This window comes from Candidatus Dorea massiliensis AP6, from assembly GCF_964245105.1.
Lineage (GTDB): Bacteria > Bacillota > Clostridia > Lachnospirales > Lachnospiraceae > Laedolimicola > Laedolimicola intestinihominis.
This window is the reverse complement of record NZ_CAXTKW010000003.1, coordinates 1-57,671: the sequence shown is the minus strand read 5'-3', so window position 1 is coordinate 57,671 and position 57,671 is coordinate 1. Positions and strand designations below refer to the sequence as shown.

General features: G+C 50.3%; 54 protein-coding genes, 2 pseudogenes and 1 other annotated feature (1 of these 57 running past the window's edge). Of the genes and pseudogenes, 8 read left to right on the top strand and 48 right to left on the bottom strand.

Annotated features, from left to right (window positions below):
- Positions 1–307: the final stretch of a flagellin lysine-N-methylase gene (fliB, locus tag ACESZP_RS04155; RefSeq protein WP_499708114.1), read on the top strand. It extends 866 nt beyond the left edge of the window; only the last 307 of its 1,173 coding nucleotides appear in the window; its start codon lies beyond the left edge, outside the window; the stop codon is at positions 305–307.
- A gap of 92 nt (positions 308–399) precedes the next feature.
- Positions 400–630, top strand: coding sequence for a hypothetical protein (locus tag ACESZP_RS04150; protein ID WP_499708113.1), 231 nt, complete (start codon positions 400–402; stop codon positions 628–630).
- On the opposite strand, the gene ACESZP_RS04145 is transcribed toward ACESZP_RS04150, so the two are convergent.
- The 12 genes from ACESZP_RS04145 to rpmG form a co-directional block, all read right to left on the bottom strand.
- Positions 567–1,919 (bottom strand): putative bifunctional diguanylate cyclase/phosphodiesterase, encoded by a 1,353-nt coding sequence (locus tag ACESZP_RS04145; protein ID WP_499708112.1) that lies wholly within the window; start codon positions 1,917–1,919, stop codon positions 567–569. The two genes, ACESZP_RS04150 and ACESZP_RS04145, sit on opposite strands and share 64 nt — an antisense overlap.
- Before the next feature lies 1 nt (position 1,920).
- Entirely contained in the window at positions 1,921–2,619 is a 699-nt protein-coding gene (locus tag ACESZP_RS04140) for a GGDEF domain-containing protein (RefSeq protein WP_499708111.1), read from the bottom strand.
- Between the two features lie 28 nt (positions 2,620–2,647).
- The gene (locus tag ACESZP_RS04135) at positions 2,648–2,860 is read right to left on the bottom strand and encodes a FeoA domain-containing protein (protein WP_178039735.1); all 213 of its coding nucleotides are present in this window, start codon (positions 2,858–2,860) and stop codon (positions 2,648–2,650) included.
- Positions 2,861–3,012: 152 nt separating this feature from the next.
- Positions 3,013–6,693 (bottom strand): DNA-directed RNA polymerase subunit beta', encoded by a 3,681-nt coding sequence (gene rpoC / locus ACESZP_RS04130; protein WP_499708110.1) that lies wholly within the window; start codon positions 6,691–6,693, stop codon positions 3,013–3,015.
- Between the two features lie 17 nt (positions 6,694–6,710).
- Positions 6,711–10,637, bottom strand: a complete 3,927-nt coding sequence (rpoB, locus tag ACESZP_RS04125) for a DNA-directed RNA polymerase subunit beta (RefSeq protein ID WP_349164712.1) — start codon at positions 10,635–10,637, stop codon at positions 6,711–6,713.
- 300 nt (positions 10,638–10,937) lie between these two features.
- The gene (rplL, locus tag ACESZP_RS04120; protein WP_178039321.1) at positions 10,938–11,312 is read right to left on the bottom strand and encodes a 50S ribosomal protein L7/L12; all 375 of its coding nucleotides are present in this window, start codon (positions 11,310–11,312) and stop codon (positions 10,938–10,940) included.
- Positions 11,313–11,470: 158 nt separating this feature from the next.
- Complete coding sequence (gene rplJ / locus ACESZP_RS04115; protein WP_178039322.1) at positions 11,471–11,962, bottom strand: 50S ribosomal protein L10; 492 nt, start codon at positions 11,960–11,962, stop codon at positions 11,471–11,473.
- Between the two features lie 71 nt (positions 11,963–12,033).
- Positions 12,034–12,174: a sequence feature (ribosomal protein L10 leader region), on the bottom strand.
- 44 nt (positions 12,175–12,218) lie between these two features.
- Entirely contained in the window at positions 12,219–12,911 is a 693-nt protein-coding gene (gene rplA / locus ACESZP_RS04110) for a 50S ribosomal protein L1 (RefSeq protein WP_178039323.1), read from the bottom strand.
- Positions 12,912–12,989: 78 nt separating this feature from the next.
- On the bottom strand, positions 12,990–13,415 hold the full coding sequence (gene rplK, locus ACESZP_RS04105) for a 50S ribosomal protein L11 (protein WP_178039324.1): 426 nt from the start codon (positions 13,413–13,415) through the stop codon (positions 12,990–12,992).
- Between the two features lie 92 nt (positions 13,416–13,507).
- Positions 13,508–14,023, bottom strand: coding sequence for a transcription termination/antitermination protein NusG (gene nusG / locus ACESZP_RS04100; RefSeq protein WP_178039325.1), 516 nt, complete (start codon positions 14,021–14,023; stop codon positions 13,508–13,510).
- Between the two features lie 10 nt (positions 14,024–14,033).
- A complete protein-coding gene (secE, locus tag ACESZP_RS04095) occupies positions 14,034–14,255 on the bottom strand; it encodes a preprotein translocase subunit SecE (RefSeq protein ID WP_178039326.1) in 222 nt (73 codons plus the stop codon).
- Between the two features lie 24 nt (positions 14,256–14,279).
- Positions 14,280–14,429, bottom strand: a complete 150-nt coding sequence (rpmG, locus tag ACESZP_RS04090; RefSeq protein WP_158361839.1) for a 50S ribosomal protein L33 — start codon at positions 14,427–14,429, stop codon at positions 14,280–14,282.
- A gap of 309 nt (positions 14,430–14,738) precedes the next feature.
- On the opposite strand from rpmG, the gene ACESZP_RS04085 reads away from it, so the two are divergent.
- Entirely contained in the window at positions 14,739–15,125 is a 387-nt protein-coding gene (locus ACESZP_RS04085; RefSeq protein ID WP_178039327.1) for an iron dependent repressor, metal binding and dimerization domain protein, read from the top strand.
- Between the two features lie 92 nt (positions 15,126–15,217).
- Here the strand turns inward: ACESZP_RS04085 and ACESZP_RS04080 are convergent, their stop codons facing one another.
- Both ACESZP_RS04080 and larE read right to left on the bottom strand, forming a co-directional pair.
- Positions 15,218–16,450, bottom strand: coding sequence for a DUF2130 domain-containing protein (locus ACESZP_RS04080; RefSeq protein WP_499708109.1), 1,233 nt, complete (start codon positions 16,448–16,450; stop codon positions 15,218–15,220).
- A 147-nt stretch (positions 16,451–16,597) separates the two neighbouring features.
- Positions 16,598–17,413, bottom strand: coding sequence for an ATP-dependent sacrificial sulfur transferase LarE (larE, locus tag ACESZP_RS04075; protein ID WP_499708108.1), 816 nt, complete (start codon positions 17,411–17,413; stop codon positions 16,598–16,600).
- Between the two features lie 340 nt (positions 17,414–17,753).
- Here larE and ACESZP_RS04070 point away from each other — a divergent pair, with 340 nt between their 5' ends.
- Complete coding sequence (locus ACESZP_RS04070) at positions 17,754–17,960, top strand: cold-shock protein (protein WP_178039330.1); 207 nt, start codon at positions 17,754–17,756, stop codon at positions 17,958–17,960.
- Positions 17,961–18,052: 92 nt separating this feature from the next.
- Here the strand turns inward: ACESZP_RS04070 and ACESZP_RS04065 are convergent, their stop codons facing one another.
- Both ACESZP_RS04065 and ACESZP_RS04060 read right to left on the bottom strand, forming a co-directional pair.
- The gene (locus tag ACESZP_RS04065) at positions 18,053–18,820 is read right to left on the bottom strand and encodes a sigma-70 domain-containing protein (protein ID WP_499708107.1); all 768 of its coding nucleotides are present in this window, start codon (positions 18,818–18,820) and stop codon (positions 18,053–18,055) included.
- Positions 18,821–19,219, bottom strand: coding sequence for a DUF3783 domain-containing protein (locus ACESZP_RS04060; RefSeq protein ID WP_440320699.1), 399 nt, complete (start codon positions 19,217–19,219; stop codon positions 18,821–18,823).
- A 140-nt stretch (positions 19,220–19,359) separates the two neighbouring features.
- On the opposite strand from ACESZP_RS04060, the gene ACESZP_RS04055 reads away from it, so the two are divergent.
- Positions 19,360–20,682 carry a sodium-dependent transporter gene (locus ACESZP_RS04055; protein ID WP_499708106.1) on the top strand — a complete coding sequence of 441 codons (1,323 nt, stop codon included), beginning with the start codon at positions 19,360–19,362 and terminating at the stop codon, positions 20,680–20,682.
- 38 nt (positions 20,683–20,720) lie between these two features.
- On the top strand, positions 20,721–21,125 hold the full coding sequence (locus ACESZP_RS04050; protein ID WP_499708105.1) for a zinc ribbon domain-containing protein: 405 nt from the start codon (positions 20,721–20,723) through the stop codon (positions 21,123–21,125).
- 51 nt (positions 21,126–21,176) lie between these two features.
- Here the strand turns inward: ACESZP_RS04050 and ACESZP_RS04045 are convergent, their stop codons facing one another.
- The 4 genes from ACESZP_RS04045 to ACESZP_RS04030 form a co-directional block, all read right to left on the bottom strand.
- Positions 21,177–22,850 (bottom strand): recombinase family protein, encoded by a 1,674-nt coding sequence (locus ACESZP_RS04045; RefSeq protein WP_499708104.1) that lies wholly within the window; start codon positions 22,848–22,850, stop codon positions 21,177–21,179.
- 55 nt (positions 22,851–22,905) lie between these two features.
- Complete coding sequence (locus tag ACESZP_RS04040) at positions 22,906–23,067, bottom strand: hypothetical protein (RefSeq protein WP_171905590.1); 162 nt, start codon at positions 23,065–23,067, stop codon at positions 22,906–22,908.
- Positions 23,068–23,146: 79 nt separating this feature from the next.
- Positions 23,147–23,497 (bottom strand): type II toxin-antitoxin system PemK/MazF family toxin, encoded by a 351-nt coding sequence (locus ACESZP_RS04035; protein ID WP_069432433.1) that lies wholly within the window; start codon positions 23,495–23,497, stop codon positions 23,147–23,149.
- Positions 23,498–23,605: 108 nt separating this feature from the next.
- A complete protein-coding gene (locus ACESZP_RS04030; RefSeq protein ID WP_499708103.1) occupies positions 23,606–23,911 on the bottom strand; it encodes a hypothetical protein in 306 nt (101 codons plus the stop codon).
- Between the two features lie 242 nt (positions 23,912–24,153).
- Between ACESZP_RS04030 and ACESZP_RS04025 the strand changes: the two genes are divergently transcribed.
- Positions 24,154–24,528 carry a helix-turn-helix domain-containing protein gene (locus ACESZP_RS04025; RefSeq protein WP_004797313.1) on the top strand — a complete coding sequence of 125 codons (375 nt, stop codon included), beginning with the start codon at positions 24,154–24,156 and terminating at the stop codon, positions 24,526–24,528.
- Positions 24,529–24,587: 59 nt separating this feature from the next.
- Here ACESZP_RS04025 and ACESZP_RS04020 read toward each other — a convergent pair whose 3' ends face one another.
- From ACESZP_RS04020 to ACESZP_RS03935, 18 genes and pseudogenes are all read right to left on the bottom strand, one after another.
- Positions 24,588–25,013: an RNA polymerase sigma factor gene (locus ACESZP_RS04020; protein WP_379689565.1), complete on the bottom strand. Its 426-nt coding sequence runs from the start codon at positions 25,011–25,013 to the stop codon at positions 24,588–24,590.
- A 467-nt stretch (positions 25,014–25,480) separates the two neighbouring features.
- A pseudogene (locus ACESZP_RS04015) lies at positions 25,481–25,851 on the bottom strand (metal-dependent transcriptional regulator).
- A 22-nt stretch (positions 25,852–25,873) separates the two neighbouring features.
- Positions 25,874–26,473 (bottom strand): annotated as a pseudogene (locus ACESZP_RS04010) (ABC transporter ATP-binding protein); the annotation flags it as partial.
- 178 nt (positions 26,474–26,651) lie between these two features.
- Positions 26,652–28,124 carry an ABC transporter ATP-binding protein gene (locus tag ACESZP_RS04005; protein ID WP_379689564.1) on the bottom strand — a complete coding sequence of 491 codons (1,473 nt, stop codon included), beginning with the start codon at positions 28,122–28,124 and terminating at the stop codon, positions 26,652–26,654.
- 14 nt (positions 28,125–28,138) lie between these two features.
- A complete protein-coding gene (locus ACESZP_RS04000) occupies positions 28,139–28,864 on the bottom strand; it encodes an energy-coupling factor transporter transmembrane component T (protein WP_499708102.1) in 726 nt (241 codons plus the stop codon).
- A complete protein-coding gene (locus ACESZP_RS03995; protein ID WP_286083159.1) occupies positions 28,864–29,451 on the bottom strand; it encodes an MptD family putative ECF transporter S component in 588 nt (195 codons plus the stop codon). The genes ACESZP_RS04000 and ACESZP_RS03995 overlap by 1 nt, the downstream gene beginning before the upstream one ends.
- A 67-nt stretch (positions 29,452–29,518) precedes the next feature.
- The gene (locus tag ACESZP_RS03990) at positions 29,519–31,261 is read right to left on the bottom strand and encodes an ABC transporter ATP-binding protein (protein WP_499708101.1); all 1,743 of its coding nucleotides are present in this window, start codon (positions 31,259–31,261) and stop codon (positions 29,519–29,521) included.
- On the bottom strand, positions 31,258–33,000 hold the full coding sequence (locus ACESZP_RS03985) for an ABC transporter ATP-binding protein (protein WP_499708100.1): 1,743 nt from the start codon (positions 32,998–33,000) through the stop codon (positions 31,258–31,260). Before ACESZP_RS03985 ends, ACESZP_RS03990 begins: the two co-directional genes overlap by 4 nt.
- Positions 33,001–33,137: 137 nt before the next feature.
- Positions 33,138–33,758: a TetR/AcrR family transcriptional regulator gene (locus ACESZP_RS03980; protein WP_499708099.1), complete on the bottom strand. Its 621-nt coding sequence runs from the start codon at positions 33,756–33,758 to the stop codon at positions 33,138–33,140.
- A gap of 281 nt (positions 33,759–34,039) precedes the next feature.
- Positions 34,040–35,455 carry a relaxase/mobilization nuclease domain-containing protein gene (locus ACESZP_RS03975; protein ID WP_499708098.1) on the bottom strand — a complete coding sequence of 472 codons (1,416 nt, stop codon included), beginning with the start codon at positions 35,453–35,455 and terminating at the stop codon, positions 34,040–34,042.
- A gap of 54 nt (positions 35,456–35,509) precedes the next feature.
- Positions 35,510–35,818: a hypothetical protein gene (locus tag ACESZP_RS03970; protein ID WP_015528507.1), complete on the bottom strand. Its 309-nt coding sequence runs from the start codon at positions 35,816–35,818 to the stop codon at positions 35,510–35,512.
- Positions 35,815–36,669 (bottom strand): nucleotidyl transferase AbiEii/AbiGii toxin family protein, encoded by an 855-nt coding sequence (locus ACESZP_RS03965; RefSeq protein ID WP_499708097.1) that lies wholly within the window; start codon positions 36,667–36,669, stop codon positions 35,815–35,817. The genes ACESZP_RS03970 and ACESZP_RS03965 overlap by 4 nt, the downstream gene beginning before the upstream one ends.
- Positions 36,666–37,274 (bottom strand): type IV toxin-antitoxin system AbiEi family antitoxin domain-containing protein, encoded by a 609-nt coding sequence (locus ACESZP_RS03960; RefSeq protein ID WP_499708096.1) that lies wholly within the window; start codon positions 37,272–37,274, stop codon positions 36,666–36,668. The genes ACESZP_RS03965 and ACESZP_RS03960 overlap by 4 nt, the downstream gene beginning before the upstream one ends.
- Before the next feature lie 95 nt (positions 37,275–37,369).
- Complete coding sequence (locus tag ACESZP_RS03955; protein ID WP_058722595.1) at positions 37,370–37,681, bottom strand: CD1845 family protein; 312 nt, start codon at positions 37,679–37,681, stop codon at positions 37,370–37,372.
- Positions 37,682–37,836: 155 nt separating this feature from the next.
- Positions 37,837–38,175 (bottom strand): plasmid mobilization protein, encoded by a 339-nt coding sequence (locus ACESZP_RS03950; protein WP_195328148.1) that lies wholly within the window; start codon positions 38,173–38,175, stop codon positions 37,837–37,839.
- 2 nt (positions 38,176–38,177) lie between these two features.
- Positions 38,178–38,984 carry a DUF3848 domain-containing protein gene (locus tag ACESZP_RS03945; protein ID WP_499708095.1) on the bottom strand — a complete coding sequence of 269 codons (807 nt, stop codon included), beginning with the start codon at positions 38,982–38,984 and terminating at the stop codon, positions 38,178–38,180.
- Between the two features lies 1 nt (position 38,985).
- Positions 38,986–42,435, bottom strand: a complete 3,450-nt coding sequence (locus ACESZP_RS03940) for a helicase-like domain-containing protein (RefSeq protein WP_499708247.1) — start codon at positions 42,433–42,435, stop codon at positions 38,986–38,988.
- A gap of 4,211 nt (positions 42,436–46,646) precedes the next feature.
- Positions 46,647–46,991: a TnpV protein gene (locus ACESZP_RS03935; protein ID WP_437566535.1), complete on the bottom strand. Its 345-nt coding sequence runs from the start codon at positions 46,989–46,991 to the stop codon at positions 46,647–46,649.
- Between ACESZP_RS03935 and ACESZP_RS03930 the strand changes: the two genes are divergently transcribed.
- On the top strand, positions 46,990–47,757 hold the full coding sequence (locus ACESZP_RS03930; protein WP_226861349.1) for a hypothetical protein: 768 nt from the start codon (positions 46,990–46,992) through the stop codon (positions 47,755–47,757). The genes ACESZP_RS03935 and ACESZP_RS03930 overlap by 2 nt on opposite strands.
- Positions 47,758–47,853: 96 nt before the next feature.
- On the opposite strand, the gene ACESZP_RS03925 is transcribed toward ACESZP_RS03930, so the two are convergent.
- From ACESZP_RS03925 to ACESZP_RS03880, 10 genes are all read right to left on the bottom strand, one after another.
- Positions 47,854–48,069 (bottom strand): transposon-transfer assisting family protein, encoded by a 216-nt coding sequence (locus tag ACESZP_RS03925; RefSeq protein WP_195956844.1) that lies wholly within the window; start codon positions 48,067–48,069, stop codon positions 47,854–47,856.
- A 1-nt stretch (position 48,070) separates the two neighbouring features.
- Positions 48,071–51,124, bottom strand: coding sequence for a YodL domain-containing protein (locus ACESZP_RS03920; protein ID WP_499708094.1), 3,054 nt, complete (start codon positions 51,122–51,124; stop codon positions 48,071–48,073).
- A 6-nt stretch (positions 51,125–51,130) separates the two neighbouring features.
- A complete protein-coding gene (locus ACESZP_RS03915) occupies positions 51,131–51,409 on the bottom strand; it encodes a hypothetical protein (protein WP_002570998.1) in 279 nt (92 codons plus the stop codon).
- Positions 51,406–53,514, bottom strand: coding sequence for a type IA DNA topoisomerase (locus ACESZP_RS03910; RefSeq protein ID WP_499708093.1), 2,109 nt, complete (start codon positions 53,512–53,514; stop codon positions 51,406–51,408). The genes ACESZP_RS03915 and ACESZP_RS03910 overlap by 4 nt, the downstream gene beginning before the upstream one ends.
- Complete coding sequence (locus ACESZP_RS03905) at positions 53,501–53,704, bottom strand: hypothetical protein (RefSeq protein ID WP_118077803.1); 204 nt, start codon at positions 53,702–53,704, stop codon at positions 53,501–53,503. The genes ACESZP_RS03910 and ACESZP_RS03905 overlap by 14 nt, the downstream gene beginning before the upstream one ends.
- Complete coding sequence (locus tag ACESZP_RS03900; RefSeq protein ID WP_262538536.1) at positions 53,701–54,465, bottom strand: DUF4366 domain-containing protein; 765 nt, start codon at positions 54,463–54,465, stop codon at positions 53,701–53,703. Before ACESZP_RS03900 ends, ACESZP_RS03905 begins: the two co-directional genes overlap by 4 nt.
- Positions 54,455–54,712, bottom strand: a complete 258-nt coding sequence (locus ACESZP_RS03895) for a DUF4315 family protein (protein WP_002576231.1) — start codon at positions 54,710–54,712, stop codon at positions 54,455–54,457. The genes ACESZP_RS03900 and ACESZP_RS03895 overlap by 11 nt, the downstream gene beginning before the upstream one ends.
- A gap of 28 nt (positions 54,713–54,740) precedes the next feature.
- Complete coding sequence (locus ACESZP_RS03890) at positions 54,741–56,477, bottom strand: C40 family peptidase (protein WP_499708092.1); 1,737 nt, start codon at positions 56,475–56,477, stop codon at positions 54,741–54,743.
- Entirely contained in the window at positions 56,470–56,850 is a 381-nt protein-coding gene (locus ACESZP_RS03885) for a DUF3851 domain-containing protein (RefSeq protein WP_499708091.1), read from the bottom strand. The genes ACESZP_RS03890 and ACESZP_RS03885 overlap by 8 nt, the downstream gene beginning before the upstream one ends.
- On the bottom strand, positions 56,850–57,671 hold an 822-nt coding region (locus tag ACESZP_RS03880; RefSeq protein ID WP_499708090.1), incomplete at its 5' end, for a VirB4-like conjugal transfer ATPase, CD1110 family. The genes ACESZP_RS03885 and ACESZP_RS03880, both read right to left, overlap by 1 nt.

The following is a 57,671-nucleotide window of genomic DNA, read 5'->3' as shown; positions in this document are numbered from 1 at the left end:
ATTCCATTACCTGGAAAATGAGCTCTACTCCGGTTTCCTGCTCCCCGGCAGCGACCTCACGCTCACGACACTGCTTCTCCATCTGGAATGGATCGTCCTGACCTATGCCGTCATCCGCCACAGCCTGTTCCTGGCCTGGCTTCAGGGCGGCAGGCAGCCACTTTCCTACGAGACGGTCCGAAGTTACATCGTCATTCTGAACCGTATGACCGGCTACAATGAAGAAGACATTTTCGAATACCTGGAAAACAGCTTTGAAGATCCCCTCTGGGACTGGGGCTATTTCGCCCTGATCCTCGGTCGATAAATCTTTTCCGAAGCTTTACAAAGACTTTACCCAAAGATGCCGGAAACCTAACAAACACCTCCTATACTTGCAGGTATAGAGAGGTGTTTATTATGAAAACAAAAGCAATTCTTCAAAAAATCATGTATCTGATTATTTTCGCAGGAATTATGACAGCAAATGCGTCCTCCATCCTGTTTGGCGTAGACGTAAGCAATCCGGTATTTATGGCGGGTATCCTGAGCGCCGTCATCGGCGTGACCGGTGAGCTCTATGTGGCTCATCCTTCCCTGTGCAGATACCGTCTTTCAAACGTCTCCACATCCACCGGCTTTGAGAAATAATATCCCTGAAAGGTGTCGCAGCCCATATGGGTCAGGTCATGCACCTGCTCTCGGGTTTCCACGCCTTCGGTAATGACCGGCATTCCCAGTTCCTTGGCCATCCGCACCACGGAGTTGAGAATGATCCGGCCTTTTTCATGGTTTTCACTCTCCCGCAGAAAGCCCATGTCGATTTTCAATGTATCCACATTGATATCCTTCAGCGTATTCAGAGAAGAATAACCGCTTCCAAAATCATCGATTTCCACGATAAACCCGGCCGCCTGCAGCCGCTCCAGATCGGAGCGCAGATTCGGTACATCCGACATGATTGCCGTTTCCGTTATCTCGATATTCAAGTGCTCCGGCACAATCTCATATTTCCCCACCAGATTCATAAAGGTATTATAGATATCCACATAATAAAAATCCCGCGGGGAGATATTGACGGAAATGTTTAGCTCGACGCCGTCCTGTTTCCATTTGCTCAGCTTCTTTGCCGCCTGCTCCCAGATATAAAGATCCAGACGGTATATCAGACCCGTTTTCTCATAGACCGGAATAAATTCCATGGGTGGAATCACCTGGCCATCCGGCCGAATCCGCCGCACCAGGGCCTCCGCGCCGTGGAGTTTTCCGGAGCCGGCCATGATCTGGGGCTGCAGATACATCTGAAATTCGCCATTTTCCAATGCCACGTCAAATTCGTCTATGACAGCCTTGCTTTTGACCGCATTTTCCATCATAGAATCATCATAATAGGCGACGAAGCGCTCCAGATCGCCTTTGATGGACTGAATCGCCAGAGAAGCCTTGTCGCACATGGACGCCAGCGGTTCATGGAAATGCTCTGCCTTATAGATGCCAAAATACACCTGAACCTGATAGGCCGGATTATCCAGCACCTTCTGCATTTCCCGGCGGCATTCCTCCAGATATTCCTCACGAAAATGAGCCTGCTCCACAATGACGACGAAATGATCCTCGCCGCTCCGCCCGTAGATATCTCCCTCCCTTACGAACCTCTTGATCAGCTCTGCCTGCCGCCGCAGGATTTCATTGCCCTTTTCCCGGCCAAACACTTCATTGATCAGCTTAAAACCACCGATGTCTGAGTAAATCACGTAGCGAGGCCAGTCGCTTTTATTGAGCAACTCTGCCTTCTGTACCAAATGCTCCCAATTACAAATGCCGGTCAGCTCATCATGACCCATGCGATGCCGTCTCTTCCTGTCCTGCCGAATGATAAGATGCTGTAAGATGCCCACTGCCAGCAGGAGTACTGTGATTAGTAATAATAATGCCTTCAATTTATCTGCTTCCCATTCCCAGTTTTTCTTTCACGATCTGCTTATTCTGATACATCTGACTGTCTGCCCGCCGGGTCAGCTCCTCCATCAGATAGTAATGATCGCTGGTGCTGATTTCATAACCTCTTGCATAGGAAATAGCAATATCATGCTTCTGATTGTATTCCGCTATCGTCGCGTCCATCCAGTCCAGAATGTGATGTACCTCCACCGCATTGGTCTGCTCCAGTATCACCGCAAACTCATCGCCGCCTATCCGGTAAGCGTTGATTCGCTCGTTCTGCACCTTCGACAGAATTGCTGAAAATGCCTCAATATAGTGATCGCCCATCTCATGGCCCAAAGTATCATTAACCGTCTTCAGATTGTTCAGATCAAACATGATTACACCGATAGAGAAGGTATCCCGTCCCTCGTTGATGCGAATGATACGATCCTGATAGGCCAGTTTATTCTTGATCCCCGTCACATCTGTAAATACCATATTGCCCACATCTGAACTGATCCGGGAGCTGGCAAAATAGATGGACAGTGTGATAATCTCCAGCACCAGCGCCAGACAGCTCAGGGTCCGCGGCCAGATACCGGATTCGCCCCACAGTACGTACGAAGTCATATAGATCTGAATGGCAATCAGAATACACATAATTACGCACATAGTCATTAGTAAAATTCTGGAATATCGTTTGTTTGTCGTCATATATCTCACCTGCTTTATCTGTTCTCCTCTAAATCACCAGAATCCGCTTGGCATATTCGCAGCCGATTCCGATGCGCGTTCCCTTCACAGACACCAGGAAGTTTCCGTCTATCACCGACAGAATGGTGATTTCAGAGCCCGGCACAAAGCCCAGACTCTCCAGCCTGCGTGCCTCCCGCTCATTTCCTGCGATGCGAAGAATGGTATATTTTTTATTCTTATCTGCTAAGTTTAATGGCATAGGCTACCTTCCGATTTTTCTCATTCTAGTTAGTAGTTTCTAACCAAGATAAAATTATAGCACATCTTTTCCTTCTGTCAAGGAAGAAGACATAAAAAAACTGCTGTCCCACACTTTCGTGAAACAGCAGTTTTCTATTATTTCTTCGTAATTTATACCTCAACCGGCTCCTCGGTCTCCTCTGCCTCTACAGCAGCCTCATCCTCAGCTCCGTCCTCAGTCAGTTCCAGACTTTCATCCAGATCGATGTCCTCGTCGAAGTCCAGCTCAGCCTCTTCGTCCATATCGGTATCCAGTTTTACATTCTGATAACGCTTCATACCGGTTCCGGCAGGAATCAGCTTACCGATCAGTACATTCTCCTTCAGACCGATCAGCGGGTCAACCTTACCCTTGATAGCAGCCTCGGTCAGAACCTTGGTGGTCTCCTGGAAGGATGCAGCGGACAGGAAGGAGTTGGTAGCCAGAGATGCCTTGGTGATACCAAGCATAATCTGCTTTCCTTCTGCGGGCTGCTTGCCCTCTGCGAGCAGACGCTCGTTGGCGTCCTCGAACTCCAGAATATCTACCAGAGTACCCGGCAGGAAATCGGAATCTCCGTTGTCCTCGATACGAATCTTCTTCAGCATCTGGTGTACCAGCATCTCGATATGCTTGTCGGCAATTTCTACACCCTGCAGACGATATACACGCTGAACCTCGCGGATCATGTAATCCTGTACGGCACGTACGCCTTTGATCTTCAGGATATCGTGGGGGTTCACGCTACCTTCCGTCAGCTCGTCGCCGGCCTCCAGTACCTGGCCGTCCTGTACCTTGATACGGGAGCCGTAGGGAATCAGGTATACCTTGGACTCGCCGTCCTCGCCTGTCACCTGAATCTCGCGCTTCTTCTTGGTATCCAGAATGGTAACGGTTCCGGCAATCTCCGTGATGATTGCAAGTCCCTTCGGCTTTCTGGCCTCAAAAAGCTCCTCGACACGGGGAAGACCCTGTGTGATATCTCCACCTGCGACACCGCCGCTGTGGAAGGTTCTCATGGTCAGCTGTGTACCCGGCTCACCGATAGACTGAGCAGCGATGATACCAACTGCCTCACCTACCTGTACAGCTTCGCCGGTTGCCATGTTCGCGCCGTAGCACTTCGCGCACACACCGATGTGTGATTTACAGGTCAGAATGGTACGGATCTTCAGGCTGTCAATGGGGTTGCCGTCCTTATCCACGCCATTTTTCATAATAGCGGCTGCACGTCTCGGGGTAATCATATGATTTGCCTTAACGAGTACGTTGCCGTCCTTGTCGTATACCGTCTCGCACGCAAAACGTCCGGTAATACGATCCTGCAGGCTCTCGATCTCTTCCTTGCCGTCCATAAAGGCCTTTACTACCATGCCCGGGATTTCACCCTTGCCCTCGCAGCAGTCAACCTCACGGACAATCAAATCCTGAGATACGTCTACCATTCGACGGGTCAGGTAACCGGAGTCCGCGGTACGCAGAGCGGTATCGGACATACCCTTTCGAGCTCCATGCGCTGACATGAAGTACTCCAGAACGTCCAGACCCTCACGGAAGTTAGACTTGATAGGAAGCTCGATGGTGTGACCGGTGGTATCCGCCATCAGTCCACGCATACCGGCCAGCTGTTTGATCTGCTTATCGGAACCACGGGCTCCGGAGTCAGCCATCATGTAGATGTTGTTGTAACGATCCAGACCGTCCAGCAGTGCCTTGGTCAGGATAGCGTCGGTGTCCTTCCAGGTTTCAACAACTTCCTTATAACGCTCTTCCTCGGTAATCAAACCACGTTTGTAGTTACGTGTAATCTTATCTACGGTATCCTGTGCCTTCTTGATCAGCTCCGGCTTCTCAGGCGGCACGGTCATATCGGAAATGGATACGGTCATAGCCGCACGGGTGGAATACTTGTATCCCATCGCCTTGATATCGTCCAGTACCTCTGCGGTTCTGGTGGCTCCGTGGGTATTGATAACCTTCTCCAGAATCTGCTTCAGACCCTTCTTGCCTACGTGGAAATCAACCTCCAGTACCAGCTCATTGCCCGGAACAGTACGATCTACAAAGCCCAGATCCTGCGGTAGAATCTCGTTGAAGAGGAAACGGCCCAGCGTGGACTCTACGATACCGGTCATCTCGGTTCCGTCAGCCAGGGTTCTGGTTACGCGGACCTTGATTCTGGACTGCAGACGGATGACTTTATTCTCATAAGCCAGGATGGCTTCGTTCAGGTTCTTGAAGAACTTGCCTTCGCCTTCGCTTCCCGGACGCTCCTGGGTCAGGTAATAGATACCAAGGACCATATCCTGGGACGGTACGGCTACGGGACCGCCGTCAGACGGCTTCAGCAGGTTGTTCGGGGAGAGCAGCAGGAAACGGCACTCCGCCTGCGCCTCTACGGACAGGGGAAGGTGCACTGCCATCTGGTCTCCGTCGAAGTCCGCGTTGAACGCGGTACAAACCAGCGGATGCAGCTTGATAGCCTTACCTTCTACCAGAATCGGCTCGAAGGCCTGGATACCAAGACGATGCAGGGTAGGAGCACGGTTCAGCATAACCGGATGCTCTTTGATGACGTCTTCCAGTACATCCCATACCTCCGGCTGTACCTGACGCTCTACCATTTTCTTAGCGCTCTTGATATTATGCGCGGTACCGTTCTGTACCAGTTCCTTCATAACGAAGGGTTTGAACAGTTCGATGGCCATCTCCTTCGGAAGACCGCACTGATAAATCTTCAGCTCCGGACCTACGACGATAACGGAACGTCCGGAATAGTCAACACGCTTACCCAGCAGGTTCTGACGGAAACGTCCGGACTTACCTTTCAGCATGTCAGACAGAGACTTCAGGGCTCTGTTGCCCGGGCCGGTGACAGGACGGCCACGACGTCCGTTATCGATCAAGGCGTCTACAGCCTCCTGCAGCATACGCTTCTCGTTGCGGACGATAATATCCGGCGCACCTAACTCAAGAAGGCGGGTCAGTCGGTTATTTCTGTTGATAATTCTGCGGTACAGGTCGTTCAGGTCAGAGGTAGCGAAACGTCCACCATCCAGCTGTACCATGGGTCGCAGATCGGGCGGAATAACCGGAACCGCATCCAGAATCATCCACTCCGGCTTATTACCGGACTCGCGGAAGGCCTCTACGACCTCCAGACGCTTGATGATACGGGCACGCTTCTGTCCGCTGGCATCCTTCAGGCCTGCCTTCAGTTCCACAGACTCCTTTTCCAGATCGATGGCCTGCAGAAGCTCCTTTACGGACTCTGCGCCCATACCTACGCGAAAGCGGCTGCCATACTTCTCGCGCATATCCTGGTACTCCTTCTCAGACAATACCTGCTTGTACTGCAGCTCGGTATCGCCTGCGTCCAGTACGATGTAGGACGCAAAGTACAGAACCTTCTCCAATGTACGCGGAGACAGGTCAAGGATCAGTCCCATACGGCTGGGAATGCCCTTGAAGTACCAGATATGAGACACCGGAGCGGCCAGCTCGATGTGGCCCATACGCTCACGGCGGACGTTAGACTTTGTAACCTCTACTCCACAACGGTCGCAGACTACGCCTTTATAGCGAATCTTTTTGTACTTTCCGCAGTGGCACTCCCAGTCCTTGCTGGGTCCGAAGATTCGTTCACAGAATAAGCCGTCTTTTTCCGGTTTCAGGGTTCTGTAATTGATGGTTTCAGGCTTTTTAACCTCGCCTCTGGACCACTCCCGGATCTTCTCCGGGGACGCAAGTCCGATACGAATCGCGTCAAATGTCATCGGCTGGTATACAGCCTGATTCGTTGTTTCTGGCATGAATGGCACTCCCTTCCTTATTCTTCTTCAAAATCTCCGTCGAAATCAGAGAAATCCTCATCTGAATCGTCCGGCTCCTCCTCGATATCAACCAGTTCTCCGTCCTCGGCAAACTCCTGCTTGCTGAAGCCGTAATCGCCATAGGAATCCTCATCATCCTTGAAGCGGCGGTCTCCCTCGATGATGGAGCGGATATCGGTGCTGTCACCGTACTCGCTGGTCTCCATGATCTCGACCTCTGTATTGTCATCCCGCAGTACGCGAACATCCAGTCCCAGAGACTGAAGCTCTTTCAAAAGTACCTTGAATGACTCGGGAATACCCGGCTTCGGAATATTGTCGCCCTTGATAATGGCCTCGTAGGTCTTCACACGTCCGATAACGTCGTCAGACTTCATGGTCAGAATCTCCTGCAGGGTGTAAGATGCGCCATAGGCCTCCAGAGCCCACACCTCCATCTCTCCGAAACGCTGTCCACCGAACTGTGCCTTACCACCCAGCGGCTGCTGAGTAACCAGGGAGTACGGTCCTGTGGAACGGGCATGAATCTTATCGTCTACCAGGTGATGCAGCTTCAGGTAATGCATGTGACCGATGGTTACAGCGCCGTCAAAGTACTCGCCTGTACGTCCGTCACGCAGCCGCACCTTACCGTCTCTGGAAATGGGAACACCCTTCCAGAGCTTTCTATGCTCACGGTTCTCATCCAGGTACTGTGTTACCTCCGGATGCAGTTCCTCGCCGTGAATGCCGAGGAAGGTCTCACCACTCCACGGTCTTCCGTCTGCTGTGGTCTCCTCGCCTCTTTCCTTCCATTCAGCCGCCTCTGCGTCGTCAAACGGAAGGTTTACATAATCATTTGCCAGATCCAGTGTATCCATGATATCGCTCTCGTTCGCGCCGGAGAATACCGGTGTGGATACATTGAAGCCAAGGGCCTTGGCAGCCAGGCTTAAGTGAATCTCCAGGACCTGTCCGATATTCATACGGGACGGTACGCCCAGGGGGTTCAGAACGATATCCAGCGGACGTCCGTTCGGCAGGAACGGCATATCCTCTACCGGAAGTACACGGGAAACGACACCCTTATTACCGTGACGGCCTGCCATCTTATCTCCTACGGAGATCTTACGCTTCTGAGCAATGTAGATACGAACGGACTGATTTACACCCGGAGACAGCTCGTCGCCGTTCTCTCTGGTAAATACCTTCGCGTCTACGACGATACCATACTCGCCGTGGGGTACCTTCAGGGAGGTATCACGCACCTCGCGGGCCTTCTCACCGAAGATGGCGCGCAGCAGTCTCTCCTCTGCGGTCAGCTCAGTTTCTCCCTTGGGTGTAACCTTACCTACCAGAATATCGCCTGCGCGAACCTCAGCGCCGATACGGATAATTCCGCGCTCGTCCAGATCCTTCAGCGCGTCATCGCCCACGCCCGGAACGTCTCTTGTGATCTCTTCCGGTCCCAGCTTGGTATCACGGGCCTCTGCCTCATATTCCTCGATATGAATAGAGGTGTATACATCATCCTCTACCAGACGCTCGCTAAGAAGTACGGCGTCCTCGTAGTTGTAACCTTCCCAGGTCATGAATCCGATCAGCGGATTCTTACCGAGAGCCAGCTCTCCGCCGGAGGTGGAAGGACCATCCGCAATTACGTCGCCCTTCTTTACCTTGTCGCCTTTGAATACAACCGGTCTCTGGTTGTAGCAGTTGCTCTGGTTGCTTCGGGAGAACTTGGTCAGACGGTATACATCCTTGGTTCCATCGTCACACTTGATGGTGATCTCATTGGATACGGAGCGCTCTACCACACCGTCATGCTTTGCTACCACACACACACCGGAGTCGACTGCGGTCTTAACTTCAATGCCCGTTCCGACTACCGGAGCCTCTGTGGTCAGAAGCGGTACGGCCTGACGCTGCATGTTGGAGCCCATCAGCGCACGGTTCGCGTCATCGTTCTGCAGGAACGGAATCAACGCCGTAGCTACGGAGAATACCATTCGCGGAGACACGTCCATATAATCGAACATGGAGCGCTCGTACTCCTGGGTCTCCTCACGGTAACGACCGGATACATTCTTATGAATGAAGTGTCCCTCTTCGTCCAGCGGCTCATTTGCCTGTGCTACATGATAGTTATCCTCTTCGTCTGCGGTCATGTAGACTACTTCGTCTGTGACACGCGGATTCTTCGGATCTGCTTTATCAATCTTACGGTACGGAGTCTCAATAAATCCATACTCGTTAATTCTTGCATAGGATGCCAGAGAGTTGATCAGACCGATGTTCGGTCCCTCAGGGGTCTCGATGGGGCACATTCTTCCGTAATGGGAGTAATGTACGTCTCGAACCTCGAATCCTGCACGATCTCTGGACAGACCGCCCGGTCCCAGTGCGGACAGACGACGCTTATGTGTCAGCTCGCCCAGCGGATTGTTCTGGTCCATGAACTGTGACAGCTGGGAAGATCCGAAGAACTCCTTCACTGCTGCAGTGACCGGCTTAATGTTGATCAGGGACTGCGGTGTAATATTGTCCTGATCCTGTGTGGTCATACGCTCGCGTACGGTACGCTCCATTCTGGAGAGACCGATGCGGTACTGGTTCTGAAGCAGCTCACCTACCGCACGGATACGACGATTTCCCAGATGGTCGATATCGTCCTCATTACCGATGCCGTACTCCAGATGCAGGTTATAGTTAATGGAAGCAATAATGTCTTCCTTGGTAATATGCTTCGGAATCAGATCGTGGATCTCGCGCTTAACTGCTTCCTTGATATCCTCGATGCTTTCATTTTCTTCCAGTATCTTTTTCAGAGCCGGATAATATACTAATTCTGTAACACCCAGTTCTTCCGGATCCACGTCCACATAGTGGCGCAGGTCTACCATCATACTGGAAATGACACGTACGTCGCGCTCCTCGGTCTGAATCATGACGAACGGTACTGCCGCGTTCTGAATCTCGTCTGCCAGCTCGCGGGTTACCTCGGTACCGGCCTCAGCCAGGATCTCTCCAGTCTGTGTATCTACCACATCTTCCGCCAGTACATGACCTGTGATGCGGTTACGAAGCAGAAGCTTCTTATTAAACTTATAACGTCCAACCTTGGCCAGATCGTATCTTCTCGGATCGAAGAACATGCTCATAATCAGACTCTCTGCGCTGTCTACCGCCAGCGGCTCGCCCGGACGAATCTTCTTATACAGCTCCAACAGACCCTCCTGGTAGCTTTCTGCGGTATCCTTGGCCAGAGTTGCCAGGATCTTCGGCTCCTCGCCGAACAGATCGATAATCTCCGGGTTTGTTCCATAACCCAGCGCACGAACCAGAACGGTTACCGGAACCTTTCTGGTTCGGTCTACACGTACATAAAATACATCGTTGGAATCTGTCTCATACTCCAGCCATGCACCACGGTTCGGGATAACGGTACAGGAGTAAAGGCCTTTTCCTAATTTATCATGATCAATCGCATAGTAAATTCCAGGGGAACGTACGAGCTGGCTGACGATAACACGTTCTGCGCCGTTGATCACGAATGTACCTGTCTCCGTCATCAGCGGCAGGTCACCCATGAAAATCTCGTGTTCATTGATTTCATCTGTCTCTTTATTATAAAGACGTACTTTTACCTTCAGGGGAGCTGCGTATGTCGCATCTCTTTCCTTGCATTCTTCGATGGTATATTTCAGCTCATCCTCACCGGTACAGAGCGTGAAGTCTACAAAATCCAGACTCAGATGTCCGCTGTAATCGGCGATGGGAGAGATGTCATCGAACACTTCTCGAAGACCTTCCCGAAGGAACCAATCATAGGAATCCTTCTGGACCTCAATGAGGTTCGGCATCTCCAGGACTTCTTTCTGCCTGGAATAGCTCATTCTGAAGTTCTTACCGGTTGCGACCGGACGTATTCTGTTCTTTTCCATTGACGTTCACCCCTTATTTAATATGGAAGTTAGCTACTATTTTCGTCATTTTGCACAAAAACGCAAAATGAATTCAGAGCCTAGCTCACCACAATAGTGCATCCTACATGATACCATAAAGAGGTATAGGTGTCAAGCTTTTTTTGTATGTTTTGGAGATTTTTTTCGAAAATGATTTTGAATAGATTTATGGATTTTGGTCAATATTTTTGTTGATATTTTTTACCGGCAATCCTGACCGTACAAGATTAAAATAAGCCGGGCGGATTACTCCACCCGGCTCTATAAGTCTTCATAAACTTATTTCAGAGTTACAGTAGCTCCCTGCTCCTCAAGCTTAGCCTTCAGCTCATCAGCCTCTGCCTTGGAAACGCCCTCTTTCAGTACCTTCGGTGCGCCGTCTACCAGGTCCTTAGCTTCCTTCAGACCCAGACCAGTTACCTCACGAACAACCTTGATAACCTTAACCTTGGAATCTCCAGCGCTTGTCAGCTCTACGTCGAAGGAATCCTTCTCCTCAGCTGCTGCTGCGCCGTCGCCAGCTGCTGCTACAACAACACCTGCTGCTGCAGATACACCAAACTCTTCCTCACAAGCCTTTACCAGCTCGTTCAGCTCTAATACGGATAACTCTTTGATAGCGTCGATAAACTCAGCGGTAGTTAACTTTGCCATTTTATTTTCCTCCTGATTTTTCATTTTAAAATTCGTTTTTTGTTAGTGGAATCACCATGGTCACTAAATTCGCGCTGTGCCTTCGGCTTGCGCTCATTAAGTGTCCAAGTGGGCGTTCGTACTAAATTCGTGCTACGCACTCATTAAGTACTCACAGCCTATGCCTCCGCCTTGGACTCTGCGATCTGATTCAGAACGCGAGCAAAGTTTGTAATCGGAGACTGGATGCTGCCAAGCAGCTTGCCAAGAAGCTCTTCTCTTGACGGAACCTTTGCGATCTCAGCCATGCCTGCTGCGTCGTAGTATGTTCCCTCTACGATACCGCCCTTGATCTCAAGAGCCGGTGCCTCTTTGCCGAACTTAGCAAGGATACGTGCCGGAGCAGTTGCATCTGTCTTGGAGATAGCAATTGCGTTCGGGCCCTCCAGCTGCGGAGCAAGGCTCTCACAATCTGTTCCCTTGAATGCGAAGTTCATCATCGTATTCTTGTAAACCTTGTAGATAACTCCGTTATCTCTGAGCTCTTTACGAAGTCTTGTATCCTGCTCTACGGTCAGACCGCAGTACTGAACAAGAACAACGGACTGAGCACCTTCGATATTTGCAGAAATTTCTTCTACAACCGGTTTCTTCAGCTCGATTTTTGCCATGAGTGGTGTACCTCCTTATTAGTCTATGTGTTCACCAACCCGATATACGAAGGAATCGATTTTTGTCGAATTCCTGATACAAAAAACCTCTCTGCCGGGAAGACAGAGAGGTTTCGAAAAATCATTCAAAGTGAATGCATATCGTCCTCGGCAGGCGTGTTCAACTTATGCCTTGCGGCACCTGCTGTCTTCGGGTCGTGTTACATGCTATGAAAGCATAGCATATCTTTTTATGAATGTCAACCAATTTTTTTGATTAACCAAGCTTTGCTGTGTTCAGTCTTACGCCCGGTCCCATGGTCGGAGCGATGGTTACGCTCTTCAGGTACTGGCCCTTTACAGCTGCCGGCTTAACCTTATTGATTGCATCGATCAGCGTCTGGAAGTTGTCCGCTAACTGCTCCTCTGTGAAGGAAGCCTTTCCAATCGGCACGTGGATAATGTTAGTTTTGTCCAGTCGATACTCAATCTTACCAGCTTTGATTTCCTGGATTGCCTTGGTAACGTCCATAGTTACAGTTCCGGCCTTCGGGTTCGGCATCAGACCCTTGGGTCCAAGTACACGTCCCAGACGTCCTACAACGCCCATCATGTCCGGGGTAGCTACAACTACGTCGAAATCAAGCCATCCTTCGTTCTGGATCTTCGGAATCAGTTCCTCTGCTCCAACGAAATCTGCACCTGCTGCCTGTGCCTCGTCAGCCTTTGCGTTCTTTGCGAATACCAGCACACGTGCAGTCTTACCGGTTCCGTGCGGAAGTACAACAGCGCCACGGATCTGCTGATCTGCATGACGTCCGTCACAACCTGTACGGATGTGAGCCTCGATGGTCTCATCAAATTTTGCGGTAGCAAGCTTCTTTACGATAGCTACTGCCTCATCTCTATCATACTGAGTCTGTTTGTCGTAGAGCTTAGAAGCCTCAACATACTTCTTTCCATGTTTCATATTAAATAACCTCCTGGTGGTAATTGCGGGATTCAGGGTTTTCCCTCCCACGTACAACATTTGCTATAACAGTTTCGATTAGTCCTCAACAACGATGCCCATGCTGCGAGCGGTTCCTGCGATCATGCTCATCGCGGAATCAACGTTTGCTGCGTTCAGGTCCGGCATCTTAAGCTCAGCGATCTTCTGAAGCTCAGCCTTGCTGATGGTAGCAACCTTAGTCTTGTTCGGAACACCGGAACCGGACTGAATCTTGCATGCCTTCTTCAGCAGAACTGCTGCAGGCGGAGTCTTTGTGATGAAGCTGAAAGATCTGTCTGCGTAAACTGTGATAACAACCGGAATAATCATTCCGTCCTGATCTGCGGTTCTAGCATTGAACTGCTTTGTGAACTCTACGATGTTCACGCCGTGCTGTCCGAGAGCCGGACCTACAGGCGGAGCCGGTGTTGCCTTTCCAGCAGGAATCTGCAATTTAATATAACCTGTTACTTTCTTTGCCATTTTAGGCACCTCCTTGTGGTAATTGCGGGCATTTGGGTTTCTCCCTCCCACATGCTTCTACATTTGATAGTTTCGTGTTCTGATGTAATACCTTACATCTTTTTGATTTCTGAGAAGCTGATCTCGACCGGCGTTTCTCTGCCGAACAGATCCACGTTGATGGTTACGCACTGCTTACCCTGGTTGATATCCTGGATAACTCCTACCGTGTCGGCCCATACGCCGCCTGTAACCGTAACGGTATCGCCTTCCTTGAAATCTACTACGACATTTTCAGACTGGATTCCGAGCGGCCGCATTTCCTCTTCTGTCAGAGGTACCGGTTTTGATCCCGGTCCGACAAAGCCGGTCACACCACGGGTATTGCGCACAACGTACCAGGTGTCGTCATTCATCACCATGTTAATCAGAACATAGCCCGGAAACATCTTCTTTTGAACCTGTTTTCTGGCACCGTTCTTCATCTCAACTACGTCCTGCAGCGGAACTCTCACTTCGAGAATCTGCTCCTCCAGGTGTCTGTTTTCAATTGTTTTCTCAATGTTGGCCTTAACCTTGTTCTCGTATCCGGAATAGGTATGAACTACATACCAGTTTGCCTCTGCCATTTTCTCACTCCTATAAACTAATCAGCATATCGATTCCATAAGACAGGATAATATCCAGAAGCTTAATTACAACTCCCAAGACAATCGATGTAAGCACTACGGCTACGGTCTGTCTTATCACGGTCTTTCTGTCCGGCCATACAATCTTGTTGTACTCGGCTTTCAGACCCTTGAACCAGCTTTTCTTCGGTTTATTGGTGCTCTTAGTGGCCTTTTCTGCTGCTTCGCTCATCGTCCCACTATCCTTTCCTGCATCTTATTTTGTTTCTTTGTGCAGTGTGTGCTTTCTGCAGAATCTGCAGTACTTGTTGGTCTCCATCCGATCCGGATGATTCTTTTTCTCTTTTGTCATGTTGTAGTTACGCTGTTTGCACTCCGTACATGCCAATGTGATCTTTACGCGCACGACTTCCACCTCCGCTTATTTTTTGCTTGCTGAACAGCCTCGATACGCATGCCGGCATATCTAAACTGTCGTTTTTTAGGCATAAAAAAAAAGCCTACTTCCATTCGCCCTGATATCATATCATGCCAACCCTAAGCATGTCAAGCATTTTCTTTGGAAATACGCTGGGAAAACCATCTGATAAATCCTATCTTTTACATTCCGATTAAATACTTGCCTTTCCTTCGGCAAAATGTTAAACTTTAAATATTATAAATACGTGAATTTCAGGAAATAGTTCCTGAATATGGAGAAGGAGATTACTACTATATGAATTATCAGCGGCATAAATCCGAGGAATCGGTAGAGGATTATCTGGAGACAATCCTTATCTTAAGCAGGCAGAAAGCCCAGGTGCGTTCCATCGACGTGGCCAATGAGCTCGGCTATTCCAAGCCCAGCGTCAGCGTAGCCATGAAGAATCTGCGCCAGAAGAACTATGTAAATGTTTCCGAGGAGGGCTATCTTTCCCTGACCGGGGAAGGCCTGAAGCTGGCAACTACTGTGTATGAGCGCCATTCTGTCATTTCCAACTGGCTCATCAGCCTGGGTGTATCCCAGGATGTGGCTGTGGAAGACGCCTGCCGGATGGAGCACGATATCAGCGAGGAGAGCTTCGCGGCGATTAAGAAGTATCTGCAGGATACGGAGAATTAATCTTATATAGAAGGAATTTCCAAGAAAACAAAACCGCTTCACGGGTCTGGTTACCCGGGGAGCGGTTTTTTATGTTATGTCAACCAGTCGAATTATTCTGTTTCTTCCTTTTTTAATTCATCGAACATGGCCTTCACCGAAGGCGCATTTTTCGTCAGTCGCTTGATACTCAGGTCCTCGGCCTTATTATTGGCCAGGCGCAGGTTATTTTCAGAGGAAAGCAGGGCGTCCTTCGTCTTCTGCAAATGAGTAATCGTCTTGTCAATCTCATCGATAGCCGTCTTGAACCTCTCGCTGGCGATACGGTAATTGCGTGCGAAGCCCTCCTTGAAGGTATTCATATTTTCCTCGAACCGCAGAATGTCCACCTGCTGGTGACGGGCCAGCTCCAGCTCCCGGCGGTACTGAAGGGAATTCAGCGCCGCGTTTCGAAGCAGCGTAATCATGGGAATAAAAAACTGAGGGCGGATTACATACATTTTCTCATAACGGTAGGATACGTCCACGATACCGTTGTTATAGAGTTCGTTGTCAATCTCCAGCAGGGAAACCAGCACGGCGTACTCGCACTTTTTCTCCCGGCGATCCTTGTCAAGCTCCTTTAAGAAATCCTCATTCCTGTGCTTGGTGGCCGTCTCATCCATCTCATTTTTCATCTCGAACATGATGGAAATGAATTCCACACCGTCCGCGGCTTCCCGGAAGATAAAGTCGCCCTTGCTGCCGGTGCGGGCGTCGTTGTCCTTTTCAAAATAAGCATTCGGGAACGCGGTCATACGCAGGGCGTTAAACTGATTCAGACAGTGCTGCTCCAGGCTTTCGCCGATCATTTTCGTGGACTGGCGAGCCTTGAAATCCTTGTAGTATTCAATCTGCTCGTCCTTCATTTTCAGCTTTTCCTCGTACTGCTTCTGAAGGGCCTGCTCCTTCAGCTCATTTTCCGTGGCTTTGTTGGCAAGCTGGCTTTTCAGAGCGGTGATCTCGGTGGTTTTCTCCGAAAGCTCCCTGTCTTTTTCGCTTACGACCTCAGCTACAGCCAGCTTTTTCTCGGTCTCCGTACCGGAGATCTGAGCCCGCAGCTCGGCGATGAGACGGTCCAGCTTCTGAATCTCTGTCTCTTTCTTCGCTAAAGCAGCGTCGTATTCCTGCTTCTGTTCCAGCTTCAGGAGGCGCAACTCGCTCTCCTGCTTTCCGGCCAGCTCCTCCTCCCGACGGCGCAGTTCTTTATCGAATTCTTTGTCCCGGACCTGCTGCATGATTTGAGCATAGCCGGATTCATCCACCACGAAGACCTCGCCGCAGCTGGGGCATTTGATTTCCTGCATGTTCCTGTTTCTCCTTTATTTAAAATCTTATCTCTATTTCCTCTTTTGTATGTTCCCATTTTAACACAGATACTTCCGGCCTTCCAGCTTTATAAGCAGCAAAATTTAAGGGCATGGCTCACACTGCCATGCCCATCTTATGTAAACTTACTTTTTCAGCGCATCATTCATACTTCCCATCCGGTATCCGGCCAGATCCATGGTCACGTACAGGAATCCGTACTCCTTCAGCTTCGCCACCACATCGGCGCGAACCTTCTCTTCCATCAGCTTGTCGAACTGCTCCGGCAGCACCTCGATGCGGGCCAGATTGTCGTGAATACGGACGCGCACCTGACGGAAACCGTAATCCAGAAGCAGCTGCTCGGCCTTCTCTACCATGGCAAGCTTTTCTTTGGTAATGCTTTCGCCGTACACGAAACGGGACGCCAGACAGGCGAAGGACGGCTTATCCCAGGTGGGTAAATCCATATCTTTGGAAAGCTCGCGAATCTCTGCCTTCGTAAGCTCCGCTTTTCGCAGCGGGCTCTTGATATCCAGCTCGGCGATGGCCTGGAGTCCCGGGCGGTAGTCGCCATTGTCGTCCATATTAGAACCCTCTGCCACGTATGCAATACCGTTGTCTGCCGCCAGCTGCTTCATTTTCTCAAACAGCTCATGCTTGCACAGATAGCAGCGATTGGGCGGATTCTTGGAAAATCCGTCTATCTCAAGCTCCTCGGATTCGCAGATAATGTGGCGGATACCCTCTTTTTCGCAAAATGTCTTGGCCTCTGTCAGCTCTCTTTTCGGAAAGGAGCAGGACTGCGCCGTCACGGCAATGGCCTTGTCGCCCAGCACCTCATGGGCTGCCTTCAATAAGAATGTGGAATCTACGCCGCCGGAAAAGGCCACGACCACACTTCCCAGCTCCCGCAGATAAGCCTTCAAATTTTCCAGTTTCTGTTCTGCTGTATTCTGCATGCTTTTACCCCCTGCATTTATCATCAATTTCATACCTCCACAGCCGTTTTCCGGACTGCAGTATTTTTATAAGCATACTATAGAATCCTCTTTTTTTCAATACTTAGTTTTTTAGTAGGAAATGCATGTTTCTTATGTGATTATACCAAATAATTCTTGACTTTCCGCCATTTTCAGGATATAATATCTACGTTCAAATGTATTTTCGAAGAGGATTGATTCACATGTTTTTGTAAGTCATCGTTCACTTTGATGCTTTACAAAAACATGTGATTTTTTGTTTTCGGACAGCATGGGAACATACATTATATTTTCTATATTTATTAGGAGGCTTCATTTTATGAACAAGGGTACTGTTAAGTGGTTCAACGGAACAAAGGGATACGGCTTCATCACCAACTCTGAGACAGGCGAGGATGTATTCGTACATTTCACCGGCATCGTTGCTGATGGCTTCAAGACTCTGGAGGAAGGCCAGTCCGTTACTTTCGATGTAACCGAGGGTAATCGTGGACCGCAGGCTACCAACGTTGTCGTTGTAGCTTAAGCTGTTTCGATACAAAAGAAAAGACATCTTTCGGATCTAAAAACGGGCATTCCATCAGGGATGCCCATTTTTTGTCGCATAATATTTGATGATTATTTCTGCTCTTCTGTGCTTTCACCGTCGCCGGTTCCCTCTCCTGCCAGCTTCAACAGATCCTCGATCTCTTCCACAGGCATGTCCATAAACGCAGACAGTTCTTCCACAGAGACCTGACGCTCCAGCTCGCCGGACAGCTCTTTGATACCGTCGCTGAGCTCATTTAAACGATCCGCAATCAGCTCGCCTGCGGATTTCTCCGTCTGCTGATCCTCCAGCGCTTCGCTGACTGCTTTTTCGATCTCTTCTTTCAGATAATCCAGAGCGGATACGCCCTCTTCCCGGAGTCCGAGAGTCTCCAGTGCCAGCATCAGACCGATATTGCCTTCCTGAATCAGGTCGCCGATGAGAAGTCCCCGGCCCGCGTAATGCTTTGCAGTCTCCACTACCCTCGGAAGCAGCTGTTCGGTGAGACGTGCCTTTGCGTCATTGTCTCCGCTCTCCTCCACTTCCCGGCAGAGCTCCAGTAATGCCTCTTCTTCCACTGTCTTCAGGTAACTCAAATCCTCCTCGTACTGAGTCAAAAAGGTCTGTTCCTCCTCAGAAAGCTCCGGCGTGCCCTCCTTTTGGTCCGCCGCAGGCACATAGCCCTCCACGGTAATCATTTTGGACGCCAGATAAGCAAATACCAGGTCATACTGCTCCTCGGTCAGATCCATATCCTTCAAAAACGTCTTTACTGCGTCGGTACTGAGACGGTTGTTATTGATTTTTGCCAGCTCGCCCAGATCCTCCAGACGCTTCTGAAATGCTTCTTTTTCCATTTATTTACTCTCCTTTTGTCCGGTCATCATTTCATGCTCTTTCCGGATTTCCTGATAAAGCTCATACAGGGGCCAGTCCGCATTGTGTTCTGTCACCATAGCCTTCATGGGAATCGGCGGCACCTTGGCCTTTCTAAGACCTCCAAGCAGCTCCTGCAGCCGACGCTGTCCAAAGCCATGCAGCACCAGAAGCTTTTCCGGAATCACCGGCGCATCCGTGGCTTTCTCCTGCTCCTCATATCCGGGCAGCCCGGCCAGCGCCCCCACCTTTTCGGCTGTCTGTTCCGGCGTGATGTTGCGAATCCGGATGCCCATGCGCACCAGTACGCCCTTTAAGAGCCGATCCGCGTCGGATTTCTCCGGTGTATAATAAAGCACAAGTTCTTTTGCGATTGCCATTGCGTTCTCCTTCTATAAAAAATCGTATTTCTATTGTAGCATGACGGGAAATGTCCTGCAAGTCCACCCGGAAAGAAGCTTCCCTGTTTTTCCAATTCATGTTATACTGGTTTTATCATTTATGAATGGGAGAAGTGTTCATGAAAAAACGGGAATCCTTTAACAGCCAGTGGGGCTTTATTCTGGCCTGCATCGGCTCTGCAGTGGGAATGGGCAATATCTGGATGTTTCCGACCAGAGTATCCTTATATGGGGGCGGTTCTTTTCTGATCCCCTATTTTATTTTCGTCATTTTAATCGGTTCCACCGGCGTCATCGGGGAAATGTGTCTGGGACGGGGTACCCGCTCCGGACCCATCGATGCCTTCGGCATGGCCTGTGAGACAAAAGGAAAGCGGAAAATCGGCGAGACCCTTGGCTGGATTCCGGTTCTGGGCGCATTCGCTATGGCCATCGGCTATACCGTTGTCATGGGCTGGATTTTAAAATACATGGTTGGTACATTTACCGGGGCGACCCTGGCTGCCGGCGATATCGACGGTTTTGCTGCAAGCTTTGGCAGCATGGCCTCTGCCTGGGGCAATAACTTCTGGCAGATTCTGGCTCTCCTGATCTGCATGGCCATCCTGATGTTCGGCGTGGGAAGCGGTATCGAAAAGGCCAACAAGGTTATGATGCCGATCTTTTTCTTGCTGTTCATCGTACTGGGCGTTTATGTGTCCTTTCAGCCGGGTTCCTCGGCAGGTTATCAGTATATTTTCCGCGTAGACCCAAAGGCACTGGCCAGCCCGACCACTTGGATTTTCGCCCTGGGGCAGGCATTTTTCTCCCTGTCCGTGGCCGGAAACGGTACGCTGATCTATGGATCGTATTTTTCGGATGAAGAGGATATTCCTGCTTCTGCCGGCCGGGTAGCTTTTTTTGATACCATGGCTGCCATGCTGGCTGCACTGGTCATTATCCCGGCTATGGCAACCACCGGCGCACAGCTCAACCAGGGCGGTCCGGGGCTTTTATTCATTTTCCTGCCCCATCTTATCCGTTCCATGCCGGGCGGCTGGCTCATCGCGATTATTTTCTTCACCGCGGTATTTCTGGCCGGCATGACCTCGCTGATGAATCTCTACGAAGCCCCCATTGCCACAGTGCAGGAAAAGACCGGATTTTCCCGAATTCCGTCCTGCTGCATCATCGCCGGCATCGGCGCCGTGGTATCCCTGCTCATCCAGGGTATCGTCTCCAACTGGATGGACCTGCTGTCCATCTACATCTGCCCCCTGGGCGCAGGCCTGGCCGGAATCATGCTGTTCTGGGTGTTCGGAAAGCAGTATGTGGAAGATGAAGTCAATAAGGGTCGAAAGCACCCCTTTGCCAAATGGTTTTATCCGATCTGCAAATATCTCTATGTACCGATTTGTTTTCTGGTGCTGATCCTGGGAATCGTGCTGGGCGGAATTGGATGATTATTTTTCAAAACTACTATGGAAGGACAAAATAAACCATGTTTTTTATCTGTGGAATCAACCAGGAACAGAAAGATCTGGGAAGCTTCGGACCCTATATCTGCGGGGCCTGCGGAAGCTATGGGCGGTATCAGGTTTACATAACCTATATGTGTCTGAGCCTGTTTTTCATTCCGATTTTTAAATGGAGTAAAAAGTACTACGTACAGACCACCTGCTGCCAGAGTCTGTATGAGCTGGATCCGGAGATCGGAAAACGGATTCAGCGTGGGGAACCCGCAGATATCCGCCCGGAGGACGTGACCCTGATCCAGCGTGGAACCAACGGCTATCGCGGCTGGCAGAATCCACCATGCCGTCACGTCTGCCCGGCCTGCGGGTATGAGACAGAGGAAGATTTCGCGTACTGCCCCAAGTGCGGGACGCGGATGGAAGATCGATAAAACAGCGAACGGGATAGCGCACCCCTTATGAAGTGTCCTATCCCGTCTTTTTTATTTTCTGCGGACCAGAAGCCCTACATTCTCAACGGTATTCCCTTTGTCCCACAAAAGCTCCGTAACTTCCCCGCCATCCTTGAACACCGGAAAATTCAGGCCAATCCGCTTTAGCGGATATTCAGACTCGTCATTTCTGTAAATTTCAATTTCCTTAATCAAGGCTGTGACCACATTTCTCTTTTCTTCGTCATTTATTATATTATAAACGCAGTCGAAATTCACCATGATTTTGTAAATATTCTCAAGCGTAATTGCCTGCTGCTTAATTGCATCTCGCCGAAGTCTGGCATCTTCGATTTTTTCCTCCAGCTCAACAATGACATCATATAGGGAATCTAACCGCAAGGTCATATCATGGAGCTTTCGTTCCCGGTATTTTGCATCAGCAGGGAGACTGTCAATTTCCCGTTCCAATCTTGTTTTATTCAGATCAACTTCCTTCAGCTTTGCCTGATAGCCTTCCAGTTCTTTATCCACTGCTTTCGTGTCAATCTGAACGCCAATCCGTTCTTTAATGGCCTGGGCATATTCCTCATTCCTTACGATCTCACGAATTGCCTCAATGACCATCGGTTCAATATCGGTCTTTTTCAGCATTGCCTTATATTCACAATGCTTACCCCTGACCATTCTATTCCGACTACATACATAATAGTAAATTTCTTTGTAAGTGCCATCTTTATTTGTCCATGCGTGTTTATTCGTATACATGGGACTTCCACAAACCGGGCATTTCAGCAGACCTGATAACAAATGAACTCGATCCCGCCCAATTTTTGACGGTTGCTTTACTCCGGTTCTAAGACGCTTGGCATGAGCCTTTTCCCATACCTCCTCACTAACGATTCCTTTATGCTGTCCCTCTGTCAGAATGTAATCGTCATTTCTTTTCATCTGGTAATCGTTTTTTGTGCCTTTGACTTTTTCCTTCGTTCTCCGTCCATAGGCAATTTTACCGCAATAAACCGGATTATCCAATATCAGTTTAATGAAATGTCCTGTCCAATCCTCTAATGTGCCATTCTGCCTCGGAATTTTCCGTATACCTTGTAAATTCAACTGATTCGCGATACCACCCAAACCAATTTCCGATGAAGTATATAATTCAAAAATCTTCCGTATTGCCACAGCCTCTGTTTCTTCAATCATCAGCTTGTTATCTTCCAGTGTATATCCGTAGGGAGCAAAGCCACCATTCCATCCACCCTGCCGTGCCTTTTCGCGCCGCCCGTTCATCGTCTGCTCGATAATATTCTCACGCTCAATCTCAGCTACAGCAGATAGTACAGAAATCAAAAGTTTTCCGCTTGTCTGAGAGGAATCAATCCCTTCTTCTATACAAATCAGATTTACACCATAAGATTGAACCAACTCCAAAGAGTTAAGTATATCTGCTGCATTACGGCCAAACCGTGACAGCTTATACACTAAAATATAGTCAATGTCCAAGCCATCCTCAATATCTCTGAGCATTTTTTGAAAGGCAGGCCGTCCCTCAATGGATTTACCGGATTTACCGGCATCTTCATAAGTATCAACAACGATCATTTCCTCACGATCCGCAAATCGTGTCAGCATATTTTTTTGACCTTCCAGGCTGTATCCGTCCACTTGCATCTCTGTGCTGACCCTCGGATACAAAACACAGCGTTTTCCATATCGGTTCATAATTCATACCTCCAAAATTTACTTTTGGAAAATATCCTATGTAAAGCTGCGATTCTCACGCAGCTCCGTCAACCTCGCCCAGCACTCTCATACCATATTTCTCGATGATATGTGCCAGCGAAGTGATAAACGCTTCAAATTTTTGTTCCGCCAGAAGTTCTTCTGACCGGATTTCATCTGAAGGAATCAATGCGCTTTTATGCTGGATATTCTCCATTCAGAATCACCTCCGCAATTCCTAACGAAATTATAACTCTACTTGCACAGCCTGAAAATGATACGGCCTTTCGGCACTTTTATGTAATCCCCAGACTGCACAAGAGCGTCTTGTTTATGTTTTCCATGTCATCCTTGTTTAGATGACCAATATAGTTTTTTAACCTCGACTTGTCGATTGTTCTGATCTGTTCCAGCATAACAACAGATGGTTTCACCAAACCGCATCTGTCATTTAAGTGGTAATGCGTGGGGAACTTTCTGCCTTTTTTGCTTACACTGGTAATTGCTGCAATAATAATCGTAGGACTGAAACAATTTCCCACGTTGTTTTGAAGAATGAGTACAGGACGAGAGCCACTTTGTTCGGAGCCGATACCAGGGCTTAAATCAGCCGAATATATGTCACCTCGATGGAATTTTTCAAACATCACTCTCGCCTCCTTAATATCTTAATACTTAAACAGCCGCACCAGTCTGAAAGAAATCTTCGGATAAAAAACCTGGTGCGGCTACTGTTATTCTGTTCGGATTACTCGTCATATTTGCCACGCCCCCTGACGATGGGAACACAACAGGTCTCCGCTGGCGCGGCTGTCATAACTCCGCAGCATCGTTCGTATCGTGTGCCGCAGGGTTCCCCCCAAGTCTTTGGCGGGCCGTGAGGAAGTATCTTTAAGCCCCCGCGCCCTCATCGCGCCGGATGTGCCACCATCCGGGTCGCAGGGACGTTGATCGCTCCGAAACAGCTTGTCCATCACCTCCTGGCTGCTCCATCTTCGCGGCGTCCTGCACTCGCTCATGCGCGGGTTATGTACCTGTTCTGCCGTGTATTCAGTTGTCAAAGGTCAGCGAAAGAAAAGCTCCTTCTTGACAGCCATGACAAAAACAGGCGATTTGTCCTGTCTGTACTGCGATTTATTTAAAAAAAATATTTTGCCTTGTCCCTTCATAGAAGCTGCGGACAGCGCCATCTCCTTACAAGCACAACAAAATAGGTACTATCGTACTCAAAAACGCCTTTTATGAGGTTCTTCCTGCAAGGAAATGGGCACGATAAAATATGATAAAGGAGACGATAGTGCCTATGGAACTGATAAAAGAGCTGGGACGAAGGATACAAAAAGCGCGTAAGGAAAAAGGATTGACGCAGCAGGAACTCGCAGATCTGAGCCACGTTTCTCTAAAGCACGTTCAAGGCTGCGAAAGAGGGGTGAAGAATCCTTCTTTTGAGGTTCTGCGCGCTTTTTGCAAAGTCTTGAATTTATCTTTAGATTCCCTGATGAATCTCGATCTGCCTGAAGATGAGCAAGCCGCCAACGATATGCGGCAGCTTTACCTTTCGTGCCCTCCGGCTGCCAGAAAAGTGCTGTTAAACTCGACCCGTGCGTTGACTGATGAGCTAAAAGAGATGGTGCAGACGGCTGGGGTTGACCCAGATGAACATTTAGAGAATAAGTAAGCCGGTGGAGGAATAAAAACCTCCACCGGCTCTCTTTTTGCCGCTATGCGGCGGTCAGGTTATTGGGCCGTATCCAGCAACCGCGCCAGCTTCTTCAGTCCGCGCCGGATGCTCTCCCACACGCGGCGGCGGTCAGCACCCTCGATCCGGGCGATCTCGGCCACCGTCATGCCCAGGTAAAACCGGGCGTAGATACGCCGGGCCTGGATGGCGGTCAGCTGCATCAGCGCGGCATACACTTCCTCCCGCAGCTGCTTCTGCTCCAGGACTCCCTCCGGGGTGAGTGGCCGGTTGAGGGCATCGTTTTCAATGCCATCCTCCCGGTTCAGAGAGTAGTGAGCCTTGTGCCGGAACTTCCGGCGTTCATAGGCGGCATCGTCCTGCTCCTGGCCCCGGATCGCGGCCACGACTTCCTCGGCCACGTCTACAAAGACATCGGTTTTATACACATCGGGATACAGTTCCCGAAGATTGATCTTCTGCATTATGTACCTCCATTTCGATTCACGGGTTGACGGGTGAACCGAAATGAAGGCGGTGAGCGACACCTTTCGGGGAAATTCCCGAAAAAACGACAAACAAAAGCGCCAGCATCCGAAGAACGGCGGCTGGCGCTGCTAAAAGAGGACTTATGACGCTTATGGACCAGCCACGATAGTGCCTGTTCATAAGCAGATGGGGGCCGATTGGCGGTCAGGCTTTTTTTGACAGGTAAATTCCTGCCGAATTATGTCGAAACGGTCTTTGCTTCACGGCGGCTCCCTCCTAAAGCCGCCGTGTCAGCGTGTAGTCGTCACTCCTTTGTCGAGGGCATAAGGAACGGCGGCCTTGATGTTACTCAAAACCGCCGCAGTACCTGGAAAATCCATTTTGGGCGCACAAAGCTGCCTGCCCTGCAACGGTTTTTTTCTTTCCCCGTCTTGCGGGGCAGGATCGCTTGGCTTATTCGGTTTTAGTTTTGCTCTTGTTCGGCTGCCTCTTTCAGCCGGTCAAAACTCTCATCGCTGATGATGTGTTCAATACGACAGGCATCGGCCTCCGCAGTTTTGGGGTCAACGCCTGCGGTGATAAGCTGCTCGGTAAAGAAGCAGTGACGCTCGTAGATTTTTTCGGCAACTTCCCGGCCAACATCGGTCAGATGGAGAAAGTGATCTTCGTCCATCATAAGAAAGCCGCCGTCCCGCAAGGTAGCCACTGCATGGCACACGCTGGGCTTTGAGACCTCCATGTGCCGGGCCACATCTACGGGGCGCACCATACCGAGTTTCTTTGGAAAACAAGGATGGTTTCCAGGTAGTCCTTCCCGGACGCATGAAGTTTCATATTGCGCTTCTCCCTCAAATTATCAGGCAATGCTCCAGCCCTCTGCCTGCTCACGGATTGTAATGAAACGACGATAAAGTCCTTCCTGATGAACAAGCTCCTGATGTGTTCCTTTTTGAACAACTTGACCTTTATCCACCACTAAAATCTGGTCAGCGTGTTCAATCGTTGCCAGACGGTGGGCGATAACGATAACCGTTTTTCCAATGGTCAATTCACTGATTGCCTGCTGGATCAGATGCTCATTTTCGGGGTCAATACTTGCTGTTGCCTCATCAAGAATGACAATGTTGGCATTTTTCAAAATGGCGCGGGCAATAGAAATGCGTTGTTTTTCTCCGCCAGACAGCGTAGAGCCACCCTCGCCGATCACCGTTTCATATCCATCGGGAAGAGCCATAATGAAGTCGTGGCACCGAGCCTTTTTCGCAGCTTCTATAATTTCTTCCTGCGTTGCACTTGGATTGCCGAAACGGATGTTGTTTTCAATGGTATCGTGGAACAAATAGACCTTTTGAAAGACCATCGAGATATTGCGGAGCAAACTGTCACAGGTCATGTTTCGCACATCCTCACCGCCTACTGTGACCTCGCCGCTGTCCACATCATAGAAACGGGCAATGTGTGCTAACAAAAAAAGCGAACTTAGTTATCCTACGCTTAAAAAATTTTGCCTTCTCATAACAAAGGCACTCACAATGATCCGATTTTCCCGCCACAAAATGTATTGCAAAGCATTATAAGACGCCTAAATACACTTTGTGGCAGTTAAAAATCGGTCTGTTATTACAAATCACAGTTCATCCAGCAAAGGAAAAGAAGTCTGCAATCCGCTTCTTATTCCCGTCTGTCCATCCGCCGCTCCATACTGTCTTGCCATGCTCAATGAACACGAAATAATTACAGCATTTTGCGATCAACTCCGGGTCATGGGTAATAATGAACAGCGTTTTTCCCATATCACTAAGCCGCTGCAAATTGTCGGCAACCTCCAGCATATGATGATAGTCCAGGCCGCTGGTCGGTTCGTCAAACACCAGGATCTCTTTATCCGATGCAATCGCACTTCCAATGGCTACCCGCTGCTTTTGACCGCCGGACAGGGACATGGGATGCAGTTCTTGATACTCCAACAGATTCAGACTCTTTAAGATTTCTTCCGTCTGCTTCTTATCGACCTGCTCGTCCTCGCCCTGCATACTCAACAGAATTTCATCCGACACGCTTTCTGTAAAAAGTTGATGGTTTACGTCCTGCATGACCATGTAGCACTTTTTAATGCGCTGTTTTGCACCAAGCGTTTCCTGCCCGATCTGCAACGTACCTTTTGCCGATTTCTCCAATCCGCACAGGCACTTTGCAAAAGTGGTCTTGCCTGCGCCGTTGTCCCCAAGGATTCCCACAATCGCTCCCTGCGGAACGGATAGCTGCGGGATATTCATTGCCTCCATCTTTCCGTAGGAAAACAGGAAGTTTCTGATTTCAATAGAGCCGCTGCCCAAAGATGTCGCTGGTACCTTGCTGAAGTTAGCCGGATGGAGGGAGCGAAGGCCCATTGATTGAAGCTGCTCCACACCGAGCCGCCCAAATGCGGCGGCAGACATATCCTGCTCAATTCGCCCATTTTTTAAGTAGATCACCCGGTCTGCTATGTCCATCAGATAATACAGCCGGTGTTCTGCAACAATGACCGTCTTTCCCATCGCTTTCCATTTTGCAACAACCTGTTTCAAATCAGCAATCGTAGCAACATCAAGGTTGGAGGACGGTTCATCCAGCACAAAGATGTCCGGCTCCATAGCGGAGACAGATGCACAGGCTATTTTCTGCTTCTCACCGCCAGAGAGTGCGAACAGGCTGCGGTCAAGCAGTTTTTGAATCTTTAACTCGCCTGTGACCTGTCCGATGCGCCGGTATATTTCTTCTTTCGGTAATCCGATATTTTCACAGCCAAAGGCGATCTCTCCGGTGGTATCCACATTGAAGAACTGGGAACGGGGATTCTGGAATACGGAACCAACTGTTTTAGACAGCTCATACAATGGGGTCTTTACCGTATCCTTTCCGTTTACAAGAACTACCCCATTCAGCTTTCCTTCATAATATTCCGGCGTCAGCCCATTGATTAAGCGGGTAAGGGTCGTTTTGCCGCAGCCGGATTCCCCGCAGAGTAAAACAACCTGTCCATCAGGGATCGTCAGATTCAGGTTATAAACGCCGCTTTCTCTCTCCGTACTGTGATAAGTAAAAGTGACATTTTGAAATTCAATCATAGACTTGTCACCTCCTACAAAAACGGCCAGACCAGCAGGTCAACCGAGAGCAACGCAATAATCAGGTCATACGCAGTAAAGCCGATGGCCGCAATACTCGTCCTGTGCTTTAAGCCTCCCAAACCTCTGGTGAGAGCCGCCGCAGATAATTCATCACCGATCTTAACAACCGACATCATCAGCGGAATTACCCGGTATTCCAGAAGTGCGGTAGGATTCTGCCAGAACTTCTTTGTTCCAAACTGGATTTCACGCATCCGCATGGCGTCCGTGATCGCAGCCGATTCTTCACCCAGCGTAGGAATGAACCGAAACACAACGGTAATGGGAATGATGAACGCCTCCGGGACGTGCCATTTCTCCATAGCGGCCACAAATTCATCAGTAGAGGTAGATTCAATAATGTAATAGCCCAACATAAAAATTGGGAACAGGCGGATTACCATTGCAACCAGCAGAACAGAAATCATGTTAAGGACAGATGGCAATACATACATCCCCTGTGTCAGCTTTGCCACAACTGCCAGGGCGAACAGTCCCCCATAAATGAGGGCTGTCCGCACCTGACGGTTTATCAGGAGCAAGGTCAACGGGATTATCGCCACCACAGCATCCATCGCAAGGTTTTCATATACGAAGAACATCAACGTGGTGACGAAAGCCATAAACAAAATCTTTGTGCGTGGATCAAGATAGAATCCTTTTTTGGCGGGTGGTTGATAAGCCTCATATCGTTCCATTATACAATGCCTGCTCTTTCAAAGTGTTTTTTCAGCATCTTATGCCCAAGCAATGCGCCTAACAGAGAGCCTACGAAGATGATAGCAACTGCGGCAATCCCCATCCAGGACGGCATATAACGGGCTAATTCACTTGCGTACTGTTCTCCCATAGAAGTTTCCACCTGCGCCATATATGTATCAGCCATTACCCACATTGGAGCCTGGCATCCGATCATGCCGCAGGAGAACAGCCAATAGCCAATTACATCCACTTTGAAGCTCTTATAATTTCCTGCCTTTAGCACAATATCCGCAATGATACCAAATACGACATAGCCAACAACCGCCGTCCATGTATAGCCCATAAGGAACCAAAAAACGCCGCAGATTACCGACATAATCGTAACCATGCCAAATTTCTCAGTTTTCGTCAGAAACAGCATGAACGGAATACCGGAAATTAACGGAATCAAAACATACAAAAACGGATAAAGCACCGGAATTGCATTGAGCATACCTACAACGAAAAAGATTACGATGTAGATAGCGGTATAAATACCGACATTGATAAGGTCTTTCGCTTTGAGCTTTTTATTTGTTTCCATTTTAGAGAACCCTCCTTAAAATTTGTTGTTTATCTATTTGACTGCTGCAAAACAGTACAAATCCTGTTTAGTTGCCGGCATTCAGCTTCCAGCCGATTGCCTCCTTGCGCCCACGTACAAAATCAGCATAAATGCCCTGCTGTTTAATCAAATCGTCATGTTTACCCTGCTGCACGATTTTTCCGTTATCCACCACCAGTATCTGGTCTGCGTTCCGCACAGTTTTCAGCCTGTGTGCAATCATAATGATTGTTTTATCCTTTGTCAGTTCCTCAATGGCTTTCTGCAGGCGATCCTCGTTCTCAGGGTCTACATTTGCAGTTGCTTCATCTAAAATAACGATAGGCGCATCTTTTAACATAGCCCTTGCAATGCTGAGCCTTTGCTTTTCACCTCCGGAAAGAGAAGCTCCGCCCTCACCGATAACCGTATTGTAACCGTCAGGAAGCGCCTCGATAAAATCATCACAGCAGGCTCTTTTTGCTGCCGCAACAACTTCGGCATGGGTAGCCTCCGGTCTGCCAAACTTAATGTTATTTTCAATCGTATCTGCAAAAAGATAGACATTCTGGAACACCATGCTAATCTGCTCCATCAGGGATTCCAGCGTGTAATCCCTCACATCTTTTCCGCCAATTTTAACCGAGCCGCTATTTACATCCCAAAACCGGGCAATCAGGTTACAAAGCGTTGTTTTGCCGGAACCAGAGGGACCGATCACTGCGGTAGTGGTTTTGTCTGGAATCTGCAAGTTGATTCCATGAAGAATTTCTTTGCTTTCATAGGAGAAATGCACATCATCAAATACAATGTCATGTTTCTTCACAGCAAGTGCTTTGCCGCTTTCGTCCATCTGCTCCATGTCCTCTGTCTGTAATGTTCTTTCGATGCTACTGTCTGCCAGACGCAGCATGGAAATACCCATTCCGAACAGCTTGATCTGCCCAAACACCAGAAATGACATAATAATCACCATCAAAGTATTAACTAATGTCATTGTTCCATTTATCCAGAACACAACCGCTGCCAGCATCATGCCGATACCCGCAATCTGCAATACAAGCTCCTGAAAAATCGTGTAAGGCGTCATAAGCTGCTCCATACCAAGATTGCTTTTCCGGTTATATTCCAGCGCATCCTGAAGATTTTTATCGCCCCGCCCACTCAGGTTAAAAGACTTGATAACGCCCATTCCCTGCACATATTCCAGAACAGTTTCAACAAGAGCCGTTTGAGATTTTTGCGAGTTAGGCGCAATGACAGCAGATTTTTTCTCCATAGAAGATACAACCAGCAGATACACGATGATTCCTGCTGCGGCAATCAGCCCGATCCTCCAGTCAAAAATTAAAATCATTATAGTAAACACAACCGTTCCTATAACGCCGCCTAAAATATTTACCAATGTCATAGGAACCAGATTTTCAATATTGCCAAGTACCGTTGTACATACTCCAGTTACCTCGCCCAAACTGTTCTCGTTAAAAAATCCCATAGGCACACTTTTTAGGCGGTTCCCAATAGAAACCCTCCGGTTAGCTGCCATGAAATAGCCGGCGTGTGTCTGCTGTAATTTTGAGAAACGGCTGGTAACTGCATTTCCAATAATGCTGACGACCATAAAGGCAAGGGAAATCCAGACAGTTTTCATATCCTTATCTCCGTTTGTCAGTGCCATTACCACAAAGTAAATTGCACCAATCTCAAACATATGGAAAACAGCGTTCAGAAAACTTACCGCCACGGATTTATTGATATTGCCTCTTTCCTCACCGGAAAACTCCCATATTTTTTTGAATGTACCAATCATGCCACGTCACCGTCCTTTGCTCCAATATGCGCCTGCCACATGGATTCATACAACGGGCAGCTTTCTCTAAGTTCCTCATGCCTGCCGCTCGCCATTATTCTGCCATCCTTAACTACCACAATTTTATCTGCGTCCTTAATGGTTGAGAGCCTGTGTGCAATAACAATTACCGTTTTTCCTTTTACAAGTTTTGCAATGGCTTCCTGTATGACCGCTTCATTTTCCGGGTCTATGTATGCCGTGGCTTCATCCAGAATGACTATCGGAGCATCTTTCAGCATCGCCCTTGCAATGGCAATCCGCTGACGTTCTCCGCCGGAAAGATGCGCCCCTCCGCTGCCTACCTTTGTGTCATAACCCTTTTCAAGTTCACGGATAAACCCGTCACAGCCTGCCGCCCTGCAAGCAGCCTCTATCTCTGCATCTGTGGCCGACATTCTTCCCATGCGGATATTTTCACGGACAGTTTCATCAAACAGAAAATTATCCTGAGATACAAAAGCCGCCTGATCATACAACTGCTTCAGAGGAATTTTCTTTTCATCCACGCCGCCTATTGTCACTGTTCCGCTTTGCACATCCCAAAAACCTGCTATCAGCTTTGCAATAGTTGACTTGCCTGAACCGGACGGACCTACCAGAGCCGTCATGGTTCCAGCCGGAATTGCAAGGCTCACATCGTGAAGTATTTCTTTATCTCCGTGATACCCGAAAGACACATGGGAAAGCTCTATATCCATCTTTCCAAATGTGACGGTTTTTTCTTCATGCTGTTGTTCCTCTGCAAGAAGAACTTCATCCACCGATTCCACCGTTGTTCCCACTTGTGCAAGCGTATCCACAAAATTCATAGCAGCCATCAATGGCCCCGTAATACCTAAAGCCAAAATGACGGTTGTAATAAATACTTCCGCTGACAAACTTCCCCCACGGTAAAAAACAAAACCGACGGGGAGAATCGTAATCAATGTAGCAGGTACAATCGAGTAAGCCATCGACATACCAAACTGGCTTTTTTTCATCCAGTTATAGTAATATTTCGCATTGGCTTTCACTCTGTCTGAAAATTTGGCATATGAACTTTTTCCCTGGTTAAATGCCTTAATTACCTCAATGCCGTTAATGTATTCTACAATCGTTTCATTCATTTCCTTTGTTGTTCCGACAGCTCCCTCATAGTCCTTACTGTAAGAACCCATGACCGTCATTAGGAAAACCATGCCTGCCGGAATGGAAACAAGCGACAGGAGCGCCATGCGCCAGTCAAGGATAAACAGGTAAACAATAATCAGTATCGGCCCTGCTATATTTGCCGTCAGCTCTGGAAACAAATGCGCCAGTGTTGTTTCCATACCGTCCACCTGATCCACAATAAGCTGTTTCATCTTCCCACTGGACATATCTGTCACTGTTCCAAGAGGGAGTTTCGGCAGTTTTGCCAATATTTTTTGGCGGATAGTTTTTAAAACGGAAAAGGTTGCCTTATGTGATATGGACAGCGCCAAGGTATAAAGCAGTGTCCGCACTAAATAGCCTACCATCCCAATGCACAGCCATTTGAAGTACAATGACATATCCCTATTTCCTTCAAGCAGATTCACAATCATCTGCGCCGCAGCAAAGTATGGAAGCATCCCGCCTAAGACACCGAGAAATGCGCTGATAACCGCACAAATCAGTCCTGAATGCTGCGATTTTCCAAGCTCCCAAACACGGAGTAATGGATTTTGTTTTTGCATATAGGTTCCTCCTTGATAAGTTAGATTTCGCTAACCATATATTAAAAAAATATAGTAGCCAATAAGAAGATAACAAAGTGTGCTAACAAAAATCGCAAACTAAGTTATCTATCAGGCAAAAAAGTGTGGCCTTTTATTCAAAGACCATGCACTTTCCGCCAACCGGCTGTAATAAACTCTGCCAGTGTATGCGTTGTCTGAATTGCTTCTTCTTTCGTGTAGTCATGCAGGACTGTTTCAAAGATACAGGAGTAATAAGCATGATTCAGCATATGCAGCTCTTTCAGTCCAAGCCGTTTATATTTAATTCCCTTTTCTTCAAGAACATCGTACATTTTCAACGTGTCCTGAACTTCTTTTTCTACCATCCAGTCAGTAAAGTCAACATATTTTGTTCCGTCCGCACAATGCAGGAGAAGTTTGAACGAATCAAAGTGGCTGAAAATAAATTCAATAAACTCGACCATTGTTTCAACCGAAACATTCCACAAATCAGTCATGTTGTCAACGGATATATAATCAAAGCATCGCTCTCCTGCAGCATCATATCGCTCCCGAAGTCCATTAACCGCAGGTTCCACCAATGCGGAGAACAATGCCGCTTTATCTTCAAAGTGCCGGTAGTATGCTCCTGTGGTAATACCGGCTCCCTTGCACAGCTCTCTCAGGTTCGTCCGTTCATACCCATTTTTCAGAAATTGCTCTCTGCCACTTTCCAAAATCTTTTCGTGGGTAATCTCATAAGTACCAACTGCCATATATTTCACCTCCTTGGTACGCCCGCGTGCTAACTTAGTTATCATTATAGCACCAATTCTTTTATTGTCAACCCCCAAGACGCAGATTTAGGGCGGAGCATACGCGGGAACAAAACTGGCAAGCAATGCCTGTGTTAATACACACAGGCCCGCAGAGAAGAAAATCCCTTTGTGATTTTCCTCTCCGCTTGCTTGTTGAGGGCAGCGCCCCCAAGCCCCTTTGAACACAGAATTTCATTCTGTGGCTGCGCGTTCTGCGAACGCTTTTGACCAGGACCAGCTTACCGCTGGCCGTGGTCTTTTTCTTTTTCAACATCCTGTTCTACCTCCATTTTCAGGACCCGATCCACATTGGCCTTTGCCGTTAAAAGCTCCCGCATTTCTTCACGGGAACGCCGGTACTCGGCATAGGTCTTTTTCTTTTCTTCCAGCAATTTCGCATACTCTGTCTGCAACTCTTTGACCTTGGGCAGCTTCTTGACGTCCATCTCATCAAAGGCATTCTTAGCAGCCTGGTGGAGCAGGATTTCTTCCTCATGTTCCTCCCGAAATTTTCGAGAATAACCCGCCTTGCGGTATGCCACATAGGTCTCGCGGGTCTTGGCATAATTTACGATGTGAGTACGCAGAACAGCGATCTCTGCCATGCGCTTTTCAGCCGCTTTGATCTGCGCCGAAAGATCATTGTGATGTGCCGTGGCAGCCGCAGCCTTTTCTTCCAAAACCGCATACTCCAGCAGATTGTTCTCTGACAGGTAATTCATGGTCTGCGCCATTTGTTTCAGATTAAAAACTTTAGCCCATCGAGCATAGCCAGCACCTTTTCCAGCCTGCAATTTTGCCTGAATGTCCACCAGCAGATTGACCTTGGTCGGCTCCGGCTGCACGACGGAATTTTTACGGGGCGTATGCTGTTTTTCACCGGCCAGCACCGCACGGATTTCTGCTTCACTGTACCCGGCCCCCAGCTTGTCATCCATGCGGGCTACATTCTTCCAGCCGGGCGCTTTGAGCCGGATCGCTTTCCCGCGCCGAGATACTTCGCATCCCATCTCGGAAAGCAGTTTCAGTAGTGTGTCAAAGTCTGCCGGTTTCTGCTCCAGCGCACGGTCAATCATCACCCGCAACTGCTCCCGATGAGAGGGCTTTGCCTGATCGCCCAGCCATTTGTTGTAGCTTTTTCCGTGGGGCTTGGGATTCTCCACAATGGACAGTCCGTTCTCGATACAGATGGTATCGCTCAAGCGCCGGACGGCTCTGGTGCTGCCCCAAAAGTTGCGGAACTTCCGGTCACAATCCGCATTGACCGCCGACCAGATGATGTGATTATGAATGTGCGACTTGTCTATGTGAGTGCAGACTACAAAGGCATGATTGCCTTTAGTAAAACGCTTTGCAAATTCTACGCCCAGCCGGTTTGCTTCTTCCGGGGTAATCTCACCAGGGCGGAAGGACTGGCGCACATGGTAAGCGATCACATCGTCCGCCCCGCGCACCCGCCCGGTGGCGGCGATATACTGCCGCTTCGCCAGCAGAAACTCTGCATCGGCGGTCCGGCTGTCACAGCCATAGCCGGTAATCAGTTTTCCGTTGTCGGTCTTTTGCGGATTTGCCACATAATCAATAATATCGCTGATTGCTCGGCTCTCAGTGCGCCCCTTTCCGATATGCAGGGGCATGATGCGTGTGGTTGCCATAGAAGGGCCTCCTTTCTAAAAAAGAAACGGCCTGCATGGTGCAGACCGCTTTTGCTATTCTATAAAATCGTCCTCGATGTCCTCTAACCGCTTCGGAGGAAACCTCATCTCGTATTGTTCTTTTGCCAGTGCACGAACTTCCGGGCGCTTATCTTTCATTCGGTTTTTCAGCCAGGAAATCTGCTCCTTTGATAACCGCCAAGGGAGATTCAGTAAGCGGTTTACTGTCATTTGCTCCGCTTGTTTCTCCGGCGATAAAGAAGCACAGGATTTACAGATGTGCGCCGCATGACCTTTGCCGGAAAATTTTTCGTTAGCCTTATATTCTCCGCAGACTTTACAATAATGTCCATGCTTCTTCATAGGCTCGATTCCTTTTCACTGAGCGCATATAAACTGCGAACCGCCCTCATGATGATGTTCCACTCCAGATCTGCCGCATAGGAAAACTTCCTACGGTAAGATTCCCAAAGTTTCTGCATCACAGGACTGCTTTCCACTTCATTCAAAACATCCACAGCTTCTGCAAGATGCCGTTCGGTTCCGCGTTTTTTGGCAGTTGCCAACAGTGCATCATAGAGCGTCTGCCGGTTCAATGTGTTCCCGTGGAGCTGATCCAGAATATAAATGTCATAGAAATCTCTCATGCGGGTGTTGGTGGTGGTTCTGGTGATGATTGTTTCCAGCTTTTCAGCCAGAACGGTTTCCAGATTGTATGCACAAATGTCAATGGAGCGATCTTCCAGCATCAGCTTGAAAGAGTAGCGTACCTCCCTGGGGGTAATGGCATCCCCTGTGGAAATGTCAATCTTCAAAGGTGTCACCACACCGTCAAAGGTTGTAGTCATGCTGACCCGAATCCCAGGATACTCCGCTTCATCCATAATCTCTGAAATGCTTTTCAGCTGAAATTTGACGCCATCATCAATCGGCACACTCACAATAGCAGAAATCAGGTTCTCGATGTCCTCTACATTAACATTGGCTCCTTTTACAGTAGCGTCCAAGTCCATCGTGGAACGGGCATCCAGTCCAACCATTGCCGCTACCAGCATCCCGCCTTTCAGAATAAATTTATCACGATATTCAGAAAGGGAAATACGCTCCAGAAAACGCTCCATCATATAGTTTCGCATTAAAAGCTGTGCATCCGCAGATTTTTCTCTGGAAAGATTGCGAATCAAATCTTTTAGCTGCCTTGCTGTCTTTATCATAAAAGCACCTCCAAATACTGCCGTAAAATTTTTTCAACCCGTAACATACCGGCATACCGCATCAAAGTCCGCAGATCCTTGTCCTTTCTTCTGGCATACATCTTCAGCGCACCTTGAAAAGTCTGTATTTCCATGCTGCTTCGGCTGCGGAGCAGATCGCAGATGGTGCGCTCCATATCATAGACAGGAACCGTATGCCCAAAAGGTGTTTGGCCAGTTGTCAGCCCTACCTCATATAGTTCTGGTTTGATGGTGTAAACAGAAAGGCCCTCTGCCTTTAAGCGAGTGGTGCTGTACCCTCTGCGCACCGTGATAGCGTATGGAGATGGTTCCCGGTCTGTCAAGTCATGGAAAAATAGCGCTGATTCATGGGAAAATACTGCCTGACCACATCGCAGATGTAACAGAAACATCGCATCAATCCAGGTGTCCTCGGAGACATAAATTCCGTGAGCAACCTGCTGAAGATTTTTCTCTTTGACATATTCATAAAAAATGGGTTTTACAATTCCGCTAGCGATTACCTGTGCGGTTTGCAGCATCCCATCATGCTCGGTCAGAAGTCTGTCTAATTGCTCAAACCGTTCTGATTTGGTCACATCCATCACTTCCTTTCGTGCTACTATTATACACGGATGTAGCACAGAAGTAAATATAGCAATTTAACAGACACTGTCTGGCATTTTTGTGACCGCGCATTTTATCCATAAACCAAATCCTGAATGGCAAACTTCAAGTCCTGCACCTTGCCCAGCAGCCAGATGGCAGCCATCGGCAGACCATAGGGACTAATAAGAAATGCCATCACCAGCAGGATAATGCCGTTTTGCAGGGAACAGGTCAGCAGGACCGCCACGCCCAACAGGGCGATCACCATGCTGATAAGCCCCAGCACCAGACCGGAAACATAGACGATCCCCACACAAATCCAAACGAACAGGGTCAGTGTCAGAATTACCGGAGCTACCAAAATCTTCAACAACAGTTTTAACAAAAACACCAATGCCCTCATTGTTATGCCTCCTCCCAAAATCACAGTTCCTGTTCCTGATTCCATTATCCCTGTCTTACAGCCAAAAGGCAAGGATACCGCCAAAAAGAAAAAGCGGAGGGAGGTGCGGCGAAGAAACGCCGTTCCTCCCTCCGCAAATGGAGTATCTATCCTTGTTATGAAAGTTTGGAGAGTTGGGTAAGGATTTCCTTCACACCCTCCCACAGTTGTTCTTGCCGCTGGGATATATCCTCCAAGTCAGCATCATAAACCCGCCCGGTCTCATGCACTTTGCGGGTCAGCTGATTCAAGTTGTTGCTGCTTCGGCGCATCAGGGAGACCAACTCCTTCAGCTCCGGCAGTTCCAGCTTGACCACATACCCATCCAGCGCCATTTTTCGCAGATAAGCGCTCAAATTCTCTGTCCCGTATTGCTGCATCTTTTGATGGATCAGTTCCAGTTCTTCTGCGGACACCCAAAACAAAACCGGAACATCCCTCTTGCGCTTTGCCATGGTTATCGCTCCGGCTCCCGTTTTTTCGGGGCGGCAGACTTATGGGCGGGCAGTTCCTGTTTGAGCTTTTGCAGGACAGAACTTTTCTGCTGTTCTTGAGCGACTTTTCGGAACTGTCTGGTGAACAGGTCGGTCAAACCGGGATTGACCTGATCTACCACCAGATAGGCACAGTGGAGGGAAGCGCCGCTGTCCTCCAGCATGGGAATGGTTTTTGCCCATGCTTTATTGTCCTGAGAGATACGCCCGTCATAGTTCTTGCGCTGGATGGTGTTGGCAAGAATAAACTGTACCCGTTCCGTCCCGAACTTTTCCAGCACATCTTTGACCGCCGCCTCCGTATCCAGCCGATTCTCTGCATAGTGGGCGCTGATGGTCTGCTCAATGGCTTCTTTGCAGGCGCTGTTCGCCTGATATGAGAGGTTGTACTGTGCCATTTCCCCATGCTCGGACGCATAGGCAGCAGAATGGGGATAGACCGGTGTTGTTCGCAGTTCCTCTTTGGCTCTGCACACATCGTCGGCACGGCTCTCAATGCTGTCCCGGATCACATCCATGTGACCGGTCTCCAGCTTTTCAAAATAGCGGTACACATCCGCCAACGGAGAGGGAGATTCCAAAAGTGCCTGAGCCTGGGTGTCGGTCAACTCCAGTTCCTCCATTGCCATCACGATGTCCTCCCGGACCGTGTACTCATAGGCATGGTTTAAGACTTCTTCCGGGGGCTGGCTTTTCAACCAGTCCCTATATTTTTCCTGCTCAGTGGCCATCTTTTCATAAAGGGCCGTATTCAGATTATTGGTATTCATGTTATCGCACCTCCTCATGCTGTTTTGGTTTCTTGTCTGTACTGCGGGGCGTCGCCGGACGCTTCAGGCTGTCCAGCACCGAGGGCCGCGCACTCTTGGCAACCACAGTTTCCGGCTGGGCATGACCCTTTCCGTCGATGTTGAGCAAAGTATCCAGCTCCACCAGACGGGCATTTTTGCTTCGCAGTTCTTCTTCATAAAGGAATGGCTTTCCGACTTCCTCCTTTGCGGCAGCCTGCTGCTGATAGAGGTTATCCAGCTGGGCCCTTGCCGCCTCCAGACGCTGGGGCATCTGGGCGAGGGCATTGTCGATACGGGTAAGATTTCCGCGCGGGTCTGTACCAAGGGTTGCCCGGTGGGTCATCTGTCCTTTCAGCAGGATCGTATACTCCTGTTTCCATGCGGAAAATTCCACGGATATGGCATAGCCCCGGTAGCTGCCAATCTGCACCGGATCGGAGGTTTTGACCTCCTTGCAGGCATCCAAAAGGGCTGCACCGGCGTTCTCCTTATCGGTCAGCAGATCGCCGCGGATTTCCATACCAGCAAAACCGTCCTCCGGGTGCGGGTGCGCTGCCAAAACCTCCAAATCGGATTCAAAGCCCTTGATAAAGCCTTTGTGCTTTTCAATCTCCTCCGGGAAGTATTTGAGCAGCTGGTCCTCCAGACGATATTGCTTGCTCTGGTGGTCGGCTTTCATCAGCTTCAGGCGGGATACCTCCACATCCAAATCCATACGCTCCTTGATGCGGGGATCTCCGGCGCACAGGGCTTTGATCTCGGCAAAGGAAAGCGCCGTTTCGTCCACATCATCGCAGGAACGCACCGGCGATTTAGAAGTCATGATCTGACTGATGAATTTTTGCTTATTCTCCACCGTCTGCCAGAGGTATGCGTCAAAGGTTCCTTCGGTCACATAGCGGTACACATGGACAAGAGGATTCTGGTTACCCTGGCGCTCGATACGGCCCTTGCGCTGGGCAAGGTCTCCCGGTCTCCACGGACAGTCCAGGTCATGAAGTGCCACCAGACGGTCCTGCACATTGGTGCCTGCGCCCATCTTGGCGGTGCTGCCCAAAAGGACACGCACCTGACCGGTACGGACTTTAGAGAACAACTCCTTTTTCCGCACTTCGGTGTTGGCTTCATGGATAAAAGCGATCTGGTCGGCAGGCATTCCCTGAGCAATGAGTTTCTGACGAATATCGTCATATACCGTAAAGACCGGTTCCTGCTCCGGCAGAGGCACAGAGCCTTCCAATGCGTGAAGCAGTGGATTATCCAGCGTTTTCGCCGCCTTGCTTGCAGGAGCTTTTGCCTGCGGTGTAGAAATGTCGCAGAACACCAGCTGGGTCAGCTTGTCAGCTTTGCCATTCCGCCAGATCTGCATGATGTTGTCCACGCACTGATTGACCTTTGTGCCAGGTTCATCCGGCAGCATCTGGTTGACGATTCTCTGGTCCAGGCCCAGCTTACGGCCATCCGAGGTAATCTTGAGCATATTGTCCTGGGACGGGTCAACGGTTCCGCTGTGTACCAGCGATGCGCGCTCCGAAAGGGTCTTGACCATTTCCTGCTGATGTTCGGTAGGCTGCGCCACGATGTTGTGGTATTCCACCTCCGGGGTGGGCAGGTTCAGTTGGTCAGCGGTCTTGATGTCCGCCACTTCTTTGAACAGGTTCATCAGCTCCGGCAGATTAAAGAACTTGCTGAATCTCGTTCTTGCCCGGTAGCCGGTGCCTTCCGGTGCCAGCTCCAATGCTGTGACGGTCTCTCCAAATCGGGAAGCCCAGCAGTCGAAGTGGGTCATGTTCAGTTCTTGCAGGCGTTCATACTGAAGGTAACGCTGCATGGTGTAAAGCTCGGTCATGGAGTTGCTGACCGGGGTGCCGGTGGCAAAAATCACGCCACGGTTTCCGGTGATCTCATCCATATAGCGGCACTTGGCAAACATATCGGAGGATTTCTGCGCGTCCGATGTGGATAAGCCTGCCACATTCCGCATTTTGGTGTATAAAAACAGGTTTTTGTAGTTGTGTGCCTCGTCCACAAACAAACGGTCCACACCCAGCTGCTCGAAAGTTACCACATCGTCTTTTCGCCCCTCGGCTTGCAGCTTTTCCAGTCTGGCTTCCAGAGACTTTCTGGTACGCTCCAGCTGCTTGACGGTAAAACGCTCGCCGCCACTGGCCTGTACCTCTGCAATCCCCTCAGTGATCTCGTCGATCTGTTCATAGAGAAGCCGTTCCTGACGCTCCCGGCTGATGGGGATACGCTCAAACTGGCTGTGTCCCATGATAATGGCATCATAATCACCCGTCGCAATACGAGCGCAGAACTTCTTTCGGTTATGGGTCTCAAAGTCCTTTTTTGTGGTGACTAAGATATTGGCGGAAGGATAGAGACGCAGAAACTCCGACGCCCACTGCTCGGTCAGATGGTTTGGAACCACAAAGAGAGATTTCTGGCACAAGCCCAGGCGTTTGGCTTCCATCGAAGCAGCTACCATCTCAAAAGTTTTGCCTGCGCCTACTTCATGTGCCAACAGGGTATTTCCTCCATACAGCACATGGGCGATGGCGCTTTTCTGGTGTTCCCGCAGGGTAATGGCCGGGTTCATGCCCCCAAAAGTGATATGGCTGCCATCATACTCGCGGGGACGGGTAGCGTTCATTTCTTCGTTATACTGGCGCACCAAAGTCTGGCGGCGCTCCGGGTCTCTCCAGATCCAGTCCCTAAAGGCTTCCCGGATCGCCTGCTGTTTTTGAGCTGCCAGGGTGGTCTCCTTGGCGTTCAGAACCCGGCGCTCTTTTCCGTCTGCGTCCTCTATGGTGTCATAGATGCGGACATCCCGCAGGTTCAGGCTGTCCTCTAAAATCTTGTAGGCATTGGCACGACTGGTCCCATAGGTGGTATAAGCTGCCACATCGTTGTAGGATACAGAAGATTTCCCCTTGATCTGCCATTCAGCGGTAAAGGACGAATAGTTGACCCCGATACTGCGCTGGAGATAAAACGGGGTATTAAAGGTCTCATACATAAATTGCTGGATATATTCCTTGTCAATCCAGGTAGCGCCCAGACGCACCTCAATCTCCGACGCATCCAGGTCTTTGGGCTGGGCAGCGGTAAGAGCTTCCACATTGACTGCATAAATCGGGTCCTGCTGTGCGGCCCGTTGCGCCTGACGCAGTTTGCGGCGTACATTGCCGGAGAGGTATTCATCAGCAGTCACATAATGGGGTGTGCCGTCTTTCTCCAGCTGTCCCGGTACACGGAAGATCACACCTTGCAGCTCTCCGACCAGTTCTTCTTTTGTTTTTCCGGTAAGCTGGCTCATATAGTCCATATCCACGCAGGCTTTTTCCGAGATGGACACCGCCAGTGCTTCACTTGCCGTATCCACCACAGCCACCGCCTGATGGGGCTTGATGGTCCGCTTGGTGAACATATCTGCCTTGCGTTCCAGCTTTCCGTCCTCGTCGATGACTTCCAGCGCACAGAGCAGGTAATAGGAAGAATCGTCTGCATAGGCCAGACGGTTTGCACGGTCATTGATGAGACCGTATTTGGAAGAAAAGCTGTCATAGAGACTGTTCAGTTCCGCCTGCTTCTCCCGAATGGTGCTGTCCGGAACCGCTGCATCCATCTGAAGGTCGATCAGTTCCTGCACACAATCACGCAGTCCCACAAGACCTTTTACACGGGCTTCGGCGGTGGCGTTGAGGTCAGGGCGCACCATACGGCTGTTTTCCCGGTAGTACACCTGCCCGTCTACAATGGCATAGGAATAGTTCTTCACATTGGGGTCGGCAGGAATGGAGGTGTCAATAGCTTCGCCTTCGCCCAGCTCCGGCAGCTCTGCCTCCTGATAAGTGCCATGAATGTACTTCACAGCATCATGCAGCTGGTCGGAAAGCTCCAGTCCCTCGATAGAGTTCACGGTGTAGTCCATACCATGAGCAGTGCTTACCGGCTCCTGTCTGCCCAGCACCATTTCTGGGTGGTCGATAAAATACCGGTTGATGGCAAACCCGTCCTCCGTCTGTCCGGTCTGGGTCCATTCCGGCACGATGTCCAACGGGCGGTCCCGCTTTTGGAGGAAGATGATGTCCGATACCACCTCGGCACCGGCATTCTTTTTGAACGCGTCATTAGGCAGACGGATAGCTCCCAGCAGCTCGGCACGCTGGGCAAGATAGCGGCGCACGGTGGAATCCTTGGCGTCCATCGTATAGCGGCTGGTGACAAAGGCCACCACGCCGCCGGGACGCACCTGGTCGAGTGCTTTGGCGAAAAAGTAGTTATGAATACTGAAATTCAGCTTGTTGTAGGCTTTGTCGTTGACCTGATACTGACCGAACGGCACATTGCCGATGGCAAGGTCAAAGAAGTCACGCCTATCGGTGGTCTCAAAGCCGCCTACTGTGATGTCCGCCTTGGGATAGAGCTGCTTTGCGATGCGCCCGGAAACAGGGTCCAGCTCCACGCCGTACAGACGGCTGTTTCGCATTTTCTCCGGCAGCATACCAAAGAAATTGCCCACACCCATAGACGGCTCCAGAATATTTCCGGTCTCAAATCCCATACGGTCCACCGCTTCATAGATGGCCTGAATGACCGTAGGGCTGGTGTAATGGGCGTTGAGGGTAGAGCTTCTGGCGGCGGCATATTCCTCCGGGGTCAGCAGCTCTTTTAGCTGAGCATACTCTAAAGCCCATGCCGGTTTCTCCGGGTCAAAAGCATCAGAGAGACCGCCCCAGCCCACATATCGAGAAAGAACCTCCTGCTGTTCGGGGCTTGCCTGCTGTCCGGCAGCTTCCAGCTCTTTCAGCAAACGAATCGCATTGACATTTGCCTGGAACTTGGCTTTCGGACCGCCTTCGCCCAAATGCTCATCGGTAATGCGAAAGTTTTTTGCATTGCGGCGCAGGTTAGCCTTGTATTCCTCATAAGATGCTTCCTCGGCAGCTTTGGCATTGGGAAAGGTCTGCCACTGGCCATTGACCTGAATGGAAACCGGGTGTTCATCCAACACTTCCTCAAAGGTTTTCTCCGGCTCAGTCACAGGGGCTGGCGGCTCCGGCTCCTCGATATGCAGTCGTTCCACCACCACATCATAAGGCAGATTGTTCTTATCGCCCGGATAGACGGCCACGGTCTCGGAATGGAAGGCCGGGGATTCGGCAGACGGTTGGGGCTGTTCCTGTCCAAAACCGTCCTGCTGACGGGCATATATCCCGCGCAGCAAAGTTGCAACCTCATTCCAGCGGAAATATAGCATAGCCAGACGCTTTTCCTCTGCATCCATGACTTCCAGTTCTATGCCCTGTGCCGTGGTACGGTAATCGGCAATATCGCCGGTCTCCAGATTCAGTGTCTCAATCTCACCGGAATAGGCTCTGCTCAGCCAGTAGGCGATCTCGCTGTTGCTCCTGCCGGATTGCAGCAGCGTGGAAATCTGCTTTTTATCCGCTTCATCCATCAGTCCATGAGCCAATACATCCCGCAAGTCCTGATCTGCCTTGTCCGGGTCAATGGGAAGAAACTCGGTATAGTAAGCATTGCGCCGGTCTGCCCGAAGCAGCTGCTCGAACTGTTCTTTGCGCTCTGCCCGGTAGATGGGATATACCATTCCGGTGGGCAGAAGCTGTACGGTGTCCTCCCGCAGCTCGGTGATCTGATAGGCGTCATCCTCGATATACACGGTATCGCCCACGGCATAGACCGGGGCGGCTGGGTCATAGGAGGTTCTTTGCGGAATTGGGCGGCGAACTGCGTCATATTCCTCATCGGAAATGGAAACTTTGGAAGTCTGCTCTGTCTCGGCATCTGCGATCTGCTCGGCATCTGACATCACCTGTTGGATAAACGGATCATTGTCCAGTTTTTCCGGGTCTGTCACCTGTCCGTTGACGATTCCTCTTTCTTCCAGAGCTTCCCGGATGGCGATGGGGTCGATGTCGTCAAAACGGTCCTGTTCTTCTTCGGTATAGAACCGGTCCTCCTGAATGAGCTGGGCAATCCGGCGCTGTACCTTCGGCCAGGGCAGCTGCGTTTCCTCCGGGCTGCCGGCACGGACAACGAACAGGCTGTTGCTGTTACTGCCGCCGTATTCCTGAGCCAGCCATGCGGCGGTATCTTTTTCTCTTGCATGGTCTTTCATATAGCGGACAACAGCGTGTTTACTCTCGATATTGCCGTTCCATGCACAAAGGGCAGTATCAATATCTTCCTGAGAAAGAGGGCGCAGAAGCTCATGGAGCTTTGGATAGGTCTCGTCGATCACTTCCCGGTGTAAACGCTGACGGAACTCCGGCACATCCGAATAGAGTCGGATCAGCTCCATATCCTTAGAACCAAGAACCGCACGGCGCACAGCGGCATTGCCCTCGATGACAGCATTTTCACGGTCAGAATGCCCGCAGGCATTGCGGTATGCGGCATCCTCGGAAATAGCGGCAGTCACCACAGGCTTATACTGCTCAAACTGCTCCCGAAGGGTAGGCTTTGGCGTTTCTTCCTCCACCTCCGGCTGCTGGGCTTGGATGGCATCTTCTTCTGCCAATTCCTTTTCAGCCTGGATTTTGTCATACTGCGCCTGTTCCTGTTCGGTAAGATAGCGGCCTTTCTGGACAAGAGAGGTAATGCGCTTGGCAACCTTTTCCCAGTTCAAGTGAACATCCGGGCAGTCCTGCTTTTTATAGTGCAACCCTTTCCCGTCGTGATCTTCGCCGCTGTGTGTTGCGCCGGACAGGGCATGAGAGCGTCCGCCAATGCCATACTCGTCTTTGAGGAATCTCACTTTTTCCTTATCCGTATGGTTTTCCATGAAGAACGCATAGATACGGCCTTTTCCTCCGGCGAAACTGCTTCCGCCGGTCATGGCGGCGTCGATCTCATCCTCGGTAATAAAGTGCTGGACGGTTGGCACTTGGGAAAGCTCTGAAGAAAAGGTCCTGCGGGGCAGGTCAAGGTCCTTCAGGTTCTCCCAGATCTCTCTCGGTCTATGATAGTGAAAACGCAACAGGTCACGGTCCTGCTGATAGGCAGTCCAGAAGGCAGCGTATTCTTCCTTGAGGGTCTGGCGGAAAGCCGGTTCACTCAGCTGCTCCATCAGGCGGCGGGTCTCCTCCGGGAAACCATTGCCTTTGATTTCTGACAGGCAGGACAAATATCCGGCTTCTCTGGCTTCCTCGCTGAAATCGTGGTACAGATACCAGAGCTTTTCTGAAAGGAGGGAGCGTTCATAGCCTGCCGCTTCTGCAAGCTCCACATTGGAGGCAAACTGACCACTTTCCAAAAGCTCCCCGATACGCTCTGCGGCACTCTCCCAGGAAATGACCTGGGCAGACCTGTCATAACGGACAGACTTCCCATGTGAAAGATGGATACCATCCTCGGCATACCATGCGCTCACACTGCCAAGGCCATTGCCGCCGTGGTACAGCGTTTTCAGTATCTCGGCAATCTCAGCGGTGGTTTTCTGCTTTTCAAAGGCTGCAACCACACGCTCCCTTTGACGGTCTGTATTGCCGCCCAAACGCAGCACATGGTCGATGTCATTTTGGGCAAAAGAAAAAGCAGAGGATGTATGCGCTACATTCTCTGCCTCATCTATGGATTGGATCTGTTCCGCTTCGGAGAGGAACAGGTTTAGAGTCAGCTGTTGATAAGCTCCGCCATCAGGATCTCCTCTGCCTGGGCTTTGCAGTTGTTCATCAGCCCCACCCACTTCATGGGATCGCTGGCTTTCAATTCCTCGGTGGCTCCCGCTTCTTTCGCCAGCTGGGGCATCATCTGCTCCAGTCTGCTCTGGGCGGTCTCGTCGATCTCCAGAAGGTGCTGGTACAACTTCTCGTTCAGCAGCATCTGGTTGTAGAGGATGGGACGGTGTTCCTTCAGGTAGGTTTTCCTCATCCTGCCGTACTTGCCCAGGGTTTTCTCCGGCTGCTGGCTCAGCTTCAGGTCGGGAATCAGATAGTCTCCGTTCTGGATATAGGTCATGGGATTGTTCATCTTGTTTGCTCCTTTCTTGGTTGGCTTCGCGCTCTGCATTTCGGACGGTAACGCCGATCTGCCGCAGCACCTGCTGGTTGATCTGGCTGACCGCTGTTCCCAGCGCCCCGATGGTGGACGGGGTGTTGAAATCAAAGATTGCCATGAAATCTTCGTGGTCGAAGTAGCGTTCCGGCTCCAGTCCACAGCGGGACATCAAAGCGTAAGTGATACTGACGGTGGCTGCTGCCTTGAACTGTACTCCGATGTTAAACTCATCATATTCCTCCAAAAAGGAACCGTCAACGATATAGAAGAAGTCCTGCTGATGCTCCGTCCAGTATTCCTCAGCCAGTTTTCCGGCTACCTCGGTGAGCTGTCCGGCAAGGTCATCACCGGAAACATCATAGGTGCGCTCAAGCATGGCCTGCACCGAATCCAAATGGCGCTCCTCCAGCTGCCACAGCCAGGGAGTGCGGGAATGTTCACGGGTTCCGGTGTCGGAAATATCAAAAACATAGCGCAGGCGGGGCCTGTCCCCGGAATCGTCCACCAGAGCAATTCCCTTGGAGCCGCGCCTTACATACCGGCCCATCTTTTCATTCCACAAATCGTACTCTGCACAGGCGGTGGCGTCCGGACGCTGGGCGTAGATCATCAACTGCTCATGGAACGGGTACTTGTAAAGGCGGGAAGCAGTGGTGAGAAACCCTGCCCATTCCTGCCAGCTCCCCGTGAGCTGCGTTGTTACCTTCTCCGCCATCTGTGCATATAGTTCAGCTTTGGTTGGCATAGTGTTCTGTCCTCCTTTCAGTTTTGGGGTAAAAAGGTGGGGTGGCATATTGCCACCCCATCCCTGCGATTATGGTGTTTACTGGTCAAAATCCGGATACAACTCCAGCTCGGCAAACTCGGCATCACTCATGGTCTGGAGCTTGCCCAGTGCGCTGTCTGTCAACTCCCGCAGCTCGGTTTCCTCCGGGGCCAGCTCGCCGCGCATCTCACGCAGGCTGTCGATCAATCCGGTGCGGCTACCGGTATTGTAAATGCACATCAGGTTCATTTCCTCAAAAGTAAAGTTTCCCATATCAAATCTCCCTTTCCGCACTCTTTTTGGGCGCTGTCTTTTTGTGTTCTGCCTTGGGCTGGCTTTTCAGCTGCTCCATGACGGACTTTTTCTTTTCCCGTTCCTCCCGATGGGCAGCGGCAGCCAAATCCATGAGGGAAATGGACTGACCGCTGCGGGCCTGCTGTTCCAGCTCTGCCACCGTAGGCTCTTTTGCGCCATTGTTGATGATACCGTCGATCATGCCGTAATCGTCCTCCACGGCCATCTCCGCATTTTTCAGCGGATTTTCCGGCAGGAATCCGGGGATCTGGGTAAAACCAACACTGTCACAGTAATGACAGGATACCTTACCGTCCTGCTTGATCGCAACGATGTCACTGACACTCATAGAAGGACTGTGAAAATTCGCCGGTTTTTGCAGATTAAACTGCTCATATAGTTTTTCCAGCTGCTCCGGTACCGTGCCAGACTCCCTCAGCGGAGCAGTGTAAATGAGATCATAATTGCTGCGGTCTATGGAAATGTCATGGGACTTTAACCAATCCAGATTCATAAAGCGCACATTCTGCGGATCGTCACGGCTCACCTGATAGATGGCAAAGCAATCTCTGTTCTGGGATAGAAATGCCTGTTCGCGTTCCTGCTGATGTTCCTGACGCTCCATGACCTTTTCGTGGAACTGAGGGCTTTTCTCCCATTCCTCACGGTCCACGCCAAAAAGACCGCCATGATCCATGATTTCCTGCGGGTCAAACACCATGCTCTCCGTATTGTCCTCATGCAGCACATAGACGGTCAAACCGGCGGCATCCAGTTCCAGCGCCCGTTCTCTGGTGACAGGGAGCATCCCATCATAGAAGTAGCCGTATTCCTGCATATCCGGTGTGGAGACCTGCTCATCCGGCACGGGGTATTCATCCAGTGCCTGCTCCTGTGCTTCCGGCAGCTGGGAAGAAGCAGCCATCTGACTGACCCCTGCCTGCATCTGCTGGTAGGCAGCTTCCTGCAAGGTCTCAATCATGGACAACGGTGCGTATTTTACCGAGTCTCTGCCCAAATCGTTGTCATCACAAATCTGGAGAACTGCCTTCATGCGGGAAATCTCCGGCATATCCAGCTGACCACCATCCAGCTCTTTCATGGACGCGGCATCGTAAATGGTGTAGTCCCAGCCGCTGTCACAAGGCTGGATATGAAGATAGGTGGCATCGTCAATTAGAAACAAAGCCTCCTGCTGGTTTGCCTCCGCATCAAGAACCGCCATTTCCGGCTCTTTTTTTGCATTGGGGTCAATTCCACGCTCTTTGCAGATTTCCTTATAGTGGCGCTCAATGTCAGAGATCAAAGTGCCGGAGGTCTTGTTGATGGTTTCCAAACTGGCTCTCAGCTCTTTCAGTTCCTTGCCCTGACTCCAGCTTGCAATATAGCCGAAGCTGTTTTCTCCGGTCTCGATGCCAAAATACTTGCAGACTGCATAGGAGATGCTTTCAGCCTCCACTTCCTCCGTGTGGCGGTCTTTCCTCTGTTCTTGCAAAAACTGGGCGAGGGTAGAAAAGCCGCCAACAAAATTCAGCCCTTCTTCCTCGGTCAGCATCAGGCGTCCATCTTCCGCCAGCTCCAACGGCTCTGTCAGCAGAACGGAACCTGCATGGTTTACAACCACTCGTTCTTCTACACAGACCTGCTCTCCGGGGTCGTAGTCAGAACCGCGCAGGTCATAGCAATAAACGTCCTCCGGCAGATTATCACGGACAATCCGCCCATTGGAGAACAGACCGGGTTTATCAAACAGCTCGATCTCCTGATATTGCTCGTCATTGGCAATCTGAATCTTTTTCTGATTGTGGAGCTTGCTGTGGGCAATCTCATGAACCGTGGCCGAAACCGTCTGCACCTCGCTCATGCCCTGGCGAATGGCAATTTTCTGATGATCGGCAGAAAAATAGCCGTCCGTATCGGCGGCCATTGCTTCAAAAGTGATCGGCACCAGCGCACTGCGGCGCAGGGCCTCCATGAATGCCTCATAATTTGGCACATTTCCGGAAAGGGAGGAAGCAAGCTCCGGCAAAGGTTTCCCATCAGTCTGGCTCACATCAAAGACCTTGACCGGGCGAAACATGGGGATCTCGATTTCTTTTTCCTCTGTGATGATCTTTCCGTCTTTATCCAAAATCGGAGCCTTGGTATCCGGGTCCAGTTTCTGCTCCTCGATTTTCTTCTTGTACGGTGTGGGGGCGATGATGGTAATGCCATGTTCTCCCTTTTTAACATGACGCTCAAACTGGGCTTTCCACTTATTGTATCCGGCTACCAAAGTGGCGTCCGGCTTCTGCATATAGATGAGCATGGTGTTGTTTACCGAATAGCGGTGGAAGCGGGACATAACGGACAGATAGCGCATATACTTTTCACTCTCAAACAGTTCCTTGATGCCCTGCTCGATGCCGTCTGTGATTTCCCTTAGCCGCTCTCGGTTGGTGGGTTTGTTCTCAGCCATGATTTTCAATCTCCTTTCCAAGTGTGTGATTTCTGCTGTGTGTTCTGCAATCCATGCCTTTTGTTCTTCTTCACTTTCATAAAGAAAAAGATCCAGCAGGTACTCCACATAGATTTTCTTATGGATTGCTTCCACAAAGCGGGGGTGCGGTTTCTCCTCCGGTGTCCGGGGAGAATGGTCGCTCTCCCATTTTTTCAGCAGATGGTAGTAATCGGACAGTACGCGATAACACCGCTGCCGATCCTCACGAAACTGCTGTGCCTCGGTTTTCTGCCGGACATACCTCCTGCGGGGAGGGGCCTGACTGTCATAGATCAGGCCAAAGTCCTGTGCCAATTTCTCTGCCGCTTCTTTTGGGGAGAGGTCAAAGAGCTTTGCGGTAAAGTCGATCACATCGCCAGTAGCTCCGCAGCCGAAACAGTAGAAATATTCCTCGTTCAGCTTCATGCTGGGGTTCTTATCATCGTGAAAGGGACAACAGGCCATGCCATTTCGTTTGACCTCGATCCCATAAAACGCTGCCGCATCTCTGGTGCTGACCGACTGCTTGACTGCTTCAAATACATTCTCTGCCATGTGCCTTTAACTGCTGGACTTTCTCACAGGGGGCTGGTATCCGGCAGCTTTCGCACGCTCACTGGCGGCTTTGCGGCGTTCTGCGCTATATGGCTCCCGGACTGATACACACCGCTTTGGGACGGTAAAGTTATGGGCGTCCTTTCGGGTGATCTGGTCGGGGTGCTTTTTTGCCAGCAGTTCCAGCTTCTCCATCAGACGGGGATCGTGGGTGTAGACCTCAGCCATTGGTTCTGCCTGGTTATAAAGGAGAATGGTTTCCCGTTCCACTAAAGAGAGCTTCATCGGCTGCCTCCTTTCCGCTGATCAAATTCCAGCTTGAAGTTGGCATACTGTCCATCGTCCTCCAAAACCACAGTGGCATCGTAGGTCTTGCCGGTTTTCTCCGAATATAACCCCGTCACACGGACACGGCCATCGTTCAGCAGCGCAGACACCACAGCCTTGGTCGGCTGTTTTTTCTTGGCAGCCCACCATTTGTTGTTTTTCCAGATTGCAAATCTGCAAGAATTATTCTGACAGAAGAAGCCTTTTTGCAGTTCTGCAACTCCCCCACCGCAGCGAGGGCATTTGCCCACCACCTCGTGGGGCGGAGTGAACAGGTACTCAGTTCCCTTGATGACCTGATAAGTCCCCACCAGATCTTTCAGCATGGTGCTGATCCCGGCCAGAAACTCCTCTGGGGCAAGCTGCCCGCGCTCGATCTCGCCCAGGCGGTACTCCCACTCGGCAGTCAGAAGCGGCGATTGCAGTTGTTCCGGCAGCACTGTGATCAGGGAAACTGCATCGTGGGAAGGGAGAAGCTGCACCGTTTTCCTGCTCTTTTTTCGTTCCAGAAAACCGGCAGATACCAGCTTTTCCAAAATACCGGCACGGGTGGCCGGTGTCCCCAGACCTTTTCGCTCAGCCTCCTCTGGCATATCATCTTTCCCGGCAGTCTCCATTGCGGACAATAGGGTGTCCTCCGTAAAGTGCTGAGGCGGACTGCTTTTGCCTTCTTTGACGATTGCCGCAGCAACCGAAAGGGTCTGTCCTTCGGTCAGCTCCGGCAGGGCTTTCTCTGCGCCCTCTTTTTTCGGCTCTGCATCCTTCATTTTGGCACGGTAAGCGTCCTCCAGTGCTTTCCATCCGGGATGCTTCACCGTTTTTCCTTTTGTGGTAAACTCCCCACCGGCACACGCTGCAATCACAACAGTTTCCGAATAGATATGGGGCTGGGCTACGGCGCACATCAGACGCAGGGCCACCAGCTCCAGCACCGCTTTTTCTCCCGCAGGAAGGGCAGAAAGGTCTGCATCCTTGAGATTTCTGGTAGGGATTACTGCGTGATGGTCGGTTACTTTCTTATCGTTGATGACCGTATGCGGATCACAGGTAATGGCGATTTCTTTGCAAAACGGCATGGCGTTGGCAACCAGATTCACCAGCACCGGCAGGCTGTCTGCCATATCACCAGTCAGATAGCGGCTGTCAGTACGGGGATAGGTGCAGAGCTTCTTTTCATACAGGCTTTGTAGATAGTCCAGGGTCTGCTGGGCTGTAAATCCAAGCAGGCGGTTGGCATCTCTTTGCAGGGTAGTCAGGTCATAGAGGGCAGGCGGCTTTTCGGACTTTTCCTTGCACTCCACCTTTTTGATTGTGACATTTGCACCCTGACAGGCTTCTTTCAGCTGCTCGGCAGCGGCCTTATTCGCCATGCGCTCCCCGGATACGGTAAGACCGGGCAGCTCCAGCGCCACGGTATAAAAGGGAACCGGCTGAAAGGTGTCGATCTCACCTTCTCGCTGGACAATGAGCGCCAGTGTTGGGGACATCACGCGCCCGATGTTGAGGGTGCGGTGATACAGCACGGAAAAAAGCCTTGTGGCATTGATTCCCACCAGCCAGTCGGCCTTGGCACGGCAGAGGGCAGCATCCCGAATTCCGTCATAATCCGCACCGGGGCGCAGGTTTGCAAAGCCTTCCCTTATGGCAGAGTCCTCCATCGAAGAAATCCAGAGCCTTTTCATAGGCTTTTGACAGTCTGCCAGCTCATAGACGCTGCGGAAGATCAGCTCACCCTCGCGTCCGGCATCGCAGGCATTTACCACCTCCGTCACATCCGGGGCATTCATCAGCTTTTTCAGAATATCAAACTGCTTTTTCTTATCCTTTCCCACTACCATCTGCCAATGTTCCGGCAGGATAGGCAGGTCATCATATCGCCACTTGGCATACTTTGGGTCATAGCTGTCTGCATCCGCAAGACCGGCCAGGTGGCCCACGCACCAGCTGACACGCCAGCCGTTGCCCTCCAGATACCCGTCCTTACGGACGGTTGCGCCGATCACCGCCGCCAAACTCTGGGCAACTGATGGTTTTTCGGCAATTACCAATTTATGTTGAGCCATGATGGTTCCTCCTCTCTTTGAGCCATCGGGACATTTCCCGGTGACAGATACCTACGCAGGGTCTTCCATAATTCCCGCAACCATAGCAGGGGTGGCTGTGGGGTAAAGAAGGAGGACGGGAAGTTTCCTTCCCGCCCTCCGGCCTGCGTGTCATCATGCGTTCATGGGGACTGTCTGTGAAACGGGTCATTTCACACTGTCCTCATCATCTTCTTCTGTGCTGCCCCCGTCAGCATCCGGTTCTTCCGACTCCTCACCCTCGGTTTCCCATTCCTCAGAATCTTCCTCTCCATAATCATAATCGTCCAGACTGTCATTGCCCTTGGTCTTAGGCTTATTCTTAACGAGCTTCAAGTAGGCAAATACGCCACCGCCACCAAGCAGAGCCAGCAAAAGGACCAGCGCAGCCGGGTTCAATCCGGCAGGCTTCTCTTTTTCCGGCTCCGATGTTTCTGCCGGAGGTTCCGGTGCTTTGCCCGTACATTTACTCTTATCAGTTGCGCAGACCGGGCAGGCCGTATTGACTGCCCCTGCTTCACATTTTGTTGAACAGCTGCATACCGCAGGCATCTCCTCTTTGGGTTTTCCATCTTCCATCAGCGCCGCAAGGTCTGCATCGTCCACCTGATTCAGAAAGTGAACAGCAGTCTCCTTGTCCTCATTCGCCCTATCAATCAGGATGTAAAAGTAATTTCCAGCTTTGGTCGTAACAGTAATAAGCTGCTTATTGCCTCCAAAATCATCCACCAATGCCGCATTCCCCTCCGGTGTAAGTGCCGGTGCCGGTTCTGTTTCTTCCACAATCACATTGCTGTCATTGGTAGAATCCTCTGCCGGTGCCGCCGGAGCCTGTTCTGACCCCTGTGCGAAAGCAGGGATTGTAAAGCCAAATGCCACAACCATTGTCAGGCAAAGGGCGGAAAGTGTTTTGCAAATTCTTTTATTCTTCATAAGCGGTAGCCTCCTGATTATTTGATTCCGACAGTGCTGTATCTCTGCCGTGGTTCATTCCACCGGAAAGCATAGCGTTCAGCTGTGCTGGAGTCATGCGTAACGCACGAACCATCTGAACGATTTCCAGATTCTCTGCCTCCGTTTTCTGTGCTTCCAGGGTCTTGAGCTTTTCCTGATATTCCGCAATCTTCTCACGGGTTTTCTCAATTTCCTGGTCGATACGTTCAATTTTGTTTTTTGCCATAACCGTTCACTCCTTTCCACAAAGTCTGTTACCAGTTCATCAGGCCGTAGCCCTTAATACTTTGATAATTCAGGTCATAACTTTTGATCTTGCAGGCATCGCCGGAATTTCCCTCCACCGTATAAACACGGCTGCCATCCGTACCGATCACGATACCCACATGGTCTGCTGTCCCATCTAAATCCCAATCAAAGAAAATTGCATCTCCGGGAGCCAGATTGTTATAGCCTCTTGCACCCCATTGTCCATGAGACTGGAACCACGGAACGCCCTGCCACTCACAGCCTGCAAAGCGCGGCTCACTTTTTCCAGCCTGGTTATAACACCAGGATACAAAGCAGGCGCACCACTCCACGCGGCTGTCAAAGCCATACCAGCTCCAATAAGGATAGCCGCCCACATTGCCGACCTGACGCTTGGCCAGCTCCACCAACTGCGGATTTCCGGGACGAGTTCCATTTACAAACTGTACACCGGTCAAGTCCTCGGAATTGCTCATGTCAGGGGAACCACCGCCAAACAACAGCGGCTTATTGCCCATGGTCTGCCGGTAAACCTGATACATTTCCATCTGCTCCGGGGTCAGTAACTCCGACGCCACAGCGGAAATGGGCTTGCTGGTGAGTTTCACATTCAAAATGTAATACTCATAGGGGACTTCTTCTGAGGTGGTCTCGCCGGTCTCCGGGTCGGTGGAGGTCTCCGTGCGGTAGCGAATCTCCACTTCCTCAGTAAGCGTCAGCTGATACTGTGCTGCAAACACACGCGCCAGCTCTGCCTGAGCGCTCTGCTGGGTGTAACCTTGCAAGACGGCAGACAGAAATGCTGCCAGCTCATGAGGGTCATGGCCGATCATACCAAGGTCATAGCGATACTCGTCATACCCTGGGTGGCTGCTTTCAATGTTGTCGATTTTCTCCTGCAACTGGACTTCTCTGGCTGCATAATCTGCCTCCACTGCCAGCATTTCCGGGTCATCCGACGGATAAGTGGTGCCGGAGAGAACGGAACCGATGCTCTGCGCCATCATGGAGCAGGAGGACATGGTATTCATCAGCATACAGGTAATGAGGAACAAAACCCCTGCCATCAGGAAACCCTTCTTGTGGCGCATGACGAATGCCCCTGCCTGCTGTGCCTTTTCTTTTACCGTCCTTGCGACTTTTCCGGTTTTGGACGCAGCCTGGGCGGTATTTCCGGCAGTCTGACCGGCGTGTTTGGCGGCGGCATACTGCCTTTTGATGGCCTGCTTTTGCTGCCAGCGGGAAAGCGGATTGCTGGCAAACTGGGGATTTTCCTGCAAAGATTTCTGGTACAGAACATTTACATTTGCCTTTTCCAGTTGACGCTCTGCCTGTGCTGCTTTGCGGTACGGCTTCAGCTTGTGGCTGCGATAGCCCTCCCGCACCAGATAAGCGCCGGTCTCCACCGCCTCCTCGGACTTGTGGGCGCTTTCCACGCCCACATTGTCCTGCTCTGTTTCCCGGATCTCTTTGTGGAGCTTGCCCACGACCAGATGGACGGGAGCTTCCCTGACTCCTTGAGAAACTTTGGAAGGTGGCTTTTTCTTGTCCTCAAAGGTCAGCTTCGAGGTCTTTTTTCCGGTATCCGGGTCAATGACCGTCTGCCTGACCTTTTTCTTTGGGATATTGGCCTGCGCCTTATCTGCTCTGGCCGCAGCTTTCTCCGCTTTACGGATCGGCTTTTCCAGTGCAGGGTCAGACCGTTCCTCATCAGTAAAGCGCAGGCGCGGTTCCTTATTCAAACCATTCTCCCAACATGAGGGAGGACATCATGTAGTGCAGCTCTGCATAAATGGCCATTCCCACCGGATCGTTGAACATACAGCCGGACAGGTAGGCATAAAACTGTGCCACCACATCGGACAGAATCTTCGCTTCGGTTCCTTCCAGAACCAGACCCCCCATACCTTCTTTGGCATGGATGGTGCTCCACACCTCTGCCAAACGGAGCAGCCCCACCTGACCGGTCTCATTCAGTTCGGCTGCCTGGTCTGCCGCTGTACGGCACTCACTTACCGCATCGGCCATGACTGTAAGCAGCTGGCTGCGCTGGGCATTTACCGCCCTGTCAAAAAACATCAGCGGATTTTTATTCAAAATGTTGGGGTTCATCATCATTCATCCTCCTTCTTTTTCAGTTCCTGGGGTTTGGTGGTCATAATGCGGTAAAGCTCGGTATTCTTCGGGAAGTGATCCACGAAAGGCAGGATTGTAGAGCCATAAAACAGCAGGCCCTCGCCCTCACCGGAGTGGGTCACATAAGATAATTGGTGTGTGGAAATACCCAGCTGCTTGGCGAGGATCTGACGGTCTCCGCCTGCCTGGTTGAGCATATACACGAAGTCGGAATTTTCAAAGATATTTTCCACCTCGCGGCTGCTCAAAAGGTCTTTGACATTCTGGGTGATACCTGTCGGAATACCGCCCCATTTTCTGAATCGCTTCCAGATTTCCACCGTATAGGCGGCGGTCTGCTCCTCCTTCAAAAGCAGGTGCATCTCGTCGATGTAGTAGCGGGTAGACTTGTGAGCGGCACGGTTGATGGTGACACGGTTCCACACCTGATCCTGAACTACCAGCATACCGATTTTTTTTAGCTGCTTGCCCAGTTCCTTGATGTCGTAGCAGACAATCCGGTTATCAATATCCACATTGCTCTGGTGGTTGAACACATTGAGGGAGCCGGTTACATAGATTTCAAGAGCCGTAGCGATATACTGGGCTTCCTTTTCTTCCTGCTCCCGCAACAGGTTATAAAGGTCCTCCAAAATCGGCATATTCTCCGGCTTTGGGTCATTGAGATATTCGTTGTAAACCAACCGTACACAACGGTCAATAATGGTTTTCTGCACCGGCTGCAAGCCCTCCTTACCGCCCACGATCAGCTCACACAAGCTGAGGATAAAGTCAGACTTGAGTGACAGCGGGCTTTCATC

Excerpts from the sequence above, each read along its gene's own strand:
- ACESZP_RS04150 (WP_499708113.1), top strand. The coding sequence starts at position 400 with ATGAAAACAAAAGCAATTCTTCAAAAAATCATGTATCTGATTATTTTC.
- ACESZP_RS04140 (WP_499708111.1), bottom strand. The coding sequence starts at position 2,619 with ATGACGACAAACAAACGATATTCCAGAATTTTACTAATGACTATGTGC.
- ACESZP_RS04135 (WP_178039735.1), bottom strand. The coding sequence starts at position 2,860 with ATGCCATTAAACTTAGCAGATAAGAATAAAAAATATACCATTCTTCGC.
- rpoC (WP_499708110.1), bottom strand. The coding sequence starts at position 6,693 with ATGCCAGAAACAACGAATCAGGCTGTATACCAGCCGATGACATTTGAC.
- rpoB (WP_349164712.1), bottom strand. The coding sequence starts at position 10,637 with ATGGAAAAGAACAGAATACGTCCGGTCGCAACCGGTAAGAACTTCAGA.
- rplL (WP_178039321.1), bottom strand. The coding sequence starts at position 11,312 with ATGGCAAAGTTAACTACCGCTGAGTTTATCGACGCTATCAAAGAGTTA.
- rplJ (WP_178039322.1), bottom strand. The coding sequence starts at position 11,962 with ATGGCAAAAATCGAGCTGAAGAAACCGGTTGTAGAAGAAATTTCTGCA.
- rplA (WP_178039323.1), bottom strand. The coding sequence starts at position 12,911 with ATGAAACATGGAAAGAAGTATGTTGAGGCTTCTAAGCTCTACGACAAA.
- rplK (WP_178039324.1), bottom strand. The coding sequence starts at position 13,415 with ATGGCAAAGAAAGTAACAGGTTATATTAAATTGCAGATTCCTGCTGGA.
- nusG (WP_178039325.1), bottom strand. The coding sequence starts at position 14,023 with ATGGCAGAGGCAAACTGGTATGTAGTTCATACCTATTCCGGATACGAG.
- secE (WP_178039326.1), bottom strand. The coding sequence starts at position 14,255 with ATGAGCGAAGCAGCAGAAAAGGCCACTAAGAGCACCAATAAACCGAAG.
- ACESZP_RS04085 (WP_178039327.1), top strand. The coding sequence starts at position 14,739 with ATGAATTATCAGCGGCATAAATCCGAGGAATCGGTAGAGGATTATCTG.
- ACESZP_RS04080 (WP_499708109.1), bottom strand. The coding sequence starts at position 16,450 with ATGCAGGAAATCAAATGCCCCAGCTGCGGCGAGGTCTTCGTGGTGGAT.
- larE (WP_499708108.1), bottom strand. The coding sequence starts at position 17,413 with ATGCAGAATACAGCAGAACAGAAACTGGAAAATTTGAAGGCTTATCTG.
- ACESZP_RS04070 (WP_178039330.1), top strand. The coding sequence starts at position 17,754 with ATGAACAAGGGTACTGTTAAGTGGTTCAACGGAACAAAGGGATACGGC.
- ACESZP_RS04065 (WP_499708107.1), bottom strand. The coding sequence starts at position 18,820 with ATGGAAAAAGAAGCATTTCAGAAGCGTCTGGAGGATCTGGGCGAGCTG.
- ACESZP_RS04060 (WP_440320699.1), bottom strand. The coding sequence starts at position 19,219 with ATGGCAATCGCAAAAGAACTTGTGCTTTATTATACACCGGAGAAATCC.
- ACESZP_RS04055 (WP_499708106.1), top strand. The coding sequence starts at position 19,360 with ATGAAAAAACGGGAATCCTTTAACAGCCAGTGGGGCTTTATTCTGGCC.
- ACESZP_RS04050 (WP_499708105.1), top strand. The coding sequence starts at position 20,721 with ATGTTTTTTATCTGTGGAATCAACCAGGAACAGAAAGATCTGGGAAGC.
- ACESZP_RS04045 (WP_499708104.1), bottom strand. The coding sequence starts at position 22,850 with ATGAACCGATATGGAAAACGCTGTGTTTTGTATCCGAGGGTCAGCACA.
- ACESZP_RS04040 (WP_171905590.1), bottom strand. The coding sequence starts at position 23,067 with ATGGAGAATATCCAGCATAAAAGCGCATTGATTCCTTCAGATGAAATC.
- ACESZP_RS04035 (WP_069432433.1), bottom strand. The coding sequence starts at position 23,497 with ATGTTTGAAAAATTCCATCGAGGTGACATATATTCGGCTGATTTAAGC.
- ACESZP_RS04025 (WP_004797313.1), top strand. The coding sequence starts at position 24,154 with ATGGAACTGATAAAAGAGCTGGGACGAAGGATACAAAAAGCGCGTAAG.
- ACESZP_RS04020 (WP_379689565.1), bottom strand. The coding sequence starts at position 25,013 with ATGCAGAAGATCAATCTTCGGGAACTGTATCCCGATGTGTATAAAACC.
- ACESZP_RS04005 (WP_379689564.1), bottom strand. The coding sequence starts at position 28,124 with ATGATTGAATTTCAAAATGTCACTTTTACTTATCACAGTACGGAGAGA.
- ACESZP_RS04000 (WP_499708102.1), bottom strand. The coding sequence starts at position 28,864 with ATGGAACGATATGAGGCTTATCAACCACCCGCCAAAAAAGGATTCTAT.
- ACESZP_RS03995 (WP_286083159.1), bottom strand. The coding sequence starts at position 29,451 with ATGGAAACAAATAAAAAGCTCAAAGCGAAAGACCTTATCAATGTCGGT.
- ACESZP_RS03990 (WP_499708101.1), bottom strand. The coding sequence starts at position 31,261 with ATGATTGGTACATTCAAAAAAATATGGGAGTTTTCCGGTGAGGAAAGA.
- ACESZP_RS03985 (WP_499708100.1), bottom strand. The coding sequence starts at position 33,000 with ATGCAAAAACAAAATCCATTACTCCGTGTTTGGGAGCTTGGAAAATCG.
- ACESZP_RS03980 (WP_499708099.1), bottom strand. The coding sequence starts at position 33,758 with ATGGCAGTTGGTACTTATGAGATTACCCACGAAAAGATTTTGGAAAGT.
- ACESZP_RS03975 (WP_499708098.1), bottom strand. The coding sequence starts at position 35,455 with ATGGCAACCACACGCATCATGCCCCTGCATATCGGAAAGGGGCGCACT.
- ACESZP_RS03970 (WP_015528507.1), bottom strand. The coding sequence starts at position 35,818 with ATGAAGAAGCATGGACATTATTGTAAAGTCTGCGGAGAATATAAGGCT.
- ACESZP_RS03965 (WP_499708097.1), bottom strand. The coding sequence starts at position 36,669 with ATGATAAAGACAGCAAGGCAGCTAAAAGATTTGATTCGCAATCTTTCC.
- ACESZP_RS03960 (WP_499708096.1), bottom strand. The coding sequence starts at position 37,274 with ATGGATGTGACCAAATCAGAACGGTTTGAGCAATTAGACAGACTTCTG.
- ACESZP_RS03955 (WP_058722595.1), bottom strand. The coding sequence starts at position 37,681 with ATGAGGGCATTGGTGTTTTTGTTAAAACTGTTGTTGAAGATTTTGGTA.
- ACESZP_RS03950 (WP_195328148.1), bottom strand. The coding sequence starts at position 38,175 with ATGGCAAAGCGCAAGAGGGATGTTCCGGTTTTGTTTTGGGTGTCCGCA.
- ACESZP_RS03945 (WP_499708095.1), bottom strand. The coding sequence starts at position 38,984 with ATGAATACCAATAATCTGAATACGGCCCTTTATGAAAAGATGGCCACT.
- ACESZP_RS03940 (WP_499708247.1), bottom strand. The coding sequence starts at position 42,435 with ATGTTCACCAAGCGGACCATCAAGCCCCATCAGGCGGTGGCTGTGGTG.
- ACESZP_RS03930 (WP_226861349.1), top strand. The coding sequence starts at position 46,990 with ATGGGATTGTTCATCTTGTTTGCTCCTTTCTTGGTTGGCTTCGCGCTC.
- ACESZP_RS03935 (WP_437566535.1), bottom strand. The coding sequence starts at position 46,991 with ATGACCTATATCCAGAACGGAGACTATCTGATTCCCGACCTGAAGCTG.
- ACESZP_RS03925 (WP_195956844.1), bottom strand. The coding sequence starts at position 48,069 with ATGGGAAACTTTACTTTTGAGGAAATGAACCTGATGTGCATTTACAAT.
- ACESZP_RS03920 (WP_499708094.1), bottom strand. The coding sequence starts at position 51,124 with ATGGCAGAGAATGTATTTGAAGCAGTCAAGCAGTCGGTCAGCACCAGA.
- ACESZP_RS03915 (WP_002570998.1), bottom strand. The coding sequence starts at position 51,409 with ATGAAGCTCTCTTTAGTGGAACGGGAAACCATTCTCCTTTATAACCAG.
- ACESZP_RS03910 (WP_499708093.1), bottom strand. The coding sequence starts at position 53,514 with ATGGCTCAACATAAATTGGTAATTGCCGAAAAACCATCAGTTGCCCAG.
- ACESZP_RS03905 (WP_118077803.1), bottom strand. The coding sequence starts at position 53,704 with ATGACCCGTTTCACAGACAGTCCCCATGAACGCATGATGACACGCAGG.
- ACESZP_RS03900 (WP_262538536.1), bottom strand. The coding sequence starts at position 54,465 with ATGAAGAATAAAAGAATTTGCAAAACACTTTCCGCCCTTTGCCTGACA.
- ACESZP_RS03895 (WP_002576231.1), bottom strand. The coding sequence starts at position 54,712 with ATGGCAAAAAACAAAATTGAACGTATCGACCAGGAAATTGAGAAAACC.
- ACESZP_RS03885 (WP_499708091.1), bottom strand. The coding sequence starts at position 56,850 with ATGATGAACCCCAACATTTTGAATAAAAATCCGCTGATGTTTTTTGAC.